Genomic DNA, 45,971 nt, shown 5'->3' on the forward strand with positions numbered 1-45,971 from the left:
CGCCTCACCGCTGTGTGTGCGAATGTGATGAGGTGACTGCCGCGTCTGCCACCCCCTCCGCACCGAACCGGTCGATCTGCATTCTCGGACTCGGACTCATCGGGGGCTCCCTGATGCGTGCACTGCAGATCGACGGGCATCGAGTGTTCGGGTACAACCGTTCCGCCGAGACCGTCGATGCCGCGATCGCGTCCGGCCACGATGCGTCCACCGACCTGGTGTCCACACTGGAGCGCGCGGCGGTCGACGACGCCCTCCTGGTGCTCGCAACACCCGTCACCACCATCGACGAGCTGCTCACCGAGGTGGTCGCGCATGCGCCGAACTGTCTGTTGACCGATGTGATCAGTGTGAAGCGGGCGGTCGCCGACGCGGTCGCCCGCCACGCCCCCGGGGTGCGGTACGTGGGTGGGCATCCGATGGCCGGCACCAGCCGGTCCGGGTGGTCGGCGACCGACCCCGATCTGTTCCGTGATGCGATGTGGATGGTGTCGACCGAGGACGGCACGGATGCGAACGACTGGTCGGCGGTGGCCTCGTTGGCCCGCGCTGTCGGCGCGCTGGTGGTGCCGGCCGCGCCCGACGCGCATGATCGGGCCGTCGCGGCGATCTCACATCTGCCCCATCTCACCGCAGCGGCCACCGCAGCGGTGGGTGCCGGCGAGAGCGAACTGGCGTTACGCCTGGCCGCGGGCAGCTTCCGCGACGGTACGCGGGTCGCCGCGACGGCCCCGGGCTTGCAACGGGCGATGTTGGAGGCCAACCGGATAGCACTGCTGAATGTGCTCAGCGAGACCATCGACCGGCTGCTGGCCGCACGCGACGAGCTGCGCGACAACGGCACCGTGGAGATCCTGGTGGACGACGGCCACCGATCCCGACTGGCCTATGAAGCGATCGCCGGATCGGAACCGGTGCCCATCACCGGGGTAACGGTCGGCGAGCCGGGCTGGGCGCAGCAGCTACGCCGCCAGGCGCACCAGGCCCGCGTCTGGCTGGGCTGAGCCGAACATCAGACCCGGGTGGCCAGGCCCGCATAGTCGATGACGAATCCGTTGTCGTCCACCGTCATCGACGACGTCACGATCGGCGACACCACGTCGATCCCGTCGGCGGTCGGGGTGTAATGCAGGGTGGCCGGCTCCACGTTTCCGCTGGGCAGATACAGGTAGACCACGGGAACGTCGATCTCGCCGCCATCCCGGTGCAGCCCATGACGACGGATCGGCAGGGCGTTGAACATCGGAGACAACGCGAGGTCGATGTCCTCGGCACCATTGAAGTCGCTGCGCTGCGTGCCGTCGGTGGTCTGGACCAACCAGTTGTGCTCACCGTCACGAGTGATCGCCATCTGTGTTTCGCCGCTCGCTCGCACCAAATGCAGCGACAGACGTTTGGTGACGCCGCTGTCGTTGGTGACGAGTTCGTAGGACGCCGAGAACGCCTCGTGGGTGTCGGTGGCTGCGGCGATGATGCGGCCGTAGGCCTTGATCCGGGCGCCGTTGACCAACAGGCGCACCTGTTCGAGCCGGTCAGCGCCCTCGCCGCGCCAGGTGACCATCGTCTTGAGGTCGGGCGCCGTCGACGAGCCGCCCGACCCGGCGGTGTTCTCGGAAGCAGTTTGCGAAGCACTCACGGATCTACGGTAGCGACCTGGGCACCGACGTACACACTCGATGGGCAGGCTGACGCCCTGATCGGTGACCACGCTCACCTCAGGCCCGGCAGGACACGGTCCGGCGCGGTGACTGCGCGGTGATCCGATCCTCGGCGACCACGCGGCCATCAACGGTGATCGTGCATCGCGCTTCGCCCTCGCCGGCGAGCACCAGCACCCGGAGCGGATTGGCCGAGCCGGTGAAAGTGACGGTCCAGGCCGCCGACGCCCCGACCGTCGTACGCAGACCCACATCGTCGACGTAGAGGATCGTGCTCGGCGAGCTGGCGGCCACTTCGTAGGTGACCTCCTTGCCCGCGGTACGTGCCGAATCACCGGGCCCCCCGGGCGCGCCGGGTGCTGCGGTCGGCGGCTGAGTGGGTAGTTCGGAGATCACCATCGGCAACGTCGGTTGGGTGACGGGTTCGTCGCCACGCAGCGCGGCCCGCCCGACCGTCAACGCCAGCAGCCCGAGCGCTGCGACCGCGACGAGCGCGACAAGACCGACGAGACGTCGATCCGACGGCGGCCGGCGCGGGCCGTCGACTCCTTCGCCGCGCTCGTACGGCCGGGCCCCGTCGGCGAGTACGCCATCGGCGGGTGCGCCGGGTGGTGTGCCCGTCGGTGAGTCGCCGTGGGGTGCCTGTCCGGATGCACCAGTCGGTTGGCCGGGAACGAACATCGGTGTGCCGTCCGGGGCATAGCCGAGCGGCGGATACAGCTGGCCGTAGATCGGTGTCCGATAGAGATCATCCGGTGGCGGCGGTGCCGACCGGGGCGGCGTTCCGGTGGGATCTCCCATCGTCGGCCTCCCGTCGTGTCGGCGACCGGCAGTGCGCCGGCCGTGGGCTCCTGCGCCCACCCTTCGACACTACGTCGGCCCAGAGGTCACCGCCGCCACCGTCCCGGGCCCGCGATCACCCGACCGCCTTACCGCGCCGTCGCCTCAGCTCGTTGCGGGTCGGCTCCCTGCGCACCGAACTTCAGCTTGCCGTCCTCGAACAGCAGCGGGTACAGCAGACCGCCGATGAGTCCGCCGAGCAGCGGCGCCAACCAGAACAGCCACAGTTGGGCCGGCGCCCCGTCTCCGTTGAAGAAGGCCACCGCGGTGGACCGCGCCGGATTCACCGACGTGTTGCTGATCGGGATCGAGATCAGGTGGATCAGGGTCAGGCACAGGCCGATGGCCAGCGGGGCGAACGTGCTGGGTGCCTTGCCACCGGTGGTGCCCAGCACGACGAGCAGGAAGAAGGCCGTCAGCAGGACTTCGGCGATGAGCACCGCCAGCAGGGAGTACCCATCCGGCGAGTTTTCGCCGTACCCGTTGGCGGCCATCCCGCCGATACGGTCGAATCCGTCTTTGCCGCTTGCTATCACGAGGAGCAGGAGCCCGGCGAGCAGTCCACCCACCACCTGCGCGATCCAGTAGCCCGGCAGGTCTTTCCACGCGATCCGGCCGCCGACCGCCGCGCCGAGGGTGATCGCCGGATTGAAGTGTCCGCCGGAGATGTGGCCGACCGCGTAGGCCATGGTGACCACGGTCAGACCGAAGGCGAGCGCGACACCGAGGTAGCCGATGCCGACTTGATAGTTGTCGCCGCCATCGGTGGCCTCCGCGATCTGTTTGGCAGCGAAGATCGCTGAACCACAGCCTCCGAATACCAGCCAGAACGTGCCGAACAACTCCGCAGCCAATTTTGCGACGGGTGAGGACGAGTTCATGCCTGAACCTTTCGGGTAAACGTCACGACATCGATCTCGCGAGTCACGATAACGGAGATGGGCTTGCTATCGGTGAATCCTGCGAAAACTCTGCCGCGCCGTTTCCGAGCTCTGATCGCGGCGGCGATCAGAGCGCCGGGATCACATGGTCGATCAGCAGGGGCGCGAGATCCTCGGGCAAGGGCCTGTCCTCGAGATCCAGCCAACGGATCTCGGCGATCTCGGCGGAAGGCGTGAGTTCGTCGACGACACCGTCGTAGCCGAATACTGTTGCTTCGATGTCACATCCGGACTCGTTGGCCGCCGCCGATCGGAACTCTCCCCAGCAGCGCAACCGATGTGCCGGAATGACGAGACCCACTTCCTCCGCACACTCGCGCGATGCCGCTGCGACCGCCGATTCCGATGTCTCCGGTTTTCCGCCGGGGAGCATGAACCGCGACGTCCCCCGCTTGCGAACGGTGAGCAGGCGTCCACGTCGGTCCCGGATGACGACTCCGCTGACAACGATGATCCGTGGGGTGCTCGACACCCGGTGATCGTACGGCCCAGACAGGCTCGACTGCGGCGGTGACCGCTGTGTCTGAGTTGTCCACAGAATCTACTCACATGTGTGTAATTCGATTCGGGACGATGTGCACAGGCTCCCGAGCGAGCAGACCCGCAACAACGACACACGCCCCGTCACCTGGTGGTGACGGGGCGTGTGTCGAGTGCGCCCGTAGGGATTCGAACCCCAAACCTTCTGATCCGTAGTCAGATGCTCTATCCGTTGAGCTACGGGCGCGTGCTATTCAGTTGTACTCCCACGGTCGGCGTGACCGTAGGTCGGCGGAGGCGAGAGGATTTGAACCTCCGGTCCCGTGTTAGCGAGACAACTCATTAGCAGTGAGTCCCATTCGGCCGCTCTGGCACGCCTCCTTGGCGGAGTCCTTTCGAACTGCCGAAGCGAAAGGTTACACACACTGTGCGCCACGAAGCAAACCGCGACTACGGCCGACCGGCTGCGACCTGACCACGGCCACACAACTACATTTGACGGGTGGCTTTGCGTATCCGAGAAGACCTTGCCGACCTGCCCGTCTACGTGCCCGGCAAGACGTTCCCCGGCGCGGTGAAGCTGGCGAGCAACGAAGTCACCGAGGGCCCACTGCCCAGCGTGCGCGAGGCCATCGGGGCGGCAGCGGCCGCCGTCAACCGCTATCCCGACAACGGCATGGTGGAGCTCACCGCAGCCCTGGCCAAGAAGCTCGGTGTCACCGAGTCCGAGGTTCAAGTCGGATGCGGGTCGGTGATCCTGTGCCAGAACCTGATCACCGTCACCAGCGGCCCCGGCGACGAGGTGGTGTTCGGCTGGCGCTCCTTCGAGACCTATCCGTTGGCGACCCGGGTCGCCGGTGCGACGCCCGTGCAGGTGCCGCTGACGTCGGACCTCACCTACGACCTGCCGGCGATGGCGGCCGCGATCACCGACCGCACCCGGCTGATCTTCGTGTGCAACCCGAACAATCCCACGGGAACGGTCGTGGAGGCCGACGCACTGCGTCAGTTCCTGCTTACGGTGCCATCGGACATCATCGTCGCGCTCGACGAGGCGTACTTCGAATACCTGCGGCTGGGTCCGTCGCAGGCTTATGACGCCCTCGAACTGCGGCGCGAGTTCCGCAACCTGGTGGTGTTGCGCACGTTCTCCAAGGCGTATGGGCTGGCGGGGTTGCGGGTCGGCTATGCGCTCGCCGACCCGGAGGTGATCGTCGCGCTCGGCAAGGCGCACGTCCCGTTCTCGGTCAACAGCATCGCCCAGCAGGCTGCGCTGGCCTCGCTGGCCGCCGAGGACGAACTGCTGGCCCGCACCGACGCAGTCGTCGCCGAACGCACTCGGGTGAGTGGCCGACTGCGCGATCTCGGCTACCGGGTGCCCGATTCGCAGGCGAATTTCGTGTGGCTGAACCTCGGCGACGACACGATCGAGTTCGCGCAGGCCTGCGTCGAGGCAGGGGTGGTGGTGCGTCCGTTCGCCGGCGACGGTGTCCGGGTCACGGTCACCCACCCGGCCGAGGACGACATCTTCCTGCGCTTCGCCGAGCAGTGGGCGGCGCGAACGAAATCCTGAGGTCACCGCACCTTGGATTTTTTGATCAGAGGCCGCGAGAGATGGTGGGCCAGGCCTTCGCAAGATCCTGCTCCCAATAGATCCAGCTGTGGGTGCCGATCAGCCGGAAGCCGTCGGTGAAGGCCACATTATTGGCGCGCAGCGTCGCTGCGAACTCCAACGAGCAGCGCCACGCGCCGAGTTCGAGCGCCGATCCGGCGGCGGTCACCGCCTCACGCGGTCCATCTTCGGGATCGTAGGGCGCGGTGAGATCGCGGGGCCCGATCGCCCCGGAACCTGCTGCGATGAAGATGTCCTTGCCACGGAGCTTGTCGAGATGCTTGCTGGGATCGTGCGCATCCCAGTTCGCCGAGCCGAACGGCCCCCACATGTTGGTGGCGTCACCGCCACTCTTGGCGACGGTGGTGCGGACGTAGCTCTCGTTGACCGGCCCCGACACCGGCGGGCAGCCACTCAGCGAGGCGATCCCGCTGTAGAGGCTCGGGTTGCGCATGGCCAGGGTGAACGCCGACTGCCCGCCCATCGAGAGGCCGACCACCGCATTGCGGCCCGTCCCGTCGAAGCGGTCGTCGATCAGCGGGGGCAGTTCCTTGGTCAGAAACGTTTCCCACTGCGGCTTGCCCAGGGCGGCGTCACGCTGCACCCAGTTGGTGTAAAAGCTGCCCGCGCCGCCGGTCGGCAACACCACATTGACGTTCTTGTCGGCGAAGAACTTGCCGGCCTTGCCCTTGGTGATCCAATCGCTGACGTCCTCGCCGGCGTCGGCCCCGTCGAGCAGGTAGACGGTCGAACGCGGCCCCGACGAATACTGCGGCGTGAGTACCGAGACCTTGACCTTGCCGCCCATGGATGGGGAGTCCACCCAGATGTCGGTCCGCAGCGGGCTCAGCTTCGACGACTTCGAGATCTCGGCGACCTTGGTGTCCGCGTGCGCCACCCCGGGCGCAGCGAGCACTCCGATGAGTACGGCGGCGACCACCGCCGGCCACCGATACGACTTCCGCATGTCATCCCTCACAACACGACGTGCCGCCCGCGACTTCGTCGTGCGGGTCGTCCGAAAATTACGGATCGCGGCACTCCCCATCGAACCGCGGCGTCCTACGACCAGAGTACTGATCGGTAGGCGCCTTCCGGAACCCCGACACTATGCTGCAGGTCGCGCCGGCGCACGCCAGCAGATTCCCCGGGCGCAGGCTCCGGGGGATCACCAACCAGGAGACCGCTGATGCCCGAGTCACACAATTCGGCCGCCGCGCCCGGCGCCGGTCTCGATGCCGACGGCTTCGCGTTCGTCGCGCGGGTCCCGGTGCGCTGGTCGGACATGGACGCGTTCGGTCACGTCAATCACGCCCGGATGGTCACGCTGATGGAAGAGGCACGGATCGAATGGCTGATGGCGGCCAGGAGTGTCGCCGAGTCCGACGACGACGTCGCCGCGCTGATCATGAGCGCGATGATCGTGCACGTCGAGATCCGATATCAACGCCAACTGCGCCACGACGACACCCCACTGCAGGTCGGCATGTGGATCACCGGCCATCGTTCGGTGGACTTCACCATCGGCTACGAGATCCGGGCATCCGACGACGACCAGACGGCGAAGGCCGCGTGCGTGGCGAGCACCCAGATGGCCGTCGTCGACACCGAGGCGCACACGTTGCGCCGACTGAGCCCCACGGAGAAGGGATACCTACGATCCTGGATGCGGGCTCAGGACGGCTCGTAGCGCGCCGGCAGTTCGTGCGCGGCACCCGGTGAGAGCCGAGCGATGTTGCCTTGCAACACATCCCGATAGATGCGGAGCTGCTCTTCACCGCTGCGCACCTGCTCGGTGAGCCGCTTGGTGTTGTCCACCGACATCTCCCGGTCACCGGAGCGAGCGATGAGTTCGCCGATCCGGTCATCGATGGTGGTGGTCCGGTTGTACTCCGCGAGCACCCGCAGTTCGACGGCCGCGGACTCGACGACTGCGGCGACATCGCCGAGCGCCTGCACCCGGTCGATCAGTTCGGTCCACACCGGGCGCAGCGTCTTCTCCCGCCGGTCGATGTGTTCGGCGAAGGACTGGTCGAACCCCCCGTTGCGCTTGGCCCGGTCCAGATCGATGCGCACCGCACGCAGCGCGATGACGTCCGCGGCGATCTCGGCGAGTTCCGCGTGCAGGTTCACCTGGGTGCGCTGCAGTTCGAAATGATCCGACAGCCAGGCCGGGTTGCCGACGATCCGGTCGTAGAAGTGCCCCGCCACGAACAGCAGCGTCTCGTAGCCGTCGACGAACGTCGCCGCACCGGCGGTCGCCGACGCCGCCGGCGCCGGTTCCTCGCGATCGGGGGCCAAGATCTGGCTTGCCCACTCACCGGCCTGCGGATATCCGGACTTCGACGCCACCTGACCGACGACACCGGCCAAGCGGTCGAAGGCAGCGGTCCCGGCGCGGCGCATGTAGCCCGAGGTGTGCACGTTGGGGGTGGGAGTGCACAACAATCCCGCGAACAACCGCTCCCGCTCCTCGATCTCGAGGTAGACGTTCTCGCGTCGTTCCCGCCGGATGGCGCGGGTCCCACCGGCGAACACACCTTTGGCCGTCACGATGTGTTTGCGGGCGTCGTCTCGTTTGCGATGCAGACCATTGATGCGGTTGCGCATCACGGCGGCCACGACGCCGGGCACCATCGGGTTGTCCAACTGTTGTTCGGCCTGGGCGATGGCCCGCTGCAGTCTCCGCAGATCGCCGAAGCCGCCGGGTAGCACCGGCAACGGCAGGCCGGTAGAGATCCGGCGCACCACGATGGCGCGTCCGGCGGGGGTGAGGAAGCCCGATGCGATCAGGGTGGCTGCGGTGTCGGTGAGCTCCGGGCGTTCACCCGGTACCCGCGATTGATCGCACCACGTGCGCAACTCGTCATCTGTCGTGGTCCCGGCAGGAACGCCGGGACGCCGGTTGTCGACCATTCCAGTCAATCCTCGATTCCCACCCGGATCCGCCGTCGTGTCCCGCCGATCCTACCCGCGCTCGACGAGCGGCTCGGGCGTGCGCGCGTGCGTGATCGGCCGGGTGATGCGGCGCAACAGCCAGGCCACGGGCACGCTGATCGCCGACGTCAGCAGGAAGGCTACCGCGGTGGAACCGGAGAACACCCGCCATCCGATCAGGTCCATGACCACCTCCAGTACGACGAGGTGAACGAGGAAGAATTCATAGGAGATCTCGCCGAACCACACCATCGGCCGACTGCCACACAGCCGCGCCCACCACTCGCGTCCGTCACCGCCCCGGATCGTCAGCGGTCCGATCACGCCGACCGCGACGACCACATACAGGAGGTGTTTGACGATCGTCGCCGACGCGGTGGTCGGGGTGATGGTCGGCTCACCCGCGATCGCGGTGCCGCTCAGCAGAAACGCCCCGACAGCCACCGCCACCGAGATCGTCGGGTCCCAGCGCGAGACGAGGCGGCCGACCACCGCCAGCAGCATGCCCGCGACGAACCACCCGAAGAAGGCCGGCGCCCACAACCGCGCGGTCGGGCTGAGATCGGTGCTGCCGGCGACGACCACCGACCAGATCGGCGAGACCGACATCAACGCCACCAGTCCCACGATCAGCAGATCCGGCCGCCAGCGGTGCCGGCAGATCAGCGTCAGACCTCCGGCGATGACGGGCAGCACCAGATAGAACACCACTTCGGCGGCCAGACTCCACATCTGGGTCAGGCCCGAATGCAGGTGGCCAAGGCCGTACACCTGCGTCAGGGTCATGTTGCGGGCGAACCCCGACCAGCCGGTGCCGGTGGGCGCGGCATCCGGCGGTGTGTACACCAGGAACAACGCGTACACCGCCAAAACCGTCAGCCAATAGGCCGGCAGAATGCGTCGCGCCCGATGCCAGAAGTAGCGGCCCACCGACGGCTGGCCGCGCCGGCCTGCGAGCACATCGACCCACGGCGAGAACAGCAGATATCCGGAGAGGACGAAAAACAACGCGACGCCGATCTCGAAGCGGGACAGCAGACGCCCGACGAAATCGTCGGTGTAGTGCCCGGTCCAGAATGCCGCGTGGGTCAGGCACACCGCGAGTGCGGCGATGGTGCGGATACCGGTGAGAGACGGAATCCGCGCAGCCATGCAGCGATCCTGCCATCTGCGGACCGGTGGCAGGATGTGGGCATGGGAGAACATGTGCGCGGCCAGATCTGGCGCGGCGGCGAGAAGGTCGACGGTTTCGAACTCAGCGCCATCTCCGATCACATCGGGCACCCCGACGAACTGATCTGGGCCGATCTCGAGTGCCCGAGCCACGAGACGATGGCCGCACTGGCCGACGAACTCGACCTCGATCCCTTCGCGATCGAGGACACCACCGCCAAGGCCGAGCGGGTGAAGACCGTCGCCTACGAGCACCACACGTTTCTGATGGTCTACGCGGTCACCATCACCTCGTCGGAGGGCACATCGCCCGACATGGCGCACCCGGCGGAGCGGGCCGACGAATTCGAGTTGCATCGGATCTCGATGTTCATCAAGGACAACACGTTGATCACCGTGCGATTATCGGAGGGCTTCGACATCGACGAGGTGGTGTCGCGGTGGGATGAGATGGGCGGCAAGCAGTACGGCATCGGCGCGTTGCTGCACGGGCTGCTCGATGTGGTCGTCGACGGGCACTTCGATGCGGTGCAGCGGCTCGACGACGCGGTGGAGTCGCTGGAGGGCTCGCTGTTCGACGAGAAGGTAGCGGCCCGCACGCTGCAACGCCATACCTACGATCTGCGTAAGGATCTGGTGCTGCTGCGTCGGGTCATCCTGCCGATGCGCGAGGTCATCGGCAGTATCCAGCGACGCCGCTTCGAGAACAACGCCCCGTCCGAGCTCGACCCGCACTTCTCCGACCTCTACGATCACGCGCTGCGTGCGGCCGAATGGACCGAATCGGTTCGGGACATGATCACCACCGTGTTCGAGACCAACCTGTCGCTGGCCGACGCTCGACTGAACTCGGTGATGAAGAAGCTGACCGGATGGGCCGCGATCATCGCGGTGCCCACCGCGATCACCGGTTTCTATGGGCAGAACGTACCCTTCCCCGGCTTCGAGCGCACCCTCGGATTCGTCACGAGCACTGTGTTGATCGTCGCGATCGTGTGCGCCCTGTACGTCACCTTCCGGCGACGCGACTGGCTCTGATCGGCGACCGTCGTCAGGCCGGGCGGGGTATCGCCGCCGACTCGCTCTGCCCGATCCAGGCGGGCACCTCGCGACGGACCTCGGCCGGCGCCATGATGGTGATCGTGTTGTCGGACAGCGCAGTCCGCCAGTCGATATCGCCGCGCCACACCTCGGTCAGCGTACGGAGATCGGTGACCACGGTGCCGTCGATCTCATAGCCCGGGTCGAAGTCGCAGACCTGCGGGACCCCGTCGCTCACCACCAGCCACCATGAGCCGGCCTTGCCGATGACGTCGCGGAAGCTGAACTCGAGCACCGCACGGCGACGCGGCCACCGCTCGATCGGCATCGACCGGTGGATGTCCCACATCAGTAGATGTGGGTCGAGGTCGGCGTCGCCGAGTTCGCCGATCCAACGAATACCCCACGCGCTCAGTGCGGTGACGACCTCATGGAGTTCCTGGCCCTTCTCGGTGAGTGCATAGGTCGACCGACCGCCGACCTCAGATCGTCGTATCACCCCGGCACGTTCCAGCGTGCGCAGCCGTTTGGTGAGCAACGCCGGCGACATCTTGGGCACCCCGCGTCGTAGGTCGTTGAAATGCCTGCTGCCCAGCAGGAGTTCACGCACGACGAGGATCGTCCACCGTTCGTCGAGCAATTCCATCGCCTTCGCTACCGGACAGAACTGTCCATACGAGGTCATCGCACACCGCCTTTGATCCGCCGCGTTCAAGTACACACCCGCGTGCGCCGATTGACCAGTACAGATTGTGAACCTGCGGTGGTTCAGATCTTGATCTAGATGCCCCGACCGGACCGCGCGATGGTGATGGGGTACCACACGCCCGGCCGCATTGGCCGAGCACACCACATCACGATCATCACCAGGAGACGAGTTCATGACAATCGACAGCATCACCACCGACACCGCAATCAAGCAACGCCATCGCGCGATGTGGGCATCCGGCGACTACCCGGCAGTAGCCGACGTCATCGCCGACCTGGGGCCTCGGCTGGTGACTGCCACCGGCATCGGCGCCGACGACAAGGTGGTCGACATCGCTGCCGGCGCAGGCAATGTGGCCGTACCGGCCGCGCGGACCGGAGCCCACGTGGTCGCCACGGACCTCACCCCGGAGCTGCTGGCTACCGGCGAGAGCCGCTTCCCTGATCTCGGCATCGTCTGGCGCACAGCAGATGCCGAGGACCTCCCGTTCGACGACGACGCCTTCGACGTCGCGGTGTCGTGTGTCGGTGTCATGTTCGCACCGCACCACCAGGAGTGCGCCGACGAACTCGCGCGGGTCACCCGGCCGGGTGGTCGGATCGGTCTGATCAATTGGACACCAACAGGTTTCATCGGCGAGCTGTTCACGGTGATGAAGCCCTACGCACCGCCTCCCCCGCCGGGAGCGAAGCCTGGTGTGTTGTGGGGCGATGCCACGCATGTGGCCGGTCTGTTCGGCGAACGGGTCACCGATCTCACCGCCACCACCGCCACCCTCGAGGTGACCGCTTTCGCCGATGGCGCCGCATTCCGGGACTTCTTCAAGGCGTCGTACGGGCCCACCATCGCGGCGTACCGCACCGTCGGTGACGACACCGACCGCGCGGCCGAACTGGACGCCGCGATCGCCGGTCTCGCCGACTCCCATCTCAACGACGGTGTCATGCGATGGGAGTACCTGCAGGTGACCGCCACAGTCACCGGCTGAGCAACATCTCGAGCCGAGGCCCGTCGCCGCCGACGTCGGGCCTCGGTCGCGGGTTCGCTCGAGGGTGGCGCTCGGTGTTCGGGCGTACCCTCGGCGGGATGCATGCCGCCACGCTCGCGCTCCCGGACCTGACCACCCAGGCTCGCCGTCTCGTCGAACTCGGGCTCGGCCGACTCGCCGGGTTGCCGGATTCGGCCATTCACGATGCTGTGGCCAGTGTCGAGGTGGACGACGCGCTGTTGGTACCGGGCCCCGCTCTCGTGACCCCGTCGGCGCTCGCCCCGCTGGTGAATCGCGCGGACAAGCCGGGCTTCGTCGTCGTCGACATGACCGACCTCGATCAGTTCGGCCCGATCCCGGGTGTCGACCTCCCGGACACCCCGTTCTACCTGATCAGCGGCCTCGACCGGGGCGACGAGATGGCCAACTGGAGTCCCGATGAGGCGCTGCCGGCGATCACCGGCGCCGGGCGCACGCCGCTGACCGTCTCCGAAGGCATCGCGTGGTTGCTGCAGCAACCCGATCGGCTCGAACCGAACCACTGCTTCATGACCATCGGCTCGCGGTTGCGCAAGCCCAACGGCCGCCTGGATTCCCGCACTCCGGCGATCTGGATCTCCGGCGGAACCGGCCGCGACGGCCGGGAGCGCAAGGGCGCCCCCAAGGTCGGCTGGTGCTGGGCCGGCAACCGGCACACCTGGCTCGGATTCGCCTCGGCCGCGCAGCGACGCTCTCTCTGAGCTTCCCTCGGCCCTTGCGGCTGGCAGCCATCAGGCGCGCGTGGCGAACGCCGCCTCCCCTTCCGGGTTGCGGGCCGCACTGCGGCGGGCCAAGCCGAAGCAGATGAGTGCCACCACGGCCGAGCACACCATCACGCACGCCATCGGCACCGCGGTGTCGTCGCCGGCCAGCCCGCCCAACGGCGAGACGGCGCCGCCGACCAAAAACATCACCCCGCCCAACACAGCACTGCCGGCGCCGGCTGCATCACGGGTGTGCTCCATGGCCAACGCGGCACTGTTGCCCATCACGAACCCGACCGCGGTGACCGCGACGAACAGCGGTATCACCAGCAGCACCGGCGCCGACGACAGCGCGGCCACCAGCACGCACACCGACGCGACCAGCAGCACGGGCACCGCGACCCGGATGACATGCGCCGGATGCACGTGCCGCCGCGACAGCCTCGCCGCCACCAGCCCGGCGGCCGTCATCCCGAGTGCGTTCACGGCGAAACACAATCCGTAGACGAACGACGACGTGCCGAGCACCCGCTGATAAACGAACGACGAGCTCGAGATGTAGGACATCAGCGACCCGAACGCGAACGCCTGGGTGAAGACGTAGGCGAGGAACGCCGGCTTGCCGAACCTGCCCACGAGGTCGCGGTAGCCCAGACGCGAGGCACGGTCGGCAGCCGGCAGCGTCTCCGGCACCGAGGTGAGCGCCATCAGCAGTTGCAGCACCGTTGCCGCCAGGATGACGCCGAGCACCCCACGCCACGAGACGTGTCCGGCCAGCACACCACCGATCACCGGTGCGAGCACCGGCGCGAGGCTCTGGATCGTCATCATCAGCGTCATCGAGCGGGCGCCGGCGAACCCGACGAGCAGGTCGGCGATGATGGCGCGGGCGATCACCATGCCCGCTGCCGCTGCGACCGCCTGCAAGAAGCGCGACGCGATCAAAATCTCGATGTTGGGTGAGATCACCACCACGACCCCGGCCAGCACCGCCACCGCCGACCCGATGAGCAGCGGATTACGACGACCGAAACGATCCGACACCGGACCCCACAGCACCTGCCCGACCGCCACACCGATCAGGAACGCCGTCAACGTCAGCTGCACGTGGGTGGCGTCGGTGCGCAGCGATTCCTGCACGTCGAGGAACGACGGCAGGTACAGGTCGGTGGCGATCGGCGCCGTCGCCGACAGCAGAGCCAACGCCAGCAGCAGTCGCGGACCGAGGCCGTCGCGGGTGGAGTTCACCCGGGCGACGGTACCGCGCATGCTCATTCACGCGAATGATCGGGCTGTTGACGATGCGCGCACCCGCGCTACCGTCCCGTGATTGTGAATATCAAACGGATCATCGCGGGGGCCCTGATCGGCGGAGCCGCGGTCATGGGGATCAGTTTCGGAGCAGGTCACGCGGAAGCGAAGATCGAGCCGGGGCAGTACAAGTACCAGGCGTTCACGTGGGGACTCATCCCGACGCCCGTGTCCAATGTCCGGATCGTCGGCGACCAGTTCTACTCCGACATCTCCGGCGTCGGACCGTCTGACATCAACAGAGCCACCATCGTGCCGACGAAGAATGGTGGCATCCTCACGCTTTCGAAGGATCCGGTCGCCATGTGGTTCGGCCGAATCGAATTCACGAAGACCGCATACGGTTACCACGGGACCACCTTCAACTACGGTGGCATCCCGACCGGCGACGTCGTCCTGAAAAAGGTCCGCTGAAGAACTGCCAACCGCCCCGCCATCTAGCGCGTCACACTCATTCATGCGGATGATCGAGCTGTCGGCAATACGCGCACCCGCGCTACCGTCCCCTGACCCGCGAGCAGGCATGAAAACAGCCCGCCACCTGCGGTGAAAGGTGGCGGGCTGCCTGCGGAAGCGGAGGGATTTGAACCCCCGGTGGTTTTACCCACGCTCGCTTTCAAGGCGAGTGCATTCGGCCGCTCTGCCACGCTTCCCTGCGCATGAGGCTACTGGAGACCGCAGGTCGCGAGCACATCGGCCCGCGACGACGATGTGTGACTAGTGTCGGCAGGGTGCGTGCCATAGCCGGAACCGATCAGCTGTCCGTCGTCACCCTGCCCGATCCCGAACCAGGCCCCGACGAGGTCGTCATCGACGCCGTGGCCGCGGGCGTCAACCGAGCGGATCTACTGCAGCGCAAGGGCCTGTATCCGCCGCCGCCCGGTGCCGTGGACACCCTCGGGCTCGAGGTGTCCGGCCGGATCTCCGCGCTTGGTGAGCATGTCTCGGGCTGGCAGATCGGCGACGAGGTGTGCGCCCTGCTGGCCGGCGGCGGTTACGCGGAGAAGGTCGCGGTGCCGGCGGTGCAGGTGCTGCCCAAGCCCGCATCGGTCGACCTCGTGTATGCCGCAGCGCTGCCCGAAGTGGCGTGCACGGTGGCGTCCAACGTCTTCGACGCCGGACATCTGGCATCTGGGGAGCTGCTGCTGATCCACGGCGGGTCGTCGGGGATCGGCACTCACGCCATCCAGGTCGCACACGCGATCGGCGCGCGCGTGGCGGTCACCGCACGCACCGCGCAGAAGCTGGACCGGTGCCGCGTGTTGGGCGCCGACATCCCCATCAACTACGCCGACGACGACTTCGTCGAGATCGTTCGAGGTAGTGGCGGCGCCGACGTGATCCTCGACATCATGGGCGCCAAGTACCTCGAGAAGAACGTGAAGGCACTCAACACCGGCGGACGGCTGGTCATCATCGGTATGCAGGGCGGCACCAAGGCGGAGCTGTCCATTGCGGCGCTGATGACCAAGCGGGCGTCGGTCATCGGCACCACGCTGCGGTCACGACCGGTGAGCGGTGTCAACTCGAAGGCCGACGTGGTGGTGACGACGCGACGGATCACGTGGCCGCTGCTCGAATCCGGCGAGGTGGTGCCGATTGTCGACGCCACGTTCCCGCTCGCCGACGCCGACGCCGCCCACGCCCGCCTCGACAGCGGCGACGCGATCGGCAAGGTGCTGCTGACCATCGACTGACCGTCAGAAGTTGCGCTTGGCCGGAAGGTTCGCTCCGATCTTGGCGAACACCTCACCGAGCATCTGGAACTCCTCGGCGGTCAGCGGATCAACCACCAGTCGCGCGATCGCGTCGTCACGCACCGCGGCATGCCGCGCCAGCACCTCACGACCCCGGTCGGTGATGCGCACGAGCCGGTGTCGTCCATCGGTCTCCGATTCGGTGCGTTCGGCCAATCCTTCGTCCACGAGCCGGGTGATCTGCCGGGATACCGTGCTGACCGACATGTGCACCACCGCGGCGAGCTCACTGATGCCGCGTTCCTCCGAATTCTGCAGACCTTCGAGAACCCGGAGATCGACCTGAGTGAACCCCGACGCCGACATCGCGGTGTTGATCTCGGCCAGCAGCCCCCAGCCGCCACTGACAAAGGTCCTCCAGATCTCGCGTTGGGCGGGACTGAGCTCCCGGTAGGGCTCTTCGCGACTGGCGCCCATCACCTCTCCGTCGGCCGAATGACAACCTTCATTGTCGTAAACCTAATGGCCGCGATGGCGCACCGCTAATCGCGGATGGACTTTTTCGAACATTTGACCCACTGTGTCGATCAACCGAGTGACCCGAGTGCCCGCACGAGGTGATCGACCTCATACGGCGTCGAGTACGGGCCGAGCCCCACGGTCACCGCGCCACCGAAATCGTCGGCGCCCATCCGGACCAGGGCCCGGCTGGGCACATCGGCCAGCGCGCAGATTCCGTTGTCGGCCAACCGGCGCACCACCTTCTCCGCTGCCACCCCGTCGAACGTGAAGCTCACCGCGGGGACCCGGTCGTCGACGGTGCCGATCAGGTTGACCTGGTTGAGGTGCTGCACGGTGGTCATCAGATAGACCGTCAGCCGCTGCATGTAGGCCGACACTCCCCCCAAGGCGGTGACCAGCCGCTGGCGCCGTGTCCCGCCGGCCGCGTCGTCGAGCGCGGCGAGATGCTCGACCGAGGCGGTCAGCCCGGCCAGCAACCCGCCCTGCAGCGACTCGGGTTCCAGACGCGCCGGACCCTCGGCACGCGGATTCATCGCGAGCGTCCGCATGGGCCCGATCGCCGCCGGATCGCGAAACACCATCGCCGCGACCCGTGGGCCGCCCCACCGCTCGGCAGACACCAACAGCACATCGGCGCCCAGTTCGGCGATGTCGAGAGGCAGGTAGGGGGCGGCGCTGGTCGCGTCGACCACGAGCTTCGCACCGACCTGGCGGGCCAGGGCGGCGATCGCGCTGACGTCGGTGATGGCGCCCATCGTCGACGACGCGAGGGTGACCGCGACGACGGCGGTGCGTTGATCGATCAGCTCGCGATACTGCCAGGTCGGCAGCCCACCGGTCTCCACGTCGATCTCGGCCCAGCGGATCTGGGCGCCGTGGGTGTCGGCGACCCGAATCCACGGCACGATGTTCGGTTCGTCGTCCTGACGACTGACCACGACGTTGGCGCCGAACCACGTGGACATCGGCATCGCCTCGGTGAGCCCGGCGACCAACGCCGACCGCGAGGGTCCCAGGACCACGCCACCCGGGTCGCCCGCCACCAGGTCGGCGACCGCGCCGCGCGCCCGTTCGACGGTGTCGGCTGCGGCGCGAGCACCGGGGTATTCCGCACCCGGCGCGGCCGACAACTGCCGGAAACCGGTCGACACGGCGGTGGCGACCGAGTCGGGGATCAGCATCCCGGCCTGCGGATCGAGGTGGATCCAGCCGTCGCCGAGCGAGGGAAACAATCCACGCACATGGGCGACGTCGAAGGCCATGTTCACACCATAGACATGGGGTGTCGGCGCAGACCCCGGGTGGCCTTCGGCACAATGGACCCCATGCCTTCTGGACCGAACTCTGCACCGTTCCCGGGCGGCGACCCGCGCACCGGCAACCCCGGCGACGACGACAACATCATCGTCGTCGGTGGCCAGACACCGTCGGGCTCGCAGGGTGAGCCGGACGAGGAAACCCAGAACGTCGCCGACATGGTGGAGCAACCCGCGAAGGTGATGCGGATCGGCACCATGATCAAGCAATTGCTCGAAGAGGTGCGGGCGGCTCCCCTCGACGAGGCGAGCCGCAACCGGCTGCGCGAGATCCACGAGTCATCGATCCGCGAACTCGAGGAGGGGCTGGCCCCCGAACTGCGTGAGGAACTCGAGCGACTCACCCTCCCGTTCACCGAGAACGCCACGCCGTCCGACGCGGAGTTGCGCATCGCCCAGGCCCAGCTGGTGGGGTGGCTCGAGGGTCTGTTCCACGGCATCCAGACCGCGTTGTTCGCCCAGCAGATGGCTGCGCGGGCGCAGCTCGAACAGATGAGGCAGGGTCAACTGCCACCCGGGATGATGACCGGTAACGGCCCCGCCGGACCCAGCACCGGGCAGTACCTCTAGCAGCCGCTTGTAAGCTGTGTCCCCGTGTCATCCGTAGTCAGCGACGAGATCCCCGCAGCACCTCTGGTGTCGGACTCGCGCACCATGCGCCGTGCCGTCCGGGATCTGTCCCAGGGACTGCGCACATCCGAGTTGTGGCTGCATCTGGGCTGGCAGGACATCAAGCAGCGTTATCGCCGCTCGGTCCTGGGTCCGCTGTGGATCACCGTCGCGACCGGCGTCACCGCGGTGGCGATGGGATTGCTCTACGGCGAGCTGTTCGGGATGGACATCAAGGTCTTCCTGCCGTACGTGGCGCTCGGCTTCATCTTCTGGAACTTCATCCAGAGTTCGATCCTCGAGGGATCGGCGGTGTTTTCCGCCAATGAGGGTTTGATCAAGCAGTTGCCGGCACCGGTGAGTGTGCACGTCTACCGGGTCGTGTGGCGGCAGTTGATCATCTTCGCGCACAACATCGTGATCATCGCGATCATCTTCGCCATCTTTCCCCCGCCGCTGAACTGGACCGTTCTGCTGGTCATACCGGCAATCGGATTGTTCGTGCTCAACGCGATCTGGGTGTCCATCGTCTTCGGCATCCTGTCCACCCGATTCCGCGACATCGGACAGCTGCTGACCACCGTCGTGCAACTGGTGTTCTTCATGACCCCGATCATCTGGAGCACCCAGAGCCTCACCAGCGCCACCGGGGAGGAGTCGTCGCGCCTGAAGATCGTCGAGCTCAACCCGATGTTCCACTACCTGGAGATCACCCGCGGGCCGCTGCTCGGCGAGTCGGTGCAGTTCTACCACTGGGCGATCGTCATCGGTTGTACCGTCGTCGGCTGGGTGCTGGCGATGTTGGTGATGCGTAACTATCGAGCCCGCGTGGCGTACTGGGTTTAGGACGGGACGAACACATGGGATCTGAGAGCAAGGTGCGCGTCGACACCTGGGATGCGTGCGTCGACTTCCCCATCTTCGACGCCAAGACACGCTCGCTGAAGAAGTCGGTGATGGGCGCGGCCGGCGGCGTCATCGGGTCCACGTCATCCAACGTGGTGGTGGTCGAGGCGCTCAAGAACATCAACCTGCATCTCGAGCACGGCGATCGGATCGGCCTCGTCGGGCACAACGGCGCCGGCAAGTCGACATTGTTGCGCCTGCTGTCGGGCATCTACGAACCCACCCGCGGAGCCTGTCAGGTGCGTGGCCGGGTGGCGCCGGTATTTGATCTCGGGGTCGGCATGGACCCGGAGATCTCCGGCTACGAGAACATCATCATCCGCGGCATGTTCCTCGGCATGACCCGCAAGCAGATGTTGACCAAGATCGACGACATCGCCGAGTTCACCGAACTCGGCGACTACCTGCAGATGCCGCTGCGCACCTACTCCACCGGCATGCGGGTGCGGATCGCGCTGGGCGTGGTGACCAGCATCGACCCGGAGATCCTGATCCTCGACGAGGGCATCGGTGCGGTCGACGCCGACTTCATGCGCAAGGCACGTTCGCGGCTGCAGGCGCTGGTCGAGCGCTCGGGCATTCTGGTGTTCGCCAGTCACTCCAACGAGTTCCTCGCCCAGCTGTGTGATCGGGCCCTGTGGATCGACCACGGGCAGATCAGGATGGAAGGCGACATCGAGACCGTCGTGGGCGCCTACGAAGGGCCGAAGGCGGCCGCGCACGTCCGCAAGGTGCTCGACACCGTCGAGAACTTCGAGGGCGAGGCACGCAACTGATGCCCGACCAGGTGATCGCGGTGGTGGTCACCCACCGGCGGGTGGAGCTACTGGAAGGTTCGCTGGCGGTGATCGCCGGCCAGGACCGTCCCGTCGATCACCTCATCGTGGTGGACAATGCCGACGAACCCGAAGTCGCCGACCTCGTCGCCCGCCAACCCATCGCGACCACCTACCTCGGATCGCAGCGCAACCTGGGCGGCGCGGGCGGCTTCGCGCTCGGCATGTTGCATGCGCTCGCGCTGGGCGCGGACTGGATCTGGTGCGCCGACGACGACGGCCGCCCCGACGGCCCGGCGGTACTGAGCACGCTGCTCGACTGCGCGGCGCGCTACCAGCTCGACGAGGTGTCGCCGGTGGTCGCCAACATCGACGACCCGGACACCCTCGCGTTTCCGCTGCGTCGCGGGGTGGTCTGGCGGCGGAAGCGGTCCGAGCTGTTCGAAGACGATGCGTCGGACTTTCTGCCGGGCATCGCGTCGTTGTTCAACGGCGCGTTGTTCTCGGCACAGGCGATCGAAGAGGTCGGGGTGCCGGATCTCCGGTTGTTCTTCCGCGGTGACGAGGTGGAAATCCATCGTCGGCTGCAGCGCTCGGGTCTCGCATTCGGCACCTGCCTCACCGCCGGGTATCTGCACCCGGATGGTTCCGACGAGTTCCGCCCGATCCTCGGCGGCCGCATGCACACCCAGTACCCCGACAATCCGACGAAGCGGTACTTCACCTACCGCAACCGCGGCTACCTGATGTCTCAGCCGGGCCTGCGTAAACTCATCCCGCAGGAGTACGCCCGCTTCGGCTGGTATTTCCTTGTGCAGCAACGCGACCCGCAGGGCTTCGCCGAGTGGGTGCGCTTGCGTCGGCTGGGTCGTCGGGAGCGGTTCACGCGCCCGTGAGGGAGGGACCCTTCGTGACGCTCGGCTAGCGTCTCGCTCCCACCGCTGGTTGAGTAGTCCGGAGCGCCAGCGGAGGGCGTATCGAAACCAGCCCCACCCACGCGGCGCGGGAACCGTCAGGATGCGGGAGCCCGCGGCGTCATCCCCAGCGCGGCAACACCTCCCAGCAGCGCCACACCGCCGAGTACCCACCACGCCTCGGTGAACACATCGTGGGCGGCACCGTATCCGACCGGACTACCCACCACGGCCACCAGGATGCTGACCCCCAACGCCATCCCGATCTGCCGGCTCATGTTGACCACTGCACTGCCCGTGGCGGATTGGTGCACAGGTAGGTCTGCAGTCGCCGACGACAGAATGGACGGCAGCGCCAGCCCGACCCCGATGCCGCCGATCAGCCAGCCGGGCAGGATCTCGGTCGCGTAATTTGGTGTGGCGTCGACCGACAGCGCGATGATGACCCCGCCGAGACCGAACAGCACGCAGCCGGCCGACACGATCCGGCCCGCCGGGATACGTGCGCTCAGCCGGTGGGCAACCGCGGCGAAGATCGGCACCATGAGTGGGCCGGTGGACACCGCGAATCCGGTGACGATGGCCGAGTATCCCCAGACCTGTTGCAGCCAGAGGATGTTCGCGAGTAGCGCACCGGCGAACGGAATCGCGAACAGCACCGCGGTGACGTTGGCGAACGCAAAGGCCCTCACCCGCAGCAGGTTCGGCGCGATCACCGGCTCGGGGTGGTGCATCGAACTGACCACGAAGCCCGCGAGAGCCGCCGCGGCCACGACCCACGCGCCGACAATCCGCCCATCGGTCCAGCCCCACTCAGGACCCTCCACCAACCCGAGGGTGAGTGCGCCAATCGACACGGCCAGCAGCGCCGCACCCCGCAGATCCGGCAATCTCGTCGCGGCATCGTCGTGGGAGCGGGTCAATAACACAGCACCGGCGATCAGCGCAGCGACTCCCACCGGGAGGTTGACGAGGAACACCCATCGCCACGACGCCGCGACCAGCAATCCGCCGACGGCCGGCCCCAACGCCGCGGCCAACGCCCCGGTTGCCGCCCAGATCCGCACCGACCTCGCCCGCACCTCGATCGGCATCGTCGAGACGACCAATCCCAGACTCGCCGGGGTGAGAATCGCCGCGCCGACCGCCTGCAGGCACCGGAACGCGACGAGCCACCAGATACCCTGTGCAGCAGCACATGCCGCGCTCGCGGCGGTGAACACCGCTAATCCCAGCAGGAATCCACCCTTGCGGCCGTATCGGTCGACGATCCGCCCGGCCGGCACCAGCAGCGCCGCGTACAAAATCGTGTAGGCGTTGAGCACCCACGACAACTCCGACAACCCGGTGCCACCGAACTCGCGGCCGATGTCGTCGAAGGCGACGTTGACGATGAAGACGTCGAGGCTCGCCATGAAGGCCGCGATCGACAGGATGGCCAGCACCAGACCCGGCGTGGCCGGGCGCGACGAGGACATCCGCTCCGGAATCGTCCCGATGACGCTCATCGTCGTGCCTCCCATCCGAGGACACGTCGACTCTGCCGGGCCGAGGCCAGCAACCGGCCTCGCTCGTCGCGCAGGGTGGTGTCGTCGACCGACCATCCGCCCGACGTCGACGTGTTGCGGGTGCACACCAGGACGGGTGCCGGACCCGGGTGATCCGGCGGTGCGGCCAGATGCATCGAGAACGCGACGGTCGGCACCGCCACCGGCGCGGTGAGCGTCGGGAACACCGCCGGCGGCAGGCAGTCGGCGAGAAGCGCCAGATAGGCGGCGTCCACCGTCATCGGCCGCACCGTGGAGATCCATGCACGCATCCAGGGTTCGGCGGCCCCGGTCAGCGGCAGCGGACCATCGGTGGGCCGCAGGTCCAGGTGGTGGCCCATCGGAACGATCTCCGGTGGGATCGAAAACGGCGCGCAGTTCTCCGGTGAAGGCACCACGTCGCTCGAGACGTCGGCGATGTCGGTGGCGGCAGGCGGGCGCAGGTGCCCCATCGTCACTGATGCCGACGCAAACACCACACCCTGCTGGGCGATGGCGACGTCCACCATCCGGGTGCTACGTCCGGCCGAGGTGACCGTCGAGGTCAGCCGCAACTCCGCGTCGCCGGGCCGACCGGAGAAGCGGAGGTCGACGGCCCGCACGTCGGCCTCCGGGGCCGTCTCGGCCGCCACATGCACCGCCAACGCGGCGATCACACCGCCGTGCGGGCCGGACCAGCCCCACCACGACCGGTCGACGTCGGCCACCCACCGTCCGTCATCGAGAAGACGTGCCGAGAATTCGTCGGCAAGCGCGTACCTGCTGAGTTGTTTCACGAAACTCAGCAAAGCAGGTTGAGTTGCGTCACGCAACCCACTACGGTGAACTCATGCGCCGAGCCAGCTTCACCGACATGAACTGTTCCGTCGCCCAGACGCTGGAGATCGTCGGCGAGTGGTGGACGCTGCTGATCGTCCGCGACGCCCTGTTCGGCGTGACACGCTTCGACGACTTCTCCACCCGACTCGGCATCGCCCGCAATGTGCTGACCCAGCGACTCGACACGCTCGTCGAGCACGGCGTGATGGCCAGGGAGCCCTACCAGGAAAAGCCGGTGCGCTACGACTATCGCCTCACCGAGAAAGGCCGCGACCTGTGGACGGTGCTGGCCGCGCTACGGCAATGGGGTGACAGGTGGGCGATCGACTCCGAGCCGCCGATCGTCACCGAGCATCGCGCCTGCGGTCACACGATGACCGTGGAACCGGTGTGCTCGGCGTGCGGCGAACATGTGACGCGGTCCGACCTGCGAGTCCTGCCGGGACCCGGCGCCGACGAGCACAGCCCGCGTCCGATGGCCCAGAGTCAGTAACTGAACCGCCGGACCCGATCGGGGTGGCCCGCAACGCCGCCGACGGGCCGAACCCTTCCCAAGCCAAACTAGAACGTGTTCTACTCTGGGGGAAGAGTCAACCGTCCCGAGGAGCACGATGCGCTTCACCTTTGCCGAGGCCATGACCGACCCGAGTTACTACGCACCGCTCGCGCAGGCCGCCGAAAAGGCCGGTTACTCCGGTTTCACCATCCCGGACTCGCTGGCCTACCCGGCCGAATCGGACGCCACCTACCCCTACACCCCTGACGGTGACCGGGAGTTCCTCGACGGCAAGGCCTTCATCGAAACCTTCATCCAGGCCGCCGCGCTCGGCGCGGTCACCGAGACCATCCGCTTCACCCCGTTCGTGGTGAAGTTGCCGGTGCGTCCGCCGGCCTTGGTCGCCAAGCAGGCCAGTTCGGTCGCCTACCTGACGGGCAACCGGTTCGCCCTCGGCGTCGGCACCAGTCCGTGGCCCGAGGATTACGACTTCATGGGAGTCGACTTCAAGCGCCGCGGCAAGCGGATGGACGAATGCATGGACATCATCCGCGGCCTGACCACCGGCGAGTACTTCGAATTCCACGGCGAGTTCTACGACATCCCCAAGATCAAGATGACCCCGGCACCCACCGAACCCATCCCGCTGCTCGTCGGTGGTCACGCCCACCTCGCGTTGCGCCGTGCGGTGATCCGCGGGGACGGGTGGATGCATGGCGGTGGCCCGGGCGAGGAACTCGATGCGCTGCTGGACAAGATCGCAGATATCCGCAAGGCAGAGGGAAAGACCAACGAGCCCTTCGAGATCCACGTGATCTCCACCGATGCGTACTCCGTCGACGGATGTAAAAGACTGGCGGACAAGGGCATCACCGATGTGATCGTCGGCTTCCGGCTGCCCTACATCAAGGGCCCCGATACCGAACCCCTGCAGAAGAAGGTCGATCATCTGAACTGGTACGCAGACAACATCATCGCCAAAGTCAACGGGTGACGCAGGTCAGCGACTGAGGTACCGCAACGCGGCATGTGCGGCACGGTAGCCACACATGCCGTGCACCCCGCCGCCGGGCGGTGTCGCCGACGAGCACAGGAAGACACCCGGCGCTCCGGTTGCGTACGGGTCCGCAGACAGACGGGGCCGGGCCAGTAGATGACGCAGATCGTTGCGGCCGCCGCCGATGTCGCCGCCGACGAGATTGGGATTGCGGTGCTGTAGTTGTGCCGGTGAACTGCTCACCGAGTCGATGATGCGGTTCCGAAAGCCCGGCGCGAAGCGTTCGATCTGTGCGGTGACCGCCTCGGTCGCATCACCGGTGTAGCCGTGCGGCACATGCGCATACGCCCACAACGGCTTGGCGTTGCCGGCCGCGCGTGTGGGATCGGCCACCCACTGCTGGGCCACCAGGGTGAACGGCCGCGACGGCATCCGGCCGGCGACCGCGTCGGCCTCGGCGTCTGCGATCTGGCCGATGTCACCACCGAGGTGCACCGTGCCGGCGCGCGCGCAGTCGGGATCAGACCAGCCGACCTCACCGTCGATCAGATAGTCCACCTTGAACGCAGCCGGTCCATGCGGATACCGCGCGAGCCGTCGCGAACGTCGCTGCGGCACTCGGTCACCGAGGATCTCGGCGGCCGCGCCGGGCATCACATCGAGCACGACGACGTCGGCGGGTTCCACCTCGTCGATCGAGGTGACCCGCACGCCGGTGGTAATGGTGCCGTTGGCGTCGATGAGTGCCGCGGCCAGTGCTCCGATGATGGCCTCCGACCCGCCTTGAGCCACGGGCCACCCGTGTCGATGACCCGCCGCGAGCAGCATCAGCCCCGCCGCCGACGACCCCGGCCGGTCGAGGCGGGTGAACGCGTGTGCGGCGACACCGGCAAACAAGGCGCGGGTGGCGTCGTCGCGAAACACCCGCGCCAGCGCGGTGGCGGGGTACAGGGCACGCAGACCGAATCCGGCCAGCCGGATCGGATGGCTCGGCACACCGATGAGCGGGCCCAGCACGTCGTCGGCGATGTCGTCGAAATCGTCGGCGAGACCACCGATCATGTCCCGCCAGGTCTCCGCGTCGACGCCCAGTCCGGCCGCCGTGTCGTGGACCGATCGCGCCAACACGGCCGTGCGGCCGTCGTCGAGCGGATGGGCACAGTCGAGCTCCGGGAGGCGCCACCGCAGTCCGAACTCATCGAGCCGCAGCGCGGTGAACGCCGGCGAACCCGCACCGAGCGGATGCACCGCCGAGCAGGTGTCGTGGAGCACGTCGGGCCGCAGCAGTGCCTCGGTGCGTGCGCCGCCACCGATGCGGTCGGCCGCCTCCACCACCCGGACCGCCACTCCGGCGCGTGCGAGCATCACGGCCGCAGTCAGACCGTTGGGCCCGCTCCCGACGACGACCGCGGTGCTCACCGTCAGCGAATCCGAAAGATGACGAGGCGCTGGACCACGAAATTGATGACGGTCGCGGTGCCCTGCGCGATGACGTAGGCGATGAAGCTGTAGAGCACCGTCTCCGGCCACAGATGTGACAGCCAGGTGTAGAGGCCGACGTTGACGAAGAAGGTCACCCCATAGAGCAGCGCCACAGCCACGAACCGCAAGGCGCTCGGTTCTGCCTGGAACGTCCAGCGCCGGTTGAACAGGTAGGCGGTGGTGGTCCCGAGGATGAAGCCGAGTGACTTGGCAATCGCGAACGGCGCCCCGAACACGTACTGCAGGAGCAGCGTGAGCCCGAAGTCGAGAACGCCGGACCCTGCGCCGGTGACGGTGAATCGGACAATCTGGGTCTTCAGGTCCGCATTGGTCGACAACTCGGCATCGTTGAGCGGCAGTTCGAGCGGCGTGATGGGGTGCGGGGACGTGAAATCCTCATGGTGCGGCTGATGATCGGCCGCGTCGGACTCGGGTCGGGACACGAACCAAACCCTAGTCCAGACGACGCCGGTCGCCGCTACCCCTCGGTGGTGACCAGACCCTTCGGCGGTGTCTCGGTGTGCAGACGGCGAGCGATCTCGTCGAGCAATTCGTCGACGTCGGCCTCGTCGCTACCCGGGTAGTCGGCGACGAACTGGCGCAGGCGGCTGCGTTGGGCGTCGAGGAGACGTTCGGCCTCGGCCTGCCCCTCGGCGGTGATGGTGACCAAGCCGTGGTCGATGGTCACCATCCCCCGCGCGGCCAACGACTCCGCAGTCGAGACGACCACCGGGCGCGGCGTGTCCGACGCGGCCACCATCGCCCCGATCTCCCGCGACGTCTCCTCGGCCACCCTGCTGACCATCCACGCCTCACCCCGCGATAGCGAGCTGTCAGCGCCGGCCACCACCAGTTCCCAGGCCCGCAACCGCTCGTCGCGCGCCAGCGTCTCCCACACCTTGAGCCGCAACTCCTCCAGCGAGGTACGTGCCGATGGCATGCCGAAACTCTCCCCGGTGTCGGGGGTCTTGGTGACCGTACGCAACGGCACCTCGGGCAGCAGCCAGCTCAGCGCGAAGGCGACGAACCCGATCGGCACGGCCACCAGGAAGACCATCTGGAAAGCGTCGGTGAAACCTCCGAGGAACCACACCTGCACGTCGGGTGGGCACGACGGCAGGGTCGTCGTGGACGCTTCCAACACCGGCGCCGAACACGGTCCCACTGCCCCGGGTGGCGCGCCGTCGGACAGCAGATCGTCGAGGCGGGTGTTGAAGACGGCACCGAACGCCGCGACACCGACCGAGGCGCCGATCGTCCGGAAGAACGTCGCACCGCTGGTGCCGGCACCGAGGTCGCGATACTCGACCGAGTTCTGCACCGCCAGCACCAGAACCTGCATCACCAAGCCCAGTCCGAGACCCAGGATGAACAGGTACACGCTGGTCAGAGTGCTCGAGGTGGTTTCGTCCATGGTGGACAGCAGGTACAGCGCGACGGTGAAGATCGCGGTCCCGGCGATCGGATAAAACTTGTAGCGGCCGGTGCGGCTGATGAGCTGCCCGCTGCCGATCGAGGTGAGCAACAGACCCACCATCATCGGGATCATCCGCAGCCCGGACGACGTCGCGCTGGCCCCCTGCACGGACTGCAGGAACAGCGGCAGGAACGTGATGGCACCGAACATCGCGAACCCGACGACGAAACCCACCGAGGAGGCGATGACGAAGACCCGGTCGGTCAGCAGCCGAACGGGCATCACCGGCTCCGGGGCGCGCCGCTCCTGGAACAGGAACGCGACCGCTGCCAGCACCGACAGCGCGGCCAGCGCCAACACCCGCCCAGAGGTCCAGCCCCACAGAGCGCCGAAGCTGGTGACCAACACGATTCCGGTGGCCGCTGTCATCAGCAACAGGATGCCGAGATAGTCGATCGACGGCTTGGTCTGCGCGACGGTTTTCGGCAGCACTGCGATCACCACGGCCAGTGCAACGATCCCGATGGGCAGGTTGATGTAGAACACCCACCGCCAGCTGAGGTTGTCGACGAAGAAGCCGCCGAGCAGTGGCCCCACCACGCTGGCGAAGCCGAACACCGCACCGAAGATGCCCTGGTAGCGTCCGCGTTCGCGTGGCGGCACGACGTCGCCGATGATCGCCTGCGACAACACCATCAGCCCGCCGGCGCCGATACCCTGCAGCGCGCGATAGCCGATGAGGGTGGCCATCGACGACGCGGTGCCGCACAGTCCCGAACCGACCAGGAAGATCACCACACACGCAAGGAACAAATTGCGACGGCCGTACAGGTCGCCGAGCTTTCCCCACAACGGTGTGGTGGCGGTGGTCGCCAGCATGTACGCGGTGACCACCCAGGTCAGGTGGTCGGCGCCGCCGAGGTCGTTGACGATCGTGGGCAGCGCTGTCGCGACGATCGTCTGATCGAGGGCGGCCAGAAGCATCGCCAGCATGAGGCCGGCGAAGATCGACCAGATCTTGCGCTGGTCCAGCGTGTCGGCGGGCGTGTCGGCAGTGGAGGCACGGCCATCCGTCATGGGCTGACCCTACGTCCGGGGGAAGAGGTTTCGCTGGGAATCGACTCTCAGAACTCCTCTTCGACGTCGGAGTCGCGGGCCGCTTTCTCCCCCCGGTCGAGCGCGGCCAAGGCGGCCAGGTCCTCGGCGTCGAAGTGGAAGTCGAAGACGTCGGCGTTCTCACGCTGCCGACCCAGGTGAGACGACTTGGGCACCACGCTGACTCCGTGCTGCACCGCCCACCGCAAGGCGATCTGAGTGGGCGACTTCCCGTACTTTCGGGCCAATCGGATCACCGCCGCTTCACCGAGCATGCCCTCCTTGCGGCCGGTCGGATGCCAGGCCTGGGCGTGGATGCCCTTCTCGGTCATGAACTCCCGCAGGCCCGTCCGGGCCAGCGCCGGCGAACACTGGATCTGGTTGAGAGCCGGCCAGCGACCCGTCTCGTCATAGAGCATCTGCAGGTGATGCTGTTTGAAGTTCGACACCCCGGCCGTACGGATGAACCCTTCGTCGGCCAACGTCAGCAGCGCCTTCCACGAGTCGACGGTGCGGCCCAGACTGGGACACGGCCAGTGGATCAGGTACACGTCGATGTGGTCGACGCCGAGTCGTCTGGCGCTGTCCTTGGCGGCATTGATGGCCTCGTCGAAGCCCTGGTCACCACCGCCGAGTTTCGTCTGCACCACCACCTCGTCGCGCGGCACGCCCGACTCCCGCAGCCCCAGACCCACGCTGCGTTCATTGCTGTAACGGGTCGCCGTGTCGACCATCCGATAGCCGGCCCGTAGCGCTCCGGCCACCGCGCCGACACCCGGGCGGCCGAGCATGTCGAAGGTGCCCAGACCCACCATCGGGATCGAATATCCGTTGTTCAGCTCCACTGACGGAATGTCCACGACCTCAGAATAGGTCCAACCCGACATCTGGGCGTGGCGGTGAGCAAGACGCACTAGGCTCGGCAGTCATGATGTCTCGACGGCTGTGGCGTGGTGCTGCGACGATGTTCCTGGTGCTGGCCACCGCCGTTGCGGCGTTGTCGGCACCGTCCCCCGCCACCGCCGATCCTGCCGCCACGCCGGCACCGAACTGGTCGGGTTTGGATGTGCGCGACTACGCCGGACCGATCCCCCAACGCGCGGGGACCCTGATCTCGCGGGTCCCGCTCGCCACCGAGCTGAGCCTGCCCGCCGCCGGGCAGGCCTACCGAATCCACTACGCGACACCGGATCAGCACGGCCGCCCGGCCACCAGCACCGGTGCCGTGTTCCTCCCGAAGGGCTCCCCACCGCCCGGTGGATGGCCGGTGATCGCGTGGGCACACGGCACCACGGGTCTGGGCGACGGGTGCACACCATCGGCACTGCCGCGCAGCGATCGGGATTCGGCGTATCTGTCGCACTGGCTGGAACAGGGGTACGCGATCGTATCCACCGACTACGTCGGCCTGGGCACGCCGGGCCTGATGAGTTACCTCAACGGCGACTCCGAGGCCCACTCGATCGTCGACTCGGTGCAGGCTGCCCAGCAGATGGGGCTACCGCTGAGCACACGATGGGCGATCGTCGGGCAGTCCCAGGGCGCGGGCGCGGCGCTCAACGGCGCACACCAGGCCACCGCGTTGTCGCGGGGCTCCGGGCTGGACTATCGCGGCGTGGTGGCCACCGGCACACCGGCCAACATCGAGCAGATCATCGCGCTCGGCGGGCCGGACTTCCCGCCTGTCACGTTGCCGGCGGGCCTCAACACCTACACCGCCTACATTCTCGCCGGGTTCAGCGAGGCCCGACCGGACCTCGACGTGCGGTCGGCGCTCACCCCGCGCGGCGCCGAGCTGGTCGCCAAGGCCCGCACACTGTGCTACACGGAGATGGCCGACGTGATGACCGGCGTGGATCTGCGCACCCTGTTCCGCGCGCCGTTGGCCGGCATCCCCGGTGTGCGTGCGGGACTCGCCGAGTACATGGGCACGCCGTACGACGGCTACGACCGGCCGATCTTCCTCGGTCAAGGCCTGTTGGACACGGATGTACCTGCACCGTCCGCGCTTTCGCTCTACGCGCAGATGCGCGCCGCCGATCAACCCGTGGAGTTGCACGTGTACCCGACCGAGGACCATTCCGGCACAGTGCTGGCGTCCATGCCCGACTCGACCCCATTCCTGTCCCGGATCATGAGGTGAACACCACGTGCCTGCCGCACACTACGACGACATCATCATCGGTGCCGGCCACAACGGGCTGACCGCCGCGGCCTACCTCGCCGACGCCGGAAGGTCGGTTCTGGTGCTGGAGAAGGCCGATCATGTCGGTGGTGCGACGGTGTCGGCGATGCCGTTCGCGGGCCGGCCCGCGCAATTGTCGCGGTATTCCTACCTCGTGTCGCTGTTACCGCAACAGATCATGGCTGACTTGGGGGTGGACATCCGACTCATCCGCCGACGCCACGCCTCCTACACACCGCTGCCCACCGACCCGTCGATCGGCGTGCTCGTCGACCACGGCGACCTCACCGCCACCGCCGGATCCTTCCACCGTGCAACCGGTTCGGATACCGTGTTCACTGCCTGGCAATCGTTCTACACCCGAGTCGGCACCATCGCCGCACGCATCTTCCCGACGATGCTGGAGCCGTTGCGCTCGGGCGCCGAGATGCACGACCTGGTCATCGGCACCGATTCCAGCGAGGCCGAGTTCTGGGAAACACTCACCACCGAGCCGCTCGGAACACTGCTCGAACAGTACTTCGATGACGACGTGGTGCGTGGGATCGCCGCCACCGACGGTCTGATCGGCACCTTCGCCGACCTCGACGATCCGTCGATGCGGCAAAACATCTGCTTCCTGTACCACGTGATCGGTGGCGGCACCGGCGACTGGGATGTCCCGGTCGGCGGGATGGGCGCCGTGTCAGGCGCCCTGTATCAGGCGGCGGCTGCCGCAGGCGCCGAGATCCGCACGGGTGTTCAGGTTCTCGGCGTCGACCCGACCGACGGTACCGTCGAACTCTCCGACGGCCGGGTGTCGGCGAGCATGCTGTACGCCGCGTGCGCGCCGTCGGTGGTCAACGAGCTGCTCGACGACCCCATCCCCACCGAGTCCGAGACCCGCGGTGCGCAACTGAAGATCAACCTGCTCCTCGACCGACTGCCGCGGCTGCGGGACGGTTCGGTCTCGCCCGATGCGGCGTTTTCCGGCACCTTTCACATCAACGAGTCCGCAACTCAGCTGCGCACCGCATTCCGGCAGGCTGAGCGCGGGCAGATGCCTGATCTCCCGCCGTGCGAGATCTACTGCCACACCTTGTCGGACGCGTCGATTTTGGGTCCCGAGCTGGCCGGACACCACACCCTCACGCTGTTCGGGCTGCACACGCCGCCGGAGGTGTTCGATTCCCCCGGAGCCGTCGAGCATGCGGTGGGCGCCACCCTCGCCTCGCTGAATTCCGTACTGGCCGAACCCATCCAGAACGTCATCGCCCACGACGTCGAGGGCAGGCCATGTGTCGAGGTCAAGACCCCCCAAGACCTCGAGGACACCCTGGGGCTACCCGGCGGCAACATCTTCCATCGCAGCCTGCAGTGGCCGTGGGCCGAATCCGACACCGAGGTGGGCACGTGGGGCGTGGAGACGCCGCATCCACGCCTGCTGCTGTGCGGCGCCGGCGCTCGACGTGGTGGCGGGGTGAGCGGGATACCCGGCCGCAACGCCGCCCGCAAAGTGCTGGGCGGGTAGCGCATGCGGATGCGGTTGACGCGTCTACGGGACGTGTTCTGGTTCCTTCCGCTGGTGATGGGGCTGTCGGCGATCGTGCTCGCACAGGTTCTTGTCGCGGTCGACCGCTCACTGGCCGACACCACCCCCGGCTGGGAGGGCGGCTTCTTCGTCCGGGTCGGTGCCAGCGGCGGTCGCGACCTGCTCGGTGCGATCGGCGGGTCGATGCTCGGGGTTGCCGCGACCTCGTTCTCGATCACCATCTCGGTACTCGCGACCGCGAGCTCCACGTACGGGCCGCGACTGGTGCGCAATTTCATGAACGACCGCGGCAACCAGTTCGTGCTCGGTATGTTCGGCGCCACCTTCCTGTATGCGCTGATGGTGTTGCGCGCCATCACAGCCGGACCGACCGTGGACACCACCTTCGTCCCCGACATCGCTGTCAACGTGGCCGTGGCGTTGGCCGTGGTCGACGTCCTGGTGCTGGTGTACTTCATCAACCACATCGCGTCGTCGATCCAGGTGTCCACACTCTCGGCACGCGTGCGGTCCGAACTCGACGCCGTGGTCGCCGAACTCTATCCCGATCCCGCACCCGACAACGCAGTCCCCGCGCCGACGCCGAAGGGTGGGACACCCGTCACGGCAACGGGTTCGGGATTCATCATCGGCATCGACGAGACCTCACTGCTGGGTACCGCGCGCGAGCAGGACTTTCTGTTGGCAATGGAGGTCCGCCCCGGCGATCACCTGGTCGCCGGCGAGGTGCTCGCCCACATCCACGGTGCCGATCGCAACGACGAGGTGATTGCGGCCGCGACCGAAGCGGTTCGGGCCGGTATCGACCTCGGCGAGACGCGAACGCCGTACCAGGACATCCAGTTCGCGGTTCAGCAACTCACCGAGATGGCCGTACGCGCCCTGTCCCCGGGCACGAATGATCCCTACACTGCGCACAACACGCTCAACGAGCTCGCCGCCGGGCTCGTCCCGTTGGCCCGCCGCCACGCGCCCGACCTCGGGCGCGTCGACGACAAGGGCACCGTGCGCCTGCTCGTGACCCGTCTACCCATGCAGGAGTTGCTCGACGACGTGTTCGGAGCGGTGCGCACCTACGCACTCGATGCGCCGATCGCGATGACCGCGGCCATCCTGCTCGCACGTCGGATCGGGGTGGCGGCGGTGGATTCCGATGTGCGTGACCACGTCCTGCATCATCTCGGCCTGATCGACGATGCACTCGAGCGCACCGACGATAGCGTCAACGTGGATTTCTGCCGACGTGAGATCGAACAGGCGCGGTCGGCGATCGGCGCGTCAGAGAGCGCGAGATGAAGGAGCATCGTGACGAGTGACCCGGACCGCCTCACCGAACCGGCTGTTCCCGCCTCAGGTCTCGACGAGCTCCGCGCACGCCGGCACCTGACGAGCGATGCCGCGCGCACGGACAAGGTGGCCCGCCGTCATGTAGCCGGACGTCGCACCGCGCGGGAGAACATCGCCGACCTGATCGATGCCGATTCGCTGATCGAGTACGGCCAGTTCGCCACCGCCGCACAGGAACAACGTCGAGACCTGATGGACCTGGTGCTCGACACCCCGGCCGACGGGTTGATCGGCGGCACCGCCACCGTCGGCGGCCGCGCCTGTCTGGTGATCAGTTACGACTGGATGGTGCAGGCCGGCACCCAGGGCATGCGGGGTCATCACAAGACCGACCGGCTGATCGACGTCGCCACCCGATTGCGGCTGCCGGCGGTGTTCTTCACCGAGGGTGGCGGCGGGCGCCCCGGCGACACCGACTATCCGGTGGTGTCGGCGCTGGATGTGGGCTCGTTCCGGATGTGGGGCGCGCTCGGCGAGGTGGCACCGCGGATCGCGGTGGTGTCCGGCCGCTGTTTCGCGGGCAACGCGGTCCTGGCCGGGTCGGCGGACATCCGGGTGGCCACCCCGGACGCCAATCTCGGCATGGCCGGCCCGGCGATGATCGCGGGCGGCGGACTCGGTCAGGTGGCCGCCGAGGACATCGGACCTGCCGAGGAGCAGGCAGCCAACGGGGTCATCGACATCCTGGTCGACGACGAAGCCGAGGCCGTCGCGATCGTGCGGCAGTTGCTCGGCATGACTGCACCGGGCGGCCGGGTCGAGGTCGTCGTCGACGATCAGACAGTGCTGCGCGACGCCCTGCCCGCCAATGATCGTGAGGCGTTCGACGTCCGGCCGATCGTCGAGACCGTCGTCGACACGGGGACGGCGCTCTGGCTGCGCGAGCGGTGGGCGCCGGAACTGGTCACTGCTCTCGCCCGGATCGAGGGCATGCCGATCGGGGTGATGGCCAATCAGTCCACCCATCTCGCGGGTGCGCTCACCTCGGATGCCGCGGCCAAAGCCGCCGACTTCCTCGAACTGTGCGAGCGGTGGGGCATCCCGCTCCTCAGTCTCGTCGACACGCCCGGGTTCATGGTCGGGCCCGAGGCCGAACGCACCGGTCTGGTGCGGACCGCATCTCGGATGGTCAACGTCGGGTCACAGTTCACCCAGCCGTTGATCGGCGTCGTCCTGCGGCGCGGCTACGGCCTCGGCGCCCAGGCGATGCTCGGCGGTGACACGCACCGCCCCGTCCTCACGGTGGCCTGGCCGCAGGCCCATCTGGGCCCGATGGGTCTCGAGGGCGCGGTGCGACTGTCGATGGCCAAGCAGCTCGCCGCGCTTCCGGAGGCCGAACGCGAAGAACTCGTCCGCACGAGTACCGATGCGATGCGGGAGCACGCCAAGGCTCTCAACGCCGCGCGGGTGTTCGAGATCGACGATGTGATCGATCCGGCGGATACGCGCGACATCGTCGCGCAGACGCTGCACCGGGCGCGATGAGATCGCTTCCTCGACTCCGCGACCAGGTGTTTCTCATCGCGATCCGACCGTCCGAGCGGACAGGTACCCTCATGTGCGATGTCTACTCACGAGTTGTTGCCGATCGAGACCCGCAAGCTGGTGGGGTGGTCCCGGACCACCCCGACCGTCGGGCACGTGCTCTCAACGCCATATCCCGAGGTCATCGCGGAAGCCGTTGCGCGTGTGGCCGACGACAATGCGGACAAACCGGACTATCTCAAGCGCGGGGTGATCGCTCGCGGGTTGGGTCGTTCCTATAACGAATCCGGCCAGAACAGCGGTGGCCTCACCGTCGACATGACGCCGCTGACGCGGATCTACTCGATCGACCCGGACACCGCGATCGCCGATGTCGACGCCGGGCTGTCTCTCGACGCCCTCATGGCCGCGGCTCTGCCGTTCGGACTCTGGGTCCCCGTGCTGCCGGGCACCCGGCAGGTCACCGTCGGAGGCGCGATCGCCCACGACATCCACGGCAAGAACCACCACAGCGCGGGTAGCTTCGGCAACCACGTCGTCGAGATGCATCTGCTCGTCGCCGACGGCCGGGTGCTGATCCTGACCCCCGACGGCTCCTCCGACGACCCGGACGGCGAACTGTTCTGGGCGACGGTGGCCGGCATCGGTCTCACCGGCATCATCCTGCGCGCCAAGATCGCGATGAAGCGCACCGAGAGCGCCCTGTTCCTCGCCGACACGTTCACCACCAATACCCTCGACGAGACGATCGACCTGCACCTCGAGCAGCGTTACGAGGACGGCTTCGAGTACGCCTCGGGATGGTTCGACACCATCAGCGGCCCACCAAAACTCGGGCGCGGGTCGTTCAGCCGCGGCAATCTCGCAACCCTCGACGACCTGCCGGCCAAGTACCGCAAGGACCCGTTGGCGTTCAAGAGCAAGCCGCTGATCTCGCTTCCGGATGTGTTTCCGCGCGGGCTGGCCAACAAGTTCGACTTCGCGCTGGTGGGTGAGGCTTACTACCGCATGGGTTCGAACAAGATGGGCCAGATCAAGAATTTGGCGCAGTTCTATCACATGCTCGACGTCGTCGGGAACTGGAACAACGCCTACGGCCGCGGTGGCGGATTCACGCAGTACCAGTTCATCGTGCCGACCGGCAACGAGAAGGACTTCAAGCAGCTCATCGTCGACATCCAGGCCTCCGGGCACGTGAGTTTCCTCAACGTGATCAAACTGTTCGGCGAAGGGAACAAGGCGCCGCTGAGCTTCCCGTTCAAGGGGTGGAACGTCTGCCTCGACTTCCCGGTCAAGAAGGGTCTCGCGGAGTTCCTCAACGACCTGGACCGGCGGGTGATGGAGATGGGTGGCCGCCTCTACACGGCCAAGGACTCGCGGACGTCCGCGCAGAATTTCCACGCGATGTACCCGCGAATCGACGAGTGGACTGCGGTTCGGCGGCGGATCGACCCGACCGGAGTCTTCATGTCCGACATGGGTCGTCGCCTCGAACTCGTCTGACGACCACCTTCCCGAACTTCCCACCACCTGCTCACGAACACCGAAAGGGCACCATGATCAACGCCGTCGGCGCACCCCAATCCATCCTGATCCTCGGCGGCAGTTCCGAGATCGGGCTGGCGATCGCCGAGGAGTACCTCAAGAAGGGGCCCGCCCGACTGGTGCTGGCCACCGTCCCGGGCGATCCCACCTCCGATGCCGCGGTCGAGAAGATGCGGACGGCCGGCGCCACCGACGTCGAGTTGATCGACTTCGACGCACTCGCGCCCGACACCCACCCCGCGGTGATCGACAAGGCCTTCGCCGGCGGTGACATCGACGTGGCGATCGTCGCCTTCGGTGTGCAGTTCGACGACGAAAAGGTGTGGCAGGACCAAAAGGGTGCGGTCACCGAGGTCGCCATCAACTACACCGCGGCGGTCTCGGTGGGTGTGCTGCTCGGTGAGAAGATGCGCGCACAGGGCTCGGGCCAGATCATCGCGATGAGCTCGGTAGCCGGAGAACGTGTGCGGCGCAGCAACTTCGTCTACGGCTCCACCAAGGCCGGACTCGACGGTTTCTACCTCGGCCTCGGCGATGCGTTGCGGCCGTTCGGTCCTCGCGTCCTCGTCGTTCGGCCCGGTCAGGTCCGCACCAGGCTGTCGGCCCATGTCGACGAAGCTCCGATGACGGTGAACAAAGAGGACGTCGGCCGCATGGTGGTCGCGGCCGCCGACAAGGGCAAGGAGATCGTCTGGGCTCCGGCGCCGTTCCGCTTCGTCATGATGATCCTGCGGCACATCCCGCGCCCGATCTTCCGTCGACTACCGATCTGATCGTGAGCACCGCCGTTCGCCGCGCCCGCGACGTCGGCGCACTCGTCGCTGCCGCGCTGCTGGGTGCGCTCATCGCGTTCGTGGGGCTGAAGGTCATCGCGGGCGTCGACTGGCCCGCGTTCAACTCCTCCAATGTGACCCGCGCACTGACCACCGTCGGGCAGGTGTTCGCGGTCGCGGTGCTCGTCGTCGCCGTTCTCCTGGATCGTTACGGCAGACCACGCTGGTTGACCGGCCTGCTGTCGGTGGCCGCATCCGCCGGGATGGTGACCGTCACCCTGGGTATGCCGTTGGGCGCCACGAAGCTCTACCTGTTCGGTCTCTCGGTGGATCAGCAGTTCCGCACCGAGTACCTCACCCGGATGACCAGCAGCCCACGGCTGGCGGACATGACCTATCTGGATCTGCCGCCCTATTACCCGGCCGGGTGGTTCTGGTGGGGTGGCCGGTTCGCCGACATCGAGGGACTGCCCGGGTGGGAGGCCTACAAACCGTGGGCCATCATCTCGATGGCGGCGGCCGCGGCCGTGGCGATACTGCTGTGGACGCGGATGGTGGGCGCGATGCGGGGAATCCCGATCGCCCTGGTCATCACGCTGGTCACGGTGATGTGGGCGTCACCGGAACCGTATGCGGCGATTCTGGTGATACTCGGCGTCCCGATGCTGATCCCGATGTTGTACGGGCTGCGCGGCAGATCACGGCTCGCCGACGGCCCCGTGGGCGGCCTCCGCCGCGGCACGAGTTGGCCTGCGGTGATCGGCTCCGGTGTGTTCCTCGGCATCAGCGCCACCTGCTACACGCTCTACACCGGGCTGTTCGCGCTCAGCGCGATCGTCATGGCTCTGTATCTCTGTGTGGTCGGTTGGGTTTCGGCCGGCAACAAGGCGGTGCCCAGCGCCACCGTGACCGGCCGGCGAAGAGGAGTGATCCTCGCGATCCTGGGTCGACTGGTCGCGATGGGCGTCATCTCCGGCCTCATCGCCCTGGTGGTGTGGGCCCCGTATTTGTGGGCGCGGGCGACCAGCGAGCCCGCCAGCGGCGGCACTGCCGAACACTATCTGCCCGATCGTGGCGCTGTCCTGCCGCTGCCATTCTTCAACTTCTCCCTGATGGGTCTGGTCACTCTGATCGGCCTGGTCTGGCTGCTGCTGCGGTTCCGACAGCGCACCGTCGCGCTTGCGCTGTTCATCACCGTCGTGACGATCTACCTGTTCTGTCTGCTGTCGATGTTGCGCACCGCCGGTGGCAGCACGCTGCTGTCGTTCCGGCTCGATCCCCTGCTGTACGGCGCGTTGTCGGCGGCCGGGGTGCTCGGTATCGCGGATCTGTCGCGCTGGGCGGTGGGCAAGTTCGGCGATGTCCGCTTCGCGATCGGTGCGATCGCGGCGGTCTCGGCCATCGCGCTCGCGCAAGGCATCCCGGGTCATCTGTCCGGGGAGATCACCACCGCCTACACCGACACCGACGGTCGCGGCGAACGCGCCGATCAACGTCCCGCAGGCGCCGAGTCGTACTACCCGGAGATCCATCGGTTGATCCGCAAGCAGACCGGCCGGACCGCCGATCAGAACGTGGTGCTGACCGCCGACTACGGCTTCCTGTCGATCTATCCGTACTGGGGCTTCCAGGGACTCACCTCGCACTACGCGAACCCCTTGGCCGAGTTCGACAAACGCGCCGCAGCCATCGAACGATGGGCCGACGCCGAGACCCCCGACCAACTCATCCGACGGCTGGACCGTTCGCCGTGGACTCCACCCAATGTGTTCCTGTTCCGCTATGCCGCTGAGGGTTACACGCTGCGGCTGGCCGAGGACGTCTACCCCAATGACCCGAACGTCAAGCGGTACACGGTGACATTCGATCCGGCCGTGTTCGCCGACCCGAGGTTCGAGGTGACCGAGGTGGGACCTTTCGTGGTGGTGGTGCGTCGATGAAGTTCGGACGCAGACCGATGCAGATCAGTCGGGTGGACGCCGGATCGTCGACAGCGTTTCTGGTGCATACCGACGTGGTGAATTGGATACTGCTGCAGGAGGGCTCGGATCTGACCCTCATCGACGGCGGCTATCCAGGTCAGGCATCTGCGGTCGAGGAGTCGGTGCGGGCCATCGGCCGTCGTCCCGAGGACATCCGGGGTGCGCTGCTCACCCACGCACACGTCGACCATCTCGGCGGGCTGGTGACGCTGAACGCGCGTTACGGATTCGACGTCTACTGCGATCCGGTGGAGGTCGCCCATGCCCGCCGCGAATACCTGCAGCAGGCGGGTCCGGCTGACATCGTGCCGATCTCCTACCGACCTCGGGTGCTGCACTGGCTGTCGATGGTGTTGCCGCTGGGAGCGTTGAGCCGCACGGGCCTCGAGGCCGAGCCGTTCCCGTCGCCGCTGGACCTGCCGGGCGCTCCGAACCCGGTGGCCGCGTACGGTCACACCGACGGTCACAGCGCCTACCTCGTCGCCGACGACGCGGTGCTCGTGTGCGGGGACGCCATGGTGAGCGGCCACCCGATCTCGACGGTGACCGGTCCGCAATGCATCGAGCACGCATTCGCACACGATGAGGCCACCGCGCGACGCACCGTGGAATCGTTCACCTCGCTCGATGCCACGGTCCTGTTCCCCGGACACGGCCCCCGGCACAACGGTCCGGTCGCCGAGGCCGCGCGCCGCGCGCTCGACATCTCCTGAGCCTCCCTCACGATTTCGTAGTACCAACAGCCGCGAGGCGGCGGTTCGTACTACCGATTCGCGTCTTCGGCGAGCGACTTGATCCGCTCGAGTCGGCGGTCCCAACCGCGGGCGATGGCGTCGAGTTGGCGCGCCACCTGACTCAGTCGCGCGCCCACCGGCTCGTAGCGCACCTCGCGACCGACCTTCGCGGCCGCGACGAGCCCGACGTCGGTGAGTACTCGCAGGTGTTTGGCGATGGCCTGTCGGCTGATCGGCAATCGGTCGGCCAGCGCCGACGCCGAGGCCGGGGCGCGGGAGAGTTCGACAAGAATCTGCCACCGGCTGTCGTCGGCGAGCGCGGCGAACAACTCGACCGGCGCCTGCGTCTCGGCGTCAGGCACGAGCATCGGCCCCGGTGAGGTGCACACGGGCCAGCTCCAGTTCGAGTCGCCAGCCCTGGGAGTGATCGTCGAATCGGGAACGTCGATCGGCCTCCGGCTCGGACAACGATGCGAATCCCGATTCGGCGACCTTCAGCAATACTCCCGAATCGGCCGGAGTCAGCCAGAATTCGACCAGCGTGGATGAGCTCGACGGGTCGTCTGCGTCGATGTGCCAGCGAAACGCCGCATACGACGGCTCATCGAGATGCACGGTCCGGAAGGCGAAGCGCCCGTGGGTCGGATCGGTGACATAGGCGATCTCACCGTCGTATTCGACCTGATGGTCGACGATGCGCTGGTCATTGATGTACCAGCCGGGTTCACTCACCAACTCCCAGACCCGCTGCGGGGATGCGTTGATGGTGATCTCACGTTCGATGCGGTCGTACTCGGTGTCCATCATGGTGTCCTCTCAGGCTTTCATCTGCAACCCAAGGATTGCACATCGCACCGACCGTCTGCAACCCCAAGGTTGCATTTCTGTCGCCACGCGGTTCGCCCCCCGGGTAGAACGCTGAGCCGTCAGCCGAGCACGTCGACTAGTTGCCTTATCGCGAATTCGTAACCACGGATACCGAATCCGGCGATCACCCCGGACGCAAGCGGCGACACATAGGAGTGATGGCGAAACGCCTCACGCTTGTGCACATTGCTGATGTGCACCTCCATGATCGGCACCTCGGGTATCACGAGGGCATCGGCGAGTGCCACCGAGGTGTGCGTCCAAGCGGCCGGGTTGATCACGATCCCACTGATCTGACCACGCGCCTCGTGCAACCAGTCGATCATCTGACCCTCGTGATTGGTCTGCGCCGCCCGCAATCCGTAGCCGAGTTCGGCTGCGGTCCGCTCCGCCAGCGCGACGACGTCGTCGAGGGTGGCCGCACCGTAGACCTCCGGCTGCCGGACGCCCAAGGTGTTCAGATTGGGGCCGTTGAGCAGCAGAATCGGCAACGGTTCCGGGCCGGTGGCGGAGTCAGGCATGGCACCCACCATAGTTCAGCGACCTTCGGCCGAAACGGGACGCGCAAGCCCAACCGTTACCATCTCTCTTTGTGCCATCGCAGACGGTAAGACGCGCCAGGGTCGTCGCCATCATCACCGGACTGCTCGGATTCCTGATGGCACTCGCAACGCCACTGATGCCGGTTCATCAGACGACCGCCCAGATCTCCTGGCCCCAGGGCGAGCAGGTCGAGTCGGTCGCGGCACCGCTGATCAGCTACGTTCCCATCGATCTGGATGTTCGGGTGCCGTGCAGTGCGGTGGAGCAGCTCGGCGACGGCGAGTCCGTGCTGTTGTCGACGACGCCGAAGCAGGCGGAGAAATCCGGCGAGCGCGGGTTGTTCATCCGCAAGACCGGGCAGCCCGGCGATCCCGCCTCGCGGCAGACCGTCGAGGTGGTCATCCGCAACATGCCACTGGTGGCGGCGACGCTGGAGGACATCCGCGGTCAGGACTGCCGCGAGATCTCGGTGCACGCCGACGCCGAGGCCGTCTCGGCCGAGTTCGTCGGGATGCGCACCGACGACGGCGAACCGCTCGACGGCACTACCGCGGGCCGCGAGTCCGACACTTACGATGCCGACCAGCGCCCGCAGGTCACCGGGTTGTTCACCGACCTCGACGGCCCGGTCGCCAGCCTGCCCGGGCTGGACGCGCACGTCACGATCGACTCGCGTTACTCCACCGCGCCGACGATCCTGAAGTGGGCGGTGCTCGTCATCGGGATCATCGCCACCCTGCTGTCGCTGGCCGCGCTCGCAGTTCTCGATTCCACCGACGGCCGACGGCACCGACGGATCCTGCCGGCGCGGTGGTGGCACCTCAACGCCCGCGACTATGTGGTCATCGGCGCGCTGGTGGTGTGGCACATGATCGGTCCCAACACTTCCGACGACGGCTACCTGCTGACGATGTCGCGGGTGGCGCAGGACACCGACTACACCGCCAACTACTTCCGCTGGTTCGGGGCGCCCGAGGCGCCGTTCGGCTGGTACTACCAAGTGTTCGGCTGGCTCAGCCACATCAGCGTGGCCAGCCCATGGATGCGCCTGCCGGCACTCTTGTGTGGCATCGGTGTGTGGCTGATCGTCAGCCACGAGGTGTTGCCGCGACTCGGGCGCGCCGCCATCACCCGTCCGTCGGTGGGCTGGACAGCCGCCTTCGTCTTCCTCATCTCCTGGTTCCCGTTCAACAACGGGCTGCGCCCCGAGCCGATCATCTGTCTCGGTGCGCTGCTCACCTGGTGTTCGGTGGAACGGGCAATCGCCACCGGCCGCATGCTGCCGGCTGCCGTCGCCTGTCTGATCGGCGCATTCAGTCTCGCCGCCGGACCCACCGGCCTGCTCGCGGTCGCCGCACTGATCGCCGGCGCCCGACCGATGATCCTGGCCCTGATCAAGCGCGCCAAAGTGATCGGTGGTGGTCGATGGTCTTATGTGGCGTTGCTCGCCCCCATCGTCGCCGCCGGCACCTTCGTGATCTTTGTGGTGTTCTCCAATCTCACGCTGCGGTCGTTCGTCGAGGCCTCGCAGATGAAGTCGGCACTTGGGCCGTCGATGCACTGGTACAACGAGATCAACCGCTACTCGTCGTTGTTCGCGTTCTCCGCCGACGGCTCCATCGACCGCCGATTCGCGGTGCTCACCATGATCCTGTCGCTGGTGGTGTCCGCGGCAATGCTGATCCGGCGCTCCCGTATCCCCGGCACCGCGCTGGGACCGTCGCGCCGGATCGTCGGGATCACCTTCGCCTCGCTGGTGTTCCTGATGTTCACGCCCACCAAGTGGACCCACCACTTCGGGGTTTTCGCCGGTCTCGCCGCGGCCCTGGCCGCGCTGGCCGCGATCGCCGTCGGACATCAGGCCATGCATTCGCGGCGCAACCGGACGTTGTTCGCCGCGCTCGTTTTGTTCGTCGCCGGCCTCGCATTCACCGCGCCGAACTCCTTCTACTACTCCTCGGCATGGGGTATGCCGTGGGGCGTCACGCAGGTGAGCTTCGGAGTGAACCTCGCGAGCCTGCTGCTCTATGCCGCGCTGCTCCTGCTGCTGCTCGCGCTCTGGTTCCACTTCCGCGAACCGTTCACCGGCACCGACCCGGCCGACGACCCGACGACCGATACCGACAGAGCCTGGTACCGCCGGATGTGGGCGCTGCTCGCATCCGCGCCACTCGCCTTCGTCTCCGCTGCCGTCGTGGTGTTCGCTCTGGTCACCGCCATGTTCGCGGGAATCCAGCAGAGTTCGTCGTACTCGGTGCCGCGTGCGAATCTGGAGGCCCTCACCGGCCAGGAGTGCGGGATGGCCGACAAGGTGTGGGTGGAAACCGACCCGAGCCGGTTCTTGCTGCAACCGGTCGACGGCTCCATCGCCGACCCCCTCGCGGGTCCGGCGACGGCGCCACCGGACGGTACCCGCCCGGCCACCACCGGGTTCACCGCCAATGGCGTGCCGGTCGATCTGGAGACCACCGCCAGCGAGGGGTCGCTGGGCGTGCTGGCGGGCAATGCGACAGACTCACCCGACGTGCTCACCGCCAACACCGGCGGCACCGGTGGCGGCGTCACGTCGCAGGCCGGGGTGAACGGCAGTTTCGCCGAGCTGCCGTTCTTCCTCGATCCGGCCACCACCCCGGTGATGGGCAGCTACTCGACCACCGATCAGGTGCCGGCCCGGCTCACCTCCGCCTGGTACGCGCTGCCCGCCGACTTCGCCGACAACCCGCTGCTGACCTTCTCGGTCGCCGGGCTCTACGACAACCCGAACCTGCTGCTGGAGTACACCACCGATCCGATCGATCCGGGTACGCGGGACGCCGAGCTTCAGGCAGAAGGCGAAACCGAACTGATCGACCCGGGCCCGCGTCCGTCGTGGCGCAATGTCCGCGTCACCACCGACTCGTTGCCGTCGGATGCGACCGCGGTGCGCATCGTCGCCACCGACGACAACCTGTCATCGGACCGCTTCATCGTGGTGACCCCGCCGCGGCTGCCGGAGATGCAGACGCTGCAGGACGTCGTCGGCCGGGAAGACCCGGTGCATGTGGACTGGACCTCCGGCCTGGCGTTCCCCTGTCAGCGTCCGTTCTCCCACGCCAACGGGGTCGCCGAGATCCCACAGTGGCGGATCAAACCGGGCGCCGACCTCGCCGCCGCGGTGTCGGCGTGGCAGGACTCCTACGGCGGCGGACCGCTGGGCTGGCTGGAGGTGTCCCAGCAACCCGAGGCGATGGCCACCTACCTGCAGGGTGACATCGGCCGCGACTGGGGTTCGCTGGAGCGCTACACCCCTTACGGCGACGTGAACACCCTCGCCGACATCGACACCGGCACCGCCACCCGCAGCGGCCTGTGGAGTCCGGCGCCGATTCGGTACTGAGTGGCGATGCACCGCCAATCCTCGCGTAACCAACGAGCCACACCGCTGGTGGTCGAGTAGCCAACGAGCCGCACCGCCGGTGGTCGAGTAGCCGACGAGCCGCACCGCCGATCGTCGCGTAGCCGACGAGCCCCACCGCCGGTGGTCGAGTAGCCGACGAGCCCCACCGCCGATCGTCGCGTAGCCGACGAGCCCCACCGCCGGTGGTCGAGTAGCCGACGAGCCGCTAGGCGAGGAGGCGTATCGAGACCACAAGACACACAGCAGATCTCGATACGGCCCTCGCCTAGCGGCTCGAACCTACTCGATCAGCGACAGAAGTCGAGCCCGACGCCTGTCAGCGGACATGAAAAACTGCCCATGGGCGGTCACGAAAGTGCCCGCTGACGGACAATAAGGACTGCCCACTCGCGGTCACGAAGCTGCCCGTCGGCGGACACGATTTTGCCCACACCTGTCTCATCCGACGGCGCGTCTGCGCTGAGCGGGTCTCTCCCGTGGCTTCGATAGCGATTGCCTAGTCGTATCGAACTCACTCACGGGAGAGACCCTTCTTGAAGTCTGACGGAGAACTCAT

43 protein-coding genes and 3 tRNA genes are annotated in these 45,971 nt (G+C 67.1%); 23 read left to right on the forward strand and 23 right to left on the reverse strand.

Features of this window, described 5'->3' with window-relative positions; genetic code table 11:
* Window positions 1-32: 32 nt before the first annotated feature.
* Window positions 33-1,004 carry a prephenate dehydrogenase gene (locus OSB52_RS22845; protein ID WP_266063646.1) on the forward strand — a complete coding sequence of 324 codons (972 nt, stop codon included), beginning with the start codon at window positions 33-35 and terminating at the stop codon, window positions 1,002-1,004.
* An 8-nt stretch (window positions 1,005-1,012) separates the two neighbouring features.
* Here the strand turns inward: OSB52_RS22845 and OSB52_RS22850 are convergent, their stop codons facing one another.
* The 6 genes from OSB52_RS22850 to OSB52_RS22875 form a co-directional block, all read right to left on the reverse strand.
* Window positions 1,013-1,636 carry a putative glycolipid-binding domain-containing protein gene (locus tag OSB52_RS22850; RefSeq protein ID WP_266063647.1) on the reverse strand — a complete coding sequence of 208 codons (624 nt, stop codon included), beginning with the start codon at window positions 1,634-1,636 and terminating at the stop codon, window positions 1,013-1,015.
* Window positions 1,637-1,715: 79 nt separating this feature from the next.
* Entirely contained in the window at window positions 1,716-2,459 is a 744-nt protein-coding gene (locus OSB52_RS22855) for a hypothetical protein (protein ID WP_266063648.1), read from the reverse strand.
* Between the two features lie 128 nt (window positions 2,460-2,587).
* Entirely contained in the window at window positions 2,588-3,379 is a 792-nt protein-coding gene (aqpZ, locus tag OSB52_RS22860; protein ID WP_266063649.1) for an aquaporin Z, read from the reverse strand.
* Window positions 3,380-3,506: 127 nt separating this feature from the next.
* Window positions 3,507-3,911 (reverse strand): NUDIX hydrolase, encoded by a 405-nt coding sequence (locus OSB52_RS22865; protein ID WP_266063650.1) that lies wholly within the window; start codon window positions 3,909-3,911, stop codon window positions 3,507-3,509.
* 182 nt (window positions 3,912-4,093) lie between these two features.
* Window positions 4,094-4,166 (reverse strand) — tRNA-Arg (locus OSB52_RS22870).
* Window positions 4,167-4,211: 45 nt separating this feature from the next.
* A tRNA-Ser gene (locus OSB52_RS22875) sits at window positions 4,212-4,300 on the reverse strand.
* A gap of 121 nt (window positions 4,301-4,421) precedes the next feature.
* On the opposite strand from OSB52_RS22875, the gene OSB52_RS22880 reads away from it, so the two are divergent.
* Window positions 4,422-5,492: a pyridoxal phosphate-dependent aminotransferase gene (locus OSB52_RS22880; protein WP_266063651.1), complete on the forward strand. Its 1,071-nt coding sequence runs from the start codon at window positions 4,422-4,424 to the stop codon at window positions 5,490-5,492.
* Between the two features lie 25 nt (window positions 5,493-5,517).
* On the opposite strand, the gene OSB52_RS22885 is transcribed toward OSB52_RS22880, so the two are convergent.
* On the reverse strand, window positions 5,518-6,498 hold the full coding sequence (locus tag OSB52_RS22885; RefSeq protein WP_235723364.1) for an alpha/beta hydrolase: 981 nt from the start codon (window positions 6,496-6,498) through the stop codon (window positions 5,518-5,520).
* A gap of 222 nt (window positions 6,499-6,720) precedes the next feature.
* Between OSB52_RS22885 and OSB52_RS22890 the strand changes: the two genes are divergently transcribed.
* Window positions 6,721-7,221 carry an acyl-CoA thioesterase gene (locus tag OSB52_RS22890; RefSeq protein ID WP_266063652.1) on the forward strand — a complete coding sequence of 167 codons (501 nt, stop codon included), beginning with the start codon at window positions 6,721-6,723 and terminating at the stop codon, window positions 7,219-7,221.
* Here OSB52_RS22890 and OSB52_RS22895 read toward each other — a convergent pair.
* Together OSB52_RS22895 and OSB52_RS22900 are read right to left on the reverse strand one after the other, a co-directional pair.
* Entirely contained in the window at window positions 7,206-8,447 is a 1,242-nt protein-coding gene (locus OSB52_RS22895) for a hypothetical protein (RefSeq protein WP_235723362.1), read from the reverse strand. The genes OSB52_RS22890 and OSB52_RS22895 overlap by 16 nt on opposite strands.
* A 51-nt stretch (window positions 8,448-8,498) precedes the next feature.
* Window positions 8,499-9,620: an acyltransferase family protein gene (locus tag OSB52_RS22900; protein ID WP_266063653.1), complete on the reverse strand. Its 1,122-nt coding sequence runs from the start codon at window positions 9,618-9,620 to the stop codon at window positions 8,499-8,501.
* Window positions 9,621-9,662: 42 nt separating this feature from the next.
* Here OSB52_RS22900 and OSB52_RS22905 point away from each other — a divergent pair, with 42 nt between their 5' ends.
* Window positions 9,663-10,679 (forward strand): magnesium transporter CorA family protein, encoded by a 1,017-nt coding sequence (locus tag OSB52_RS22905; RefSeq protein WP_266063654.1) that lies wholly within the window; start codon window positions 9,663-9,665, stop codon window positions 10,677-10,679.
* Window positions 10,680-10,692: 13 nt separating this feature from the next.
* Here the strand turns inward: OSB52_RS22905 and OSB52_RS22910 are convergent, their stop codons facing one another.
* Window positions 10,693-11,367: a winged helix-turn-helix transcriptional regulator gene (locus tag OSB52_RS22910; RefSeq protein ID WP_235723359.1), complete on the reverse strand. Its 675-nt coding sequence runs from the start codon at window positions 11,365-11,367 to the stop codon at window positions 10,693-10,695.
* A 196-nt stretch (window positions 11,368-11,563) separates the two neighbouring features.
* Here OSB52_RS22910 and OSB52_RS22915 point away from each other — a divergent pair, with 196 nt between their 5' ends.
* Complete coding sequence (locus OSB52_RS22915; protein ID WP_266063655.1) at window positions 11,564-12,379, forward strand: class I SAM-dependent methyltransferase; 816 nt, start codon at window positions 11,564-11,566, stop codon at window positions 12,377-12,379.
* 74 nt (window positions 12,380-12,453) lie between these two features.
* Entirely contained in the window at window positions 12,454-13,119 is a 666-nt protein-coding gene (locus OSB52_RS22920) for a DUF5701 family protein (RefSeq protein ID WP_266063656.1), read from the forward strand.
* A 30-nt stretch (window positions 13,120-13,149) separates the two neighbouring features.
* Here OSB52_RS22920 and OSB52_RS22925 read toward each other — a convergent pair whose 3' ends face one another.
* Complete coding sequence (locus tag OSB52_RS22925; protein WP_266063657.1) at window positions 13,150-14,397, reverse strand: multidrug effflux MFS transporter; 1,248 nt, start codon at window positions 14,395-14,397, stop codon at window positions 13,150-13,152.
* A gap of 57 nt (window positions 14,398-14,454) precedes the next feature.
* On the opposite strand from OSB52_RS22925, the gene OSB52_RS22930 reads away from it, so the two are divergent.
* Window positions 14,455-14,847, forward strand: coding sequence for a hypothetical protein (locus tag OSB52_RS22930; RefSeq protein WP_266063658.1), 393 nt, complete (start codon window positions 14,455-14,457; stop codon window positions 14,845-14,847).
* A gap of 154 nt (window positions 14,848-15,001) precedes the next feature.
* On the opposite strand, the gene OSB52_RS22935 is transcribed toward OSB52_RS22930, so the two are convergent.
* Window positions 15,002-15,086 (reverse strand) — tRNA-Ser (locus OSB52_RS22935).
* A 78-nt stretch (window positions 15,087-15,164) separates the two neighbouring features.
* Between OSB52_RS22935 and OSB52_RS22940 the strand changes: the two genes are divergently transcribed.
* Complete coding sequence (locus OSB52_RS22940; RefSeq protein WP_266063659.1) at window positions 15,165-16,130, forward strand: NAD(P)H-quinone oxidoreductase; 966 nt, start codon at window positions 15,165-15,167, stop codon at window positions 16,128-16,130.
* A gap of 3 nt (window positions 16,131-16,133) precedes the next feature.
* Here OSB52_RS22940 and OSB52_RS22945 read toward each other — a convergent pair whose 3' ends face one another.
* Both OSB52_RS22945 and OSB52_RS22950 read right to left on the reverse strand, forming a co-directional pair.
* Window positions 16,134-16,607 (reverse strand): MarR family winged helix-turn-helix transcriptional regulator, encoded by a 474-nt coding sequence (locus tag OSB52_RS22945; protein ID WP_235723353.1) that lies wholly within the window; start codon window positions 16,605-16,607, stop codon window positions 16,134-16,136.
* 110 nt (window positions 16,608-16,717) lie between these two features.
* A complete protein-coding gene (locus OSB52_RS22950) occupies window positions 16,718-17,914 on the reverse strand; it encodes a cysteine desulfurase-like protein (RefSeq protein WP_266063660.1) in 1,197 nt (398 codons plus the stop codon).
* A gap of 63 nt (window positions 17,915-17,977) precedes the next feature.
* On the opposite strand from OSB52_RS22950, the gene OSB52_RS22955 reads away from it, so the two are divergent.
* Genes OSB52_RS22955 through glfT1 form a run of 4 tightly spaced genes read left to right on the forward strand, consistent with a single transcriptional unit; the run spans window position 17,978 to window position 21,155 of the window.
* Window positions 17,978-18,538 (forward strand): bacterial proteasome activator family protein, encoded by a 561-nt coding sequence (locus OSB52_RS22955; RefSeq protein WP_235723351.1) that lies wholly within the window; start codon window positions 17,978-17,980, stop codon window positions 18,536-18,538.
* Between the two features lie 24 nt (window positions 18,539-18,562).
* Complete coding sequence (gene wzm / locus OSB52_RS22960) at window positions 18,563-19,423, forward strand: galactan export ABC transporter permease subunit Wzm/RfbD (protein ID WP_266063661.1); 861 nt, start codon at window positions 18,563-18,565, stop codon at window positions 19,421-19,423.
* A gap of 14 nt (window positions 19,424-19,437) precedes the next feature.
* A complete protein-coding gene (gene wzt / locus OSB52_RS22965; protein WP_235723349.1) occupies window positions 19,438-20,259 on the forward strand; it encodes a galactan export ABC transporter ATP-binding subunit Wzt/RfbE in 822 nt (273 codons plus the stop codon).
* Window positions 20,259-21,155, forward strand: a complete 897-nt coding sequence (gene glfT1 / locus OSB52_RS22970) for a galactofuranosyltransferase GlfT1 (protein ID WP_235723348.1) — start codon at window positions 20,259-20,261, stop codon at window positions 21,153-21,155. Before wzt ends, glfT1 begins: the two co-directional genes overlap by 1 nt.
* A gap of 116 nt (window positions 21,156-21,271) precedes the next feature.
* Here glfT1 and OSB52_RS22975 read toward each other — a convergent pair whose 3' ends face one another.
* Both OSB52_RS22975 and OSB52_RS22980 read right to left on the reverse strand, forming a co-directional pair.
* Entirely contained in the window at window positions 21,272-22,681 is a 1,410-nt protein-coding gene (locus OSB52_RS22975; protein WP_266063662.1) for an MFS transporter, read from the reverse strand.
* Complete coding sequence (locus tag OSB52_RS22980) at window positions 22,678-23,496, reverse strand: acyl-CoA thioesterase (protein ID WP_266063663.1); 819 nt, start codon at window positions 23,494-23,496, stop codon at window positions 22,678-22,680. Before OSB52_RS22980 ends, OSB52_RS22975 begins: the two co-directional genes overlap by 4 nt.
* 53 nt (window positions 23,497-23,549) lie before the next feature.
* On the opposite strand from OSB52_RS22980, the gene OSB52_RS22985 reads away from it, so the two are divergent.
* Window positions 23,550-24,032 (forward strand): winged helix-turn-helix transcriptional regulator, encoded by a 483-nt coding sequence (locus OSB52_RS22985; protein ID WP_266063664.1) that lies wholly within the window; start codon window positions 23,550-23,552, stop codon window positions 24,030-24,032.
* A gap of 118 nt (window positions 24,033-24,150) precedes the next feature.
* The gene (locus OSB52_RS22990) at window positions 24,151-25,029 is read left to right on the forward strand and encodes a TIGR03619 family F420-dependent LLM class oxidoreductase (RefSeq protein WP_266063665.1); all 879 of its coding nucleotides are present in this window, start codon (window positions 24,151-24,153) and stop codon (window positions 25,027-25,029) included.
* Window positions 25,030-25,035: 6 nt separating this feature from the next.
* Here OSB52_RS22990 and OSB52_RS22995 read toward each other — a convergent pair whose 3' ends face one another.
* The 4 genes from OSB52_RS22995 to OSB52_RS23010 are packed head-to-tail and all read right to left on the reverse strand — an operon-like array spanning window position 25,036 to window position 29,886.
* On the reverse strand, window positions 25,036-26,451 hold the full coding sequence (locus OSB52_RS22995; RefSeq protein ID WP_266063666.1) for a phytoene desaturase family protein: 1,416 nt from the start codon (window positions 26,449-26,451) through the stop codon (window positions 25,036-25,038).
* Between the two features lie 2 nt (window positions 26,452-26,453).
* The gene (locus tag OSB52_RS23000) at window positions 26,454-26,957 is read right to left on the reverse strand and encodes a GtrA family protein (protein ID WP_235723342.1); all 504 of its coding nucleotides are present in this window, start codon (window positions 26,955-26,957) and stop codon (window positions 26,454-26,456) included.
* A 35-nt stretch (window positions 26,958-26,992) separates the two neighbouring features.
* Window positions 26,993-29,008, reverse strand: coding sequence for an MDR family MFS transporter (locus OSB52_RS23005; protein ID WP_266063667.1), 2,016 nt, complete (start codon window positions 29,006-29,008; stop codon window positions 26,993-26,995).
* A gap of 47 nt (window positions 29,009-29,055) precedes the next feature.
* Window positions 29,056-29,886 carry an aldo/keto reductase gene (locus OSB52_RS23010; RefSeq protein ID WP_235723340.1) on the reverse strand — a complete coding sequence of 277 codons (831 nt, stop codon included), beginning with the start codon at window positions 29,884-29,886 and terminating at the stop codon, window positions 29,056-29,058.
* A 71-nt stretch (window positions 29,887-29,957) separates the two neighbouring features.
* Between OSB52_RS23010 and OSB52_RS23015 the strand changes: the two genes are divergently transcribed.
* The 8 genes from OSB52_RS23015 (at window position 29,958) to OSB52_RS23050 (ending at window position 40,587) form a co-directional block, all read left to right on the forward strand.
* On the forward strand, window positions 29,958-31,169 hold the full coding sequence (locus tag OSB52_RS23015; RefSeq protein WP_372512469.1) for an alpha/beta hydrolase family protein: 1,212 nt from the start codon (window positions 29,958-29,960) through the stop codon (window positions 31,167-31,169).
* Between the two features lie 7 nt (window positions 31,170-31,176).
* The gene (locus tag OSB52_RS23020) at window positions 31,177-32,721 is read left to right on the forward strand and encodes a phytoene desaturase family protein (RefSeq protein WP_266063668.1); all 1,545 of its coding nucleotides are present in this window, start codon (window positions 31,177-31,179) and stop codon (window positions 32,719-32,721) included.
* A gap of 9 nt (window positions 32,722-32,730) precedes the next feature.
* Entirely contained in the window at window positions 32,731-34,038 is a 1,308-nt protein-coding gene (locus OSB52_RS23025; protein ID WP_266063669.1) for a DUF2254 domain-containing protein, read from the forward strand.
* A 9-nt stretch (window positions 34,039-34,047) separates the two neighbouring features.
* Window positions 34,048-35,574: an acyl-CoA carboxylase subunit beta gene (locus OSB52_RS23030; RefSeq protein WP_266063670.1), complete on the forward strand. Its 1,527-nt coding sequence runs from the start codon at window positions 34,048-34,050 to the stop codon at window positions 35,572-35,574.
* 78 nt (window positions 35,575-35,652) lie between these two features.
* On the forward strand, window positions 35,653-37,077 hold the full coding sequence (dprE1, locus tag OSB52_RS23035; protein WP_266063671.1) for a decaprenylphosphoryl-beta-D-ribose oxidase: 1,425 nt from the start codon (window positions 35,653-35,655) through the stop codon (window positions 37,075-37,077).
* A gap of 53 nt (window positions 37,078-37,130) precedes the next feature.
* Window positions 37,131-37,892 carry a decaprenylphospho-beta-D-erythro-pentofuranosid-2-ulose 2-reductase gene (dprE2, locus tag OSB52_RS23040; protein ID WP_235723335.1) on the forward strand — a complete coding sequence of 254 codons (762 nt, stop codon included), beginning with the start codon at window positions 37,131-37,133 and terminating at the stop codon, window positions 37,890-37,892.
* 2 nt (window positions 37,893-37,894) lie between these two features.
* On the forward strand, window positions 37,895-39,832 hold the full coding sequence (locus OSB52_RS23045) for a galactan 5-O-arabinofuranosyltransferase (RefSeq protein ID WP_266063672.1): 1,938 nt from the start codon (window positions 37,895-37,897) through the stop codon (window positions 39,830-39,832).
* The gene (locus tag OSB52_RS23050) at window positions 39,829-40,587 is read left to right on the forward strand and encodes an MBL fold metallo-hydrolase (RefSeq protein ID WP_266063673.1); all 759 of its coding nucleotides are present in this window, start codon (window positions 39,829-39,831) and stop codon (window positions 40,585-40,587) included. Before OSB52_RS23045 ends, OSB52_RS23050 begins: the two co-directional genes overlap by 4 nt.
* A gap of 50 nt (window positions 40,588-40,637) precedes the next feature.
* Here the strand turns inward: OSB52_RS23050 and OSB52_RS23055 are convergent, their stop codons facing one another.
* The 3 genes from OSB52_RS23055 to aroQ form a co-directional block, all read right to left on the reverse strand.
* Window positions 40,638-40,970, reverse strand: a complete 333-nt coding sequence (locus OSB52_RS23055) for an ArsR/SmtB family transcription factor (RefSeq protein ID WP_266063674.1) — start codon at window positions 40,968-40,970, stop codon at window positions 40,638-40,640.
* Window positions 40,963-41,415, reverse strand: coding sequence for an SRPBCC domain-containing protein (locus OSB52_RS23060; RefSeq protein ID WP_266063675.1), 453 nt, complete (start codon window positions 41,413-41,415; stop codon window positions 40,963-40,965). The genes OSB52_RS23055 and OSB52_RS23060 overlap by 8 nt, the downstream gene beginning before the upstream one ends.
* A gap of 119 nt (window positions 41,416-41,534) precedes the next feature.
* Window positions 41,535-41,996, reverse strand: a complete 462-nt coding sequence (gene aroQ, locus OSB52_RS23065) for a type II 3-dehydroquinate dehydratase (protein WP_235723330.1) — start codon at window positions 41,994-41,996, stop codon at window positions 41,535-41,537.
* Window positions 41,997-42,067: 71 nt separating this feature from the next.
* On the opposite strand from aroQ, the gene OSB52_RS23070 reads away from it, so the two are divergent.
* The gene (locus OSB52_RS23070; protein ID WP_266063676.1) at window positions 42,068-45,394 is read left to right on the forward strand and encodes an arabinosyltransferase domain-containing protein; all 3,327 of its coding nucleotides are present in this window, start codon (window positions 42,068-42,070) and stop codon (window positions 45,392-45,394) included.
* The last annotated feature ends 577 nt before the right edge of the window (window positions 45,395-45,971 follow it).

The organism is Gordonia aquimaris (assembly GCF_026262595.1).
In the GTDB taxonomy this organism is placed as follows: domain Bacteria; phylum Actinomycetota; class Actinomycetes; order Mycobacteriales; family Mycobacteriaceae; genus Gordonia; species Gordonia tangerina.

Excerpts from the sequence above, each read along its gene's own strand:
- OSB52_RS22925 (WP_266063657.1), bottom strand. The coding sequence starts at position 14,397 with ATGAGCATGCGCGGTACCGTCGCCCGGGTGAACTCCACCCGCGACGGC.
- glfT1 (WP_235723348.1), top strand. The coding sequence starts at position 20,259 with ATGCCCGACCAGGTGATCGCGGTGGTGGTCACCCACCGGCGGGTGGAG.
- OSB52_RS22890 (WP_266063652.1), top strand. The coding sequence starts at position 6,721 with ATGCCCGAGTCACACAATTCGGCCGCCGCGCCCGGCGCCGGTCTCGAT.
- OSB52_RS23025 (WP_266063669.1), top strand. The coding sequence starts at position 32,731 with ATGCGGTTGACGCGTCTACGGGACGTGTTCTGGTTCCTTCCGCTGGTG.
- OSB52_RS22905 (WP_266063654.1), top strand. The coding sequence starts at position 9,663 with ATGGGAGAACATGTGCGCGGCCAGATCTGGCGCGGCGGCGAGAAGGTC.
- OSB52_RS22915 (WP_266063655.1), top strand. The coding sequence starts at position 11,564 with ATGACAATCGACAGCATCACCACCGACACCGCAATCAAGCAACGCCAT.
- dprE1 (WP_266063671.1), top strand. The coding sequence starts at position 35,653 with ATGTCTACTCACGAGTTGTTGCCGATCGAGACCCGCAAGCTGGTGGGG.
- aroQ (WP_235723330.1), bottom strand. The coding sequence starts at position 41,996 with ATGCCTGACTCCGCCACCGGCCCGGAACCGTTGCCGATTCTGCTGCTC.
- OSB52_RS22975 (WP_266063662.1), bottom strand. The coding sequence starts at position 22,681 with ATGAGCGTCATCGGGACGATTCCGGAGCGGATGTCCTCGTCGCGCCCG.
- OSB52_RS22885 (WP_235723364.1), bottom strand. The coding sequence starts at position 6,498 with ATGCGGAAGTCGTATCGGTGGCCGGCGGTGGTCGCCGCCGTACTCATC.
- wzt (WP_235723349.1), top strand. The coding sequence starts at position 19,438 with ATGGGATCTGAGAGCAAGGTGCGCGTCGACACCTGGGATGCGTGCGTC.
- dprE2 (WP_235723335.1), top strand. The coding sequence starts at position 37,131 with ATGATCAACGCCGTCGGCGCACCCCAATCCATCCTGATCCTCGGCGGC.
- OSB52_RS22895 (WP_235723362.1), bottom strand. The coding sequence starts at position 8,447 with ATGGTCGACAACCGGCGTCCCGGCGTTCCTGCCGGGACCACGACAGAT.
- OSB52_RS22950 (WP_266063660.1), bottom strand. The coding sequence starts at position 17,914 with ATGGCCTTCGACGTCGCCCATGTGCGTGGATTGTTTCCCTCGCTCGGC.
- OSB52_RS23015 (WP_372512469.1), top strand. The coding sequence starts at position 29,958 with ATGTCTCGACGGCTGTGGCGTGGTGCTGCGACGATGTTCCTGGTGCTG.
- OSB52_RS23050 (WP_266063673.1), top strand. The coding sequence starts at position 39,829 with ATGAAGTTCGGACGCAGACCGATGCAGATCAGTCGGGTGGACGCCGGA.
- OSB52_RS22945 (WP_235723353.1), bottom strand. The coding sequence starts at position 16,607 with ATGGGCGCCAGTCGCGAAGAGCCCTACCGGGAGCTCAGTCCCGCCCAA.
- OSB52_RS22900 (WP_266063653.1), bottom strand. The coding sequence starts at position 9,620 with ATGGCTGCGCGGATTCCGTCTCTCACCGGTATCCGCACCATCGCCGCA.
- OSB52_RS22910 (WP_235723359.1), bottom strand. The coding sequence starts at position 11,367 with ATGACCTCGTATGGACAGTTCTGTCCGGTAGCGAAGGCGATGGAATTG.
- OSB52_RS23005 (WP_266063667.1), bottom strand. The coding sequence starts at position 29,008 with ATGACGGATGGCCGTGCCTCCACTGCCGACACGCCCGCCGACACGCTG.
- OSB52_RS22855 (WP_266063648.1), bottom strand. The coding sequence starts at position 2,459 with ATGGGAGATCCCACCGGAACGCCGCCCCGGTCGGCACCGCCGCCACCG.
- OSB52_RS23060 (WP_266063675.1), bottom strand. The coding sequence starts at position 41,415 with ATGATGGACACCGAGTACGACCGCATCGAACGTGAGATCACCATCAAC.
- OSB52_RS22955 (WP_235723351.1), top strand. The coding sequence starts at position 17,978 with ATGCCTTCTGGACCGAACTCTGCACCGTTCCCGGGCGGCGACCCGCGC.
- OSB52_RS22990 (WP_266063665.1), top strand. The coding sequence starts at position 24,151 with ATGCGCTTCACCTTTGCCGAGGCCATGACCGACCCGAGTTACTACGCA.
- OSB52_RS22985 (WP_266063664.1), top strand. The coding sequence starts at position 23,550 with ATGCGCCGAGCCAGCTTCACCGACATGAACTGTTCCGTCGCCCAGACG.
- aqpZ (WP_266063649.1), bottom strand. The coding sequence starts at position 3,379 with ATGAACTCGTCCTCACCCGTCGCAAAATTGGCTGCGGAGTTGTTCGGC.